The sequence below is a fragment of the Nitratireductor pacificus pht-3B genome (assembly GCF_000300335.1).
Classification (GTDB): Bacteria; Pseudomonadota; Alphaproteobacteria; order Rhizobiales; family Rhizobiaceae; genus Nitratireductor; species Nitratireductor pacificus.
In genome coordinates, this window is sequence record NZ_AMRM01000021.1 from 1 (window position 1) to 56303 (window position 56303).

At 66.0% G+C, this 56303-nt stretch carries 55 protein-coding genes (1 of these 55 running past the window's edge); 20 read left to right on the top strand and 35 right to left on the bottom strand.

Annotation, left to right across the window (positions count from 1 at the left end; translation table 11 throughout):
• Nucleotides 1-73 precede the first annotated feature (73 nt).
• From NA2_RS16930 to hemN, 5 genes are all read right to left on the bottom strand, one after another.
• Nucleotides 74-751 carry a helix-turn-helix domain-containing protein gene (locus NA2_RS16930; protein WP_081582712.1) on the bottom strand — a complete coding sequence of 226 codons (678 nt, stop codon included), beginning with the start codon at nt 749-751 and terminating at the stop codon, nt 74-76.
• Nucleotides 752-829: 78 nt separating this feature from the next.
• Nucleotides 830-1183 carry a DNA-binding transcriptional response regulator gene (locus NA2_RS16935; protein ID WP_008598267.1) on the bottom strand — a complete coding sequence of 118 codons (354 nt, stop codon included), beginning with the start codon at nt 1181-1183 and terminating at the stop codon, nt 830-832.
• Nucleotides 1184-1318: 135 nt separating this feature from the next.
• The gene (fixJ, locus tag NA2_RS16940) at nt 1319-1936 is read right to left on the bottom strand and encodes a response regulator FixJ (RefSeq protein WP_008598268.1); all 618 of its coding nucleotides are present in this window, start codon (nt 1934-1936) and stop codon (nt 1319-1321) included.
• Entirely contained in the window at nt 1929-3434 is a 1506-nt protein-coding gene (locus NA2_RS16945; protein WP_040678332.1) for a two-component system sensor histidine kinase NtrB, read from the bottom strand. The genes fixJ and NA2_RS16945 overlap by 8 nt, the downstream gene beginning before the upstream one ends.
• Nucleotides 3435-3662: 228 nt before the next feature.
• Nucleotides 3663-5036 (bottom strand): oxygen-independent coproporphyrinogen III oxidase, encoded by a 1374-nt coding sequence (hemN, locus tag NA2_RS16950; protein ID WP_008598270.1) that lies wholly within the window; start codon nt 5034-5036, stop codon nt 3663-3665.
• A gap of 153 nt (nt 5037-5189) precedes the next feature.
• Here hemN and ccoN point away from each other — a divergent pair, with 153 nt between their 5' ends.
• From ccoN to ccoS, 8 genes are all read left to right on the top strand, one after another.
• Nucleotides 5190-6830: a cytochrome-c oxidase, cbb3-type subunit I gene (gene ccoN / locus NA2_RS16955; protein ID WP_008598272.1), complete on the top strand. Its 1641-nt coding sequence runs from the start codon at nt 5190-5192 to the stop codon at nt 6828-6830.
• A 12-nt stretch (nt 6831-6842) separates the two neighbouring features.
• Nucleotides 6843-7574: a cytochrome-c oxidase, cbb3-type subunit II gene (gene ccoO / locus NA2_RS16960; RefSeq protein ID WP_008598273.1), complete on the top strand. Its 732-nt coding sequence runs from the start codon at nt 6843-6845 to the stop codon at nt 7572-7574.
• 11 nt (nt 7575-7585) lie between these two features.
• Nucleotides 7586-7738, top strand: coding sequence for a CcoQ/FixQ family Cbb3-type cytochrome c oxidase assembly chaperone (locus tag NA2_RS16965; protein WP_008598275.1), 153 nt, complete (start codon nt 7586-7588; stop codon nt 7736-7738).
• A 1-nt stretch (nt 7739) separates the two neighbouring features.
• Complete coding sequence (gene ccoP, locus NA2_RS16970; RefSeq protein WP_008598277.1) at nt 7740-8606, top strand: cytochrome-c oxidase, cbb3-type subunit III; 867 nt, start codon at nt 7740-7742, stop codon at nt 8604-8606.
• A 200-nt stretch (nt 8607-8806) separates the two neighbouring features.
• Nucleotides 8807-10384, top strand: coding sequence for a cytochrome c oxidase accessory protein CcoG (gene ccoG, locus NA2_RS16975; RefSeq protein WP_051011677.1), 1578 nt, complete (start codon nt 8807-8809; stop codon nt 10382-10384).
• The gene (locus NA2_RS16980; RefSeq protein WP_008598279.1) at nt 10381-10878 is read left to right on the top strand and encodes a FixH family protein; all 498 of its coding nucleotides are present in this window, start codon (nt 10381-10383) and stop codon (nt 10876-10878) included. The genes ccoG and NA2_RS16980 overlap by 4 nt, the downstream gene beginning before the upstream one ends.
• Nucleotides 10875-13169 (top strand): cation-translocating P-type ATPase, encoded by a 2295-nt coding sequence (locus tag NA2_RS16985; RefSeq protein WP_051011678.1) that lies wholly within the window; start codon nt 10875-10877, stop codon nt 13167-13169. Before NA2_RS16980 ends, NA2_RS16985 begins: the two co-directional genes overlap by 4 nt.
• Complete coding sequence (gene ccoS / locus NA2_RS16990) at nt 13166-13339, top strand: cbb3-type cytochrome oxidase assembly protein CcoS (protein ID WP_008598281.1); 174 nt, start codon at nt 13166-13168, stop codon at nt 13337-13339. The genes NA2_RS16985 and ccoS overlap by 4 nt, the downstream gene beginning before the upstream one ends.
• A gap of 66 nt (nt 13340-13405) precedes the next feature.
• On the opposite strand, the gene NA2_RS16995 is transcribed toward ccoS, so the two are convergent.
• The 5 genes from NA2_RS16995 to NA2_RS17015 form a co-directional block, all read right to left on the bottom strand.
• Complete coding sequence (locus NA2_RS16995) at nt 13406-13831, bottom strand: universal stress protein (protein ID WP_008598282.1); 426 nt, start codon at nt 13829-13831, stop codon at nt 13406-13408.
• A gap of 14 nt (nt 13832-13845) precedes the next feature.
• Entirely contained in the window at nt 13846-16539 is a 2694-nt protein-coding gene (locus NA2_RS17000) for a TRAP transporter permease (protein WP_008598284.1), read from the bottom strand.
• Between the two features lie 81 nt (nt 16540-16620).
• Nucleotides 16621-17601 (bottom strand): TAXI family TRAP transporter solute-binding subunit, encoded by a 981-nt coding sequence (locus tag NA2_RS17005; protein WP_008598286.1) that lies wholly within the window; start codon nt 17599-17601, stop codon nt 16621-16623.
• A gap of 284 nt (nt 17602-17885) precedes the next feature.
• The gene (locus tag NA2_RS17010) at nt 17886-19208 is read right to left on the bottom strand and encodes an aspartate aminotransferase family protein (RefSeq protein WP_008598287.1); all 1323 of its coding nucleotides are present in this window, start codon (nt 19206-19208) and stop codon (nt 17886-17888) included.
• Entirely contained in the window at nt 19205-20110 is a 906-nt protein-coding gene (locus NA2_RS17015) for a MurR/RpiR family transcriptional regulator (protein WP_040678373.1), read from the bottom strand. Before NA2_RS17015 ends, NA2_RS17010 begins: the two co-directional genes overlap by 4 nt.
• Nucleotides 20111-20189: 79 nt before the next feature.
• Here NA2_RS17015 and NA2_RS17020 point away from each other — a divergent pair, with 79 nt between their 5' ends.
• The 5 genes from NA2_RS17020 to NA2_RS17040 all read left to right on the top strand — a co-directional run bounded on the left by NA2_RS17020 (nt 20190) and on the right by NA2_RS17040 (nt 24921).
• Nucleotides 20190-21038: a beta-keto acid cleavage family enzyme gene (locus NA2_RS17020; protein WP_008598289.1), complete on the top strand. Its 849-nt coding sequence runs from the start codon at nt 20190-20192 to the stop codon at nt 21036-21038.
• Nucleotides 21039-21118: 80 nt separating this feature from the next.
• Nucleotides 21119-21532: an OsmC family protein gene (locus NA2_RS17025; RefSeq protein WP_008598290.1), complete on the top strand. Its 414-nt coding sequence runs from the start codon at nt 21119-21121 to the stop codon at nt 21530-21532.
• 74 nt (nt 21533-21606) lie between these two features.
• Nucleotides 21607-22416, top strand: coding sequence for a 3-oxoadipate enol-lactonase (gene pcaD, locus NA2_RS17030; RefSeq protein WP_008598291.1), 810 nt, complete (start codon nt 21607-21609; stop codon nt 22414-22416).
• Between the two features lie 47 nt (nt 22417-22463).
• Nucleotides 22464-24536, top strand: coding sequence for a 3-hydroxyacyl-CoA dehydrogenase NAD-binding domain-containing protein (locus NA2_RS17035; RefSeq protein ID WP_008598293.1), 2073 nt, complete (start codon nt 22464-22466; stop codon nt 24534-24536).
• A gap of 46 nt (nt 24537-24582) precedes the next feature.
• Entirely contained in the window at nt 24583-24921 is a 339-nt protein-coding gene (locus NA2_RS17040; RefSeq protein ID WP_008598295.1) for a protein tyrosine phosphatase family protein, read from the top strand.
• 232 nt (nt 24922-25153) lie between these two features.
• Here NA2_RS17040 and NA2_RS17045 read toward each other — a convergent pair whose 3' ends face one another.
• From NA2_RS17045 to NA2_RS17060, 4 genes are all read right to left on the bottom strand, one after another.
• Nucleotides 25154-26476 carry a TRAP transporter large permease gene (locus NA2_RS17045; protein ID WP_008598296.1) on the bottom strand — a complete coding sequence of 441 codons (1323 nt, stop codon included), beginning with the start codon at nt 26474-26476 and terminating at the stop codon, nt 25154-25156.
• Nucleotides 26473-27003, bottom strand: a complete 531-nt coding sequence (locus NA2_RS17050; protein WP_008598298.1) for a TRAP transporter small permease — start codon at nt 27001-27003, stop codon at nt 26473-26475. The genes NA2_RS17045 and NA2_RS17050 overlap by 4 nt, the downstream gene beginning before the upstream one ends.
• A 264-nt stretch (nt 27004-27267) precedes the next feature.
• Nucleotides 27268-28317, bottom strand: a complete 1050-nt coding sequence (locus NA2_RS17055) for a TRAP transporter substrate-binding protein (protein WP_008598299.1) — start codon at nt 28315-28317, stop codon at nt 27268-27270.
• A gap of 207 nt (nt 28318-28524) precedes the next feature.
• Nucleotides 28525-28992 (bottom strand): Lrp/AsnC family transcriptional regulator, encoded by a 468-nt coding sequence (locus NA2_RS17060; RefSeq protein ID WP_008598300.1) that lies wholly within the window; start codon nt 28990-28992, stop codon nt 28525-28527.
• 145 nt (nt 28993-29137) lie between these two features.
• Here NA2_RS17060 and hppD point away from each other — a divergent pair, with 145 nt between their 5' ends.
• Nucleotides 29138-30250, top strand: a complete 1113-nt coding sequence (gene hppD, locus NA2_RS17065; protein ID WP_008598302.1) for a 4-hydroxyphenylpyruvate dioxygenase — start codon at nt 29138-29140, stop codon at nt 30248-30250.
• 62 nt (nt 30251-30312) lie between these two features.
• Here hppD and NA2_RS17070 read toward each other — a convergent pair whose 3' ends face one another.
• The 6 genes from NA2_RS17070 to hmgA form a co-directional block, all read right to left on the bottom strand.
• Nucleotides 30313-30519 (bottom strand): DUF2783 domain-containing protein, encoded by a 207-nt coding sequence (locus tag NA2_RS17070; RefSeq protein WP_008598303.1) that lies wholly within the window; start codon nt 30517-30519, stop codon nt 30313-30315.
• Nucleotides 30519-32138 carry an FAD-dependent oxidoreductase gene (locus tag NA2_RS17075; protein WP_008598304.1) on the bottom strand — a complete coding sequence of 540 codons (1620 nt, stop codon included), beginning with the start codon at nt 32136-32138 and terminating at the stop codon, nt 30519-30521. Before NA2_RS17075 ends, NA2_RS17070 begins: the two co-directional genes overlap by 1 nt.
• A gap of 237 nt (nt 32139-32375) precedes the next feature.
• Nucleotides 32376-33326, bottom strand: a complete 951-nt coding sequence (locus NA2_RS17080) for an MBL fold metallo-hydrolase (protein ID WP_008598306.1) — start codon at nt 33324-33326, stop codon at nt 32376-32378.
• Nucleotides 33326-34345: a fumarylacetoacetate hydrolase family protein gene (locus NA2_RS17085; RefSeq protein ID WP_008598308.1), complete on the bottom strand. Its 1020-nt coding sequence runs from the start codon at nt 34343-34345 to the stop codon at nt 33326-33328. Before NA2_RS17085 ends, NA2_RS17080 begins: the two co-directional genes overlap by 1 nt.
• A 10-nt stretch (nt 34346-34355) precedes the next feature.
• Complete coding sequence (locus tag NA2_RS17090) at nt 34356-35231, bottom strand: MBL fold metallo-hydrolase (RefSeq protein ID WP_008598310.1); 876 nt, start codon at nt 35229-35231, stop codon at nt 34356-34358.
• Nucleotides 35228-36541 (bottom strand): homogentisate 1,2-dioxygenase, encoded by a 1314-nt coding sequence (gene hmgA / locus NA2_RS17095; RefSeq protein ID WP_008598311.1) that lies wholly within the window; start codon nt 36539-36541, stop codon nt 35228-35230. Before hmgA ends, NA2_RS17090 begins: the two co-directional genes overlap by 4 nt.
• A gap of 122 nt (nt 36542-36663) precedes the next feature.
• Between hmgA and NA2_RS17100 the strand changes: the two genes are divergently transcribed.
• Entirely contained in the window at nt 36664-37122 is a 459-nt protein-coding gene (locus NA2_RS17100) for a MarR family winged helix-turn-helix transcriptional regulator (RefSeq protein ID WP_008598312.1), read from the top strand.
• A 1-nt stretch (nt 37123) separates the two neighbouring features.
• On the opposite strand, the gene tdh is transcribed toward NA2_RS17100, so the two are convergent.
• From tdh to NA2_RS17125, 5 genes are all read right to left on the bottom strand, one after another.
• The gene (gene tdh, locus NA2_RS17105) at nt 37124-38158 is read right to left on the bottom strand and encodes an L-threonine 3-dehydrogenase (protein WP_040678338.1); all 1035 of its coding nucleotides are present in this window, start codon (nt 38156-38158) and stop codon (nt 37124-37126) included.
• A 208-nt stretch (nt 38159-38366) separates the two neighbouring features.
• Nucleotides 38367-39554, bottom strand: coding sequence for a glycine C-acetyltransferase (locus NA2_RS17110; protein ID WP_008598314.1), 1188 nt, complete (start codon nt 39552-39554; stop codon nt 38367-38369).
• A gap of 474 nt (nt 39555-40028) precedes the next feature.
• On the bottom strand, nt 40029-41246 hold the full coding sequence (locus tag NA2_RS17115; protein WP_040678382.1) for an acyl-CoA dehydrogenase: 1218 nt from the start codon (nt 41244-41246) through the stop codon (nt 40029-40031).
• 276 nt (nt 41247-41522) lie between these two features.
• Nucleotides 41523-42239, bottom strand: a complete 717-nt coding sequence (locus NA2_RS17120; protein ID WP_008598316.1) for a polysaccharide deacetylase family protein — start codon at nt 42237-42239, stop codon at nt 41523-41525.
• Between the two features lie 190 nt (nt 42240-42429).
• Nucleotides 42430-42795, bottom strand: coding sequence for a hypothetical protein (locus tag NA2_RS17125; RefSeq protein WP_008598317.1), 366 nt, complete (start codon nt 42793-42795; stop codon nt 42430-42432).
• A 322-nt stretch (nt 42796-43117) separates the two neighbouring features.
• Here NA2_RS17125 and NA2_RS22020 point away from each other — a divergent pair, with 322 nt between their 5' ends.
• Nucleotides 43118-44056: a hypothetical protein gene (locus NA2_RS22020; protein ID WP_157188284.1), complete on the top strand. Its 939-nt coding sequence runs from the start codon at nt 43118-43120 to the stop codon at nt 44054-44056.
• A gap of 53 nt (nt 44057-44109) precedes the next feature.
• On the opposite strand, the gene NA2_RS21600 is transcribed toward NA2_RS22020, so the two are convergent.
• Complete coding sequence (locus NA2_RS21600) at nt 44110-44334, bottom strand: DUF6471 domain-containing protein (RefSeq protein WP_081582716.1); 225 nt, start codon at nt 44332-44334, stop codon at nt 44110-44112.
• Between the two features lie 105 nt (nt 44335-44439).
• Here NA2_RS21600 and NA2_RS17135 point away from each other — a divergent pair, with 105 nt between their 5' ends.
• Entirely contained in the window at nt 44440-45402 is a 963-nt protein-coding gene (locus tag NA2_RS17135) for an IS1595 family transposase (protein WP_008598318.1), read from the top strand.
• On the opposite strand, the gene NA2_RS21605 is transcribed toward NA2_RS17135, so the two are convergent.
• From NA2_RS21605 to NA2_RS17145, 3 genes are all read right to left on the bottom strand, one after another.
• Nucleotides 45395-45811: a hypothetical protein gene (locus NA2_RS21605; protein ID WP_081582717.1), complete on the bottom strand. Its 417-nt coding sequence runs from the start codon at nt 45809-45811 to the stop codon at nt 45395-45397. The two genes, NA2_RS17135 and NA2_RS21605, sit on opposite strands and share 8 nt — an antisense overlap.
• Nucleotides 45786-46361 carry a Panacea domain-containing protein gene (locus tag NA2_RS17140; RefSeq protein ID WP_008598319.1) on the bottom strand — a complete coding sequence of 192 codons (576 nt, stop codon included), beginning with the start codon at nt 46359-46361 and terminating at the stop codon, nt 45786-45788. Before NA2_RS17140 ends, NA2_RS21605 begins: the two co-directional genes overlap by 26 nt.
• A gap of 175 nt (nt 46362-46536) precedes the next feature.
• Entirely contained in the window at nt 46537-46962 is a 426-nt protein-coding gene (locus tag NA2_RS17145) for a hypothetical protein (protein WP_008598320.1), read from the bottom strand.
• A 769-nt stretch (nt 46963-47731) separates the two neighbouring features.
• Between NA2_RS17145 and mutL the strand changes: the two genes are divergently transcribed.
• Both mutL and NA2_RS17155 read left to right on the top strand, forming a co-directional pair.
• Complete coding sequence (gene mutL / locus NA2_RS17150) at nt 47732-49639, top strand: DNA mismatch repair endonuclease MutL (RefSeq protein ID WP_008598321.1); 1908 nt, start codon at nt 47732-47734, stop codon at nt 49637-49639.
• A gap of 72 nt (nt 49640-49711) precedes the next feature.
• Nucleotides 49712-49942 (top strand): DUF2093 domain-containing protein, encoded by a 231-nt coding sequence (locus NA2_RS17155; RefSeq protein ID WP_008598322.1) that lies wholly within the window; start codon nt 49712-49714, stop codon nt 49940-49942.
• Between the two features lie 4 nt (nt 49943-49946).
• Here NA2_RS17155 and lpxK read toward each other — a convergent pair whose 3' ends face one another.
• The 6 genes from lpxK to NA2_RS17185 form a co-directional block, all read right to left on the bottom strand.
• Nucleotides 49947-50972, bottom strand: a complete 1026-nt coding sequence (lpxK, locus tag NA2_RS17160) for a tetraacyldisaccharide 4'-kinase (protein ID WP_008598323.1) — start codon at nt 50970-50972, stop codon at nt 49947-49949.
• Nucleotides 50965-52284 carry a lipid IV(A) 3-deoxy-D-manno-octulosonic acid transferase gene (gene waaA, locus NA2_RS17165; protein WP_008598324.1) on the bottom strand — a complete coding sequence of 440 codons (1320 nt, stop codon included), beginning with the start codon at nt 52282-52284 and terminating at the stop codon, nt 50965-50967. Before waaA ends, lpxK begins: the two co-directional genes overlap by 8 nt.
• A 3-nt stretch (nt 52285-52287) precedes the next feature.
• Entirely contained in the window at nt 52288-53004 is a 717-nt protein-coding gene (locus tag NA2_RS17170; RefSeq protein ID WP_008598325.1) for a lysophospholipid acyltransferase family protein, read from the bottom strand.
• A gap of 82 nt (nt 53005-53086) precedes the next feature.
• A complete protein-coding gene (locus NA2_RS17175) occupies nt 53087-53335 on the bottom strand; it encodes a DUF4170 domain-containing protein (RefSeq protein WP_040678350.1) in 249 nt (82 codons plus the stop codon).
• A 108-nt stretch (nt 53336-53443) separates the two neighbouring features.
• Nucleotides 53444-54247, bottom strand: a complete 804-nt coding sequence (locus NA2_RS17180) for a 3'(2'),5'-bisphosphate nucleotidase CysQ (RefSeq protein WP_040678353.1) — start codon at nt 54245-54247, stop codon at nt 53444-53446.
• Nucleotides 54234-55580, bottom strand: coding sequence for a TldD/PmbA family protein (locus tag NA2_RS17185; RefSeq protein WP_008598329.1), 1347 nt, complete (start codon nt 55578-55580; stop codon nt 54234-54236). Before NA2_RS17185 ends, NA2_RS17180 begins: the two co-directional genes overlap by 14 nt.
• Nucleotides 55581-55711: 131 nt before the next feature.
• Between NA2_RS17185 and NA2_RS17190 the strand changes: the two genes are divergently transcribed.
• Nucleotides 55712-56303 carry the 5' portion of a monovalent cation:proton antiporter-2 (CPA2) family protein gene (locus NA2_RS17190; RefSeq protein WP_040678384.1) on the top strand. 1226 nt of this gene lie beyond the right edge of the window, so only the first 592 of its 1818 coding nucleotides appear in the window; its start codon is at nt 55712-55714; its stop codon lies beyond the right edge, outside the window.

Below are 56303 nucleotides of genomic sequence, written 5' to 3' on the forward strand. Positions count from 1 at the left end.
GGGAACATCTCAGGGGAGCAGGTCAGGGACGAATTGATATGCTCGTACATCCTCATCAATTAGCATCAACGATCTATGTGCATAGTGCCCGCAAGGCCCGAACATCAGCAATCTTTAGTAGACGCCTACCCTCCAACTGGACAACTTCCGCCGACTTGAACTTCGAAAGCGTGCGCGACACGGTCTCGATGGTCAGGCCCAGATAATCGCCGATATCCGTGCGCGACATGGCAAGCTCGATGCATTCGCCGCCCTGCCGCTGCATCATGTCGAGCAGGAAGGCGGCGACCCGCTCGGCGGCGTTCTGCCGGCCCACGACCAGCAGATGTTCCTGCGCCCGCACCAGGGCGGCAAGGGCGGCGTCCAGCGTCGGCCGCCAGTTCCCCTCGCCCGCGGGCTGCCGGAAGATGCGGATGCCCGCATCGCCCACCGCCTCGGCAAAGAAGTGATGCTGGCCGTCCGCCTCGAAACCGAAGACTTCGCCAGCCACATGGAAAGCGCTGATCTGCCGGCGGCCATCGGACAGGAGGCGGTACAGGCGCACCACACCGTACTCGACCTGATAGAGCGCCGCCGCCCGCTCGCCCTGCGCGTAGATCTCGGCGTTCGCTTCGAAGAAAACGATCTGATGCGGCTGACCGGGAGCGAAGGACGCCGGAGCGGAGCGTCGCCCGGCCAGATCGCCCACGCCGGGCAGCCGAGACGCAGGAGACAGCGTCACTTGAGAAACGGTGGCGGGTTGCGGGCGCATGCGATGCCTCCTGTTGGATCGGCATCACCTTGACGGGTTCGCGCGCGTTGCGAAATTCGGTCTTCCCCGTAAGGGATTCTACGTAGCGGTCCTCGTTGCCGGCGCGTCGAGCAGGATGCGGACGGCGCTGATGACAGCGCTGCCGAGCAAGGGTTTCTCGATGACCAACACCCGGTCGTTTGCGGGGGCGTCCTCGCTCGTGTCGGCCAGGATGATCACCGGCCCGCCCTCGTCCACCAGCGCCCTGACGGGACTCCGCGCCTGCTCCAGCACTTCCTCATCGACGATCACGCAATCGGCCCTGCGCCGCAGCAGCCGAAAATCGGTCATGTCGGCCAGCACCTCGACCCCGTAGCCTTCCGATTCGAGCATGAAGCGAAGCGACAGGCGAAAGGCGGAATCGGGAGCCACAACGAGTATCGTTTCGTTCACGTCCAGGTCTCTCCTCAGAACCCGGACATCGAAACGCGTTTACCCGGGACATCGGACACTCTCCGCCGGCAGCCGGACAGGCGCCTTGCGCTGGATCAAATTGCCGCACTCTTTGTGCCGGGCAGCTGCGCGCCGTCAGGACGGTCCGGCGTCGGCCACCAGCACCATGCGCACGAGCTCGGGCAGGTTGCGGGCGCGCATCTTCGTCATCACATTGGCCCGGTGCACCTCGACGGTGCGTGGAGAGATGTCGAGTTCGAAGGCGATCGTCTTGTTCGGCATGCCGGCCACGATGCGCCGCATCACCTGGTGCTCGCGTTCGGAAAGCTCCTCGAGCCGCCGCCTGACACCGGCCGCGTCGGCGCCGTCGCGCGGCTGCCTGTCCAGTTCGGTCACGGCCCTGCTGACGGCGTCGAGAAGCACGTCCTCGGCGAACGGTTTCTCGATGAAGTCCAGCGCGCCGGCCTTCATCGCCTCGACGGCCATCGGCACGTCGCCATGGCCGGAAATCACGATGGCGGGCAGCATCTGCCCGGCGTCGCGCAGGCGGCGCAGAAGTTCCACGCCGTTGAGGTCCGGCATGCGCAGATCCGTGATCAGGCAGGCTTGGCGCAAGCCGCCGGCGATGTCCAGAAAAGCCGTCGCCGATTCGTGCACCCGCACCGCGTGACCCGACATGGTCAGCAGGAAGGCGAGCGACTTGCGCACCGGCTCCTCGTCGTCGACGATGTGGATCACCACGTTCTCAGGCATCCTGAAATTCCCGTTCTTCCATGATCGGCAGGGTGACGCGCAGCGTCGTGCCGGTGCTGCCGGTGGCGAGCAGGACCAGCGATCCTCCATGCGCCTCGGCGATACGCTTCGAGATGGCAAGCCCCACGCCCATGCCGCCGCGCTTGCTCGACACGAAGGGCTTGAACAGGTCCCCGACGATTTCCGCGGGAACGCCCGAACCCGTATCGCTGACATCTATGACAACCGTGCGCGCGCCGTCGACCCCGTCAACCCCGTCAACATTGACCTTGACCAGCAGTTCGCGGGCTTCGCTGTCGCGCATCGCTTCCATCGCGTTGCGGATCAGGTTGATCACGATCTGCTGGATCTGCACGCGGTCGACCAGCACCATGCCGAGACCGGGCTGGAACTCGAACACCGTGCGCATGCCGAGTTCCCGCGAGCCGACCAGTGCCAGCGCCGCCGCTTCCTCGACCAGCTTCTGGATGTCTTCGGGCTGCTTCTCCGTCTCGCCGCGCGTCACGAATTCGCGCAGGTGGCGGATGATCTGGCCGGCGCGCAGCGACTGTTTCGCCGTTTCATCGAGCGCCTCGCTCATCCGCTCCGCCACGGGGTCGGCGAGGTCCTTCAGGAGGCGCTTGCAGCCCTGCGCGTAGTTGGCGATCGCCGACAGGGGCTGGTTCAGCTCATGCGCCAGCGTCGAGGCCATCTCGCCCAGCTCGTTGAGGCGGGCGAGGCGCGCGAGCTCGGCCTGCACCTCCTCCATCTCGGCCTCGGATTCCGCCCGCTCGGTCAGGTCGCGGATGAAGCCCGTGAAGAAGGTCTGCCCGCCGCTGTGCATCTCGCCCACGGCAAGCTTCATCGGGAATGTCGAGCCATCCTTGCGGCGCCCCACCACGACCCGGTCCAGGCCGATGATGCGCCGCTCGCCGGTGTGCAGGTAGCGGTCGATGTAGCCGTCGTGCTGGCCGCGATAGGGTTCGGGCATCAGTATGCTGACATTCTGCCCGAGCACTTCCGCTTCCTCATAGCCGAACTGGCGGATGGCCGCGCGATTGAAGGAGACCATCAGGCCGCGCGAATCGATCACCACGGTCGCGTCCGGCACCGTGTCGAGGATCGAGCGCAGATGCGCGTCGCGCGCCGCCAGCTGCTGGCTGACGAGGCGGCCGGCGTCGCGCGCGCGGTGATAGGCCGCGCCGACATGGGCGAGAAGGACCGTGAAGGCGACCAGCGCCACGAATGCCGGGATGGAGAACGGCAATGCCGCCATCATCGCGAGCAGGGCCATCGCGACGGCGGACAGGGCGACCGCCAGGAAGCCGACGCGGCGGCCGCCGAGGATCGCCGCGTAGAGCGCGGTCAGCGCGGCCAGGAAGAGAAGCCAGACTTCACCGAAGACGGGCCCCAGCCACATCCGCGCGACGAGGATCGCGATGCTGCCGGCCACCGCCACCGCATAGCCGGGCAAGTTCGAGCCGCCGGCCGGCCGCGCCATGTCGTATTCAGAACTCATTCACAGGCCCCGGCGCGCCTCTTCCGCAAAATCCGTCTATCGTGGCGGCATTATTTCCGCCGGCACGCGATACCGCAAGTGACCCGCGGCGGGATCACGCGCAGCGGCCGTCGTCTGAAGAAGGTGGCCGGGCAGACATTCCCCGTGTCTGCCCGGCCGTCATCGCGTCGCCTGATCCACTAGGTCGGCAGCCCCAGCCGGGGATCCGACGCGATGATTGACACGGCATCACACCGCCATCGAATGACGGGCCCCGCCCTGCGCGAGATACTGGTCGAAGCGGGCGGCGGCCGTGCGCACGAGCGCGCGCGACGCCTCCGGAACCACGAAAGCTCCGTCCCGCTCCACCAGCATCTGTTCGCCAGCACCGCATCCGGCCGCGCGAGCCTCCGCGACGATCCGCGCACCGTCCTCGCCGAACAGGCGGATCGCCTCCTGCCCGGAGAAGGCGAAATCGCACATCAGCCGCTCGATCACCCAGGCCCGGGCGCGGTCCTCGTCGGTCAGCGCGATGCCGCGCGCAGTCGCGAGGCCGCCATCGCGGACAATGCGCTCGTAGCCTGCCGTCGCCGGCGTGTTCTGGGCATAGCCCTGCGGCAGGCGCGACACGGAGGAGGGACCGAGACCGATCAGCGTGCGGCAGGCGTCCTCGGTATAGCCCTGGAAATTGCGGAACAGCCGGCCTTCGCGGGCGGCCGCCGCCAGCGGATCGCCCGGCCTTGCGAAGTGGTCGAGGCCGATCGGCTCGTAGCCCGCCGCGCGGATGATGCGCGCCGTCTCCTGCTGCTGGGCGTAGCGTTCTTCCGGCCCCGGCAGCCAGTCGTCGGCGATCATGGTCTGATGCTTCTTGAACCAGGGCACATGCGCATAGCCAAACAAGGCTATCCGGTCGGGCGACAGCGTCAGCGCCTGGTGGATCGTCGCGGCAACGCTTTCCAGCGTCTGATGAGGCAGGCCGTAGAGCAGGTCGAGATTGACGGATTGCACGCCGCGGCTGCGCACGCCATCGACCACCGCCTTCGTCTGCGCGAATGTCTGCTCCCGGTTGATCGCCTTCTGGACCCTCGGGTCGAAATCCTGGACGCCGAGGCTCGCCCGCGTCATGCCGATGGCGGTGAACGCGTCGAAGCGCGCCTCGTCCATGTCGTTGGGATCGAGCTCGACGCTGATCTCGGTATCGCGGGCAAAGCGGAAGGCAGCGCGCAGCGCGTCCCCGAGGCGCATCACGTCGTCCGGCCTGAGGATGGTCGGCGAACCGCCGCCGAAATGCAGCGCCCGGACCCGTCCGTTTCCGCCGAGCACCGCACCGACCCTGCGGATCTCGCACAGGAGCGCATCGAGGAACGCCGCAACCGGCTCGTAGCGCTGCGTCATCTTGGTGTGGCAGGCGCAGAACCAGCACAACCGGTCGCAGAACGGGATGTGCACATAGAGCGACAGGTCGTCATCCGTTCCGGTCTGCCGCAGCCAGTGGCGAAATGTCGCCCCGGTCACGCCGGCATGGAAATGCGGTGCCGTCGGGTAACTCGTGTAGCGCGGAACCGCCTCCGAATAGCGGGAAGCCGCGCCCGTTCCGCTGATCTGTTCGCCTGCCCGCTGCATGTGCACCGATCCCTGTTCAGGCCGTTTCGTCGCATGGCCGGCAGCACCTCGCTTTGACGCAGATCAAAGCAGAATCCCCCGCTTTGGGAGATGGCTTGGGCGCGGGAACGGGAAAATTGCGTCCCGCGGGCTTTCTGGATTGGGGAAATGGCAATGAGATTTGGCACCGAGATCATACTGGTCGGCCTTGCCGCATTCGCGGCGCTGATCGCTGCGGGTCTGGCGCACGATTCGGCGTTTCAGGCTCATATGTGGGTCCTGTTCTTCGTCCTCCTGGGATCGGCGATCGTGTTGATGCGCAACACAAGCTTCGCGCCGGCGGGGGCGGCGTCGATACCGCTTCGGGCCGATGTCGACGGCTACATGGACGGTCCGATCCGCTATGGCGTGATCGCCACCACCTTCTGGGGGATCGTCGGCTTCCTAGTCGGCGTGCTCGTCGCCCTGCAGCTCGCCTATCCGGACCTCAACATCGAGCCCTGGTTCAACTTCGGCCGCACCCGGCCGCTGCACACCTCGGCGGTGGTTTTCGCCTTCGGCGGCAATGCGCTGATCGCGACCTCCCTCTATGTGGTGCAGCGCACGTGCCGGGCGCGCCTGTTCGGCGGCAATCTCGCCTGGTTCGTCTTCTGGGGCTATCAGCTCTTCATCGTCATGGCGGCGACCGGCTATCTGCTCGGCATCACCCAGAGCCGCGAATACGCCGAGCCGGAATGGTATGTGGACCTGCTCCTCACCGTGGTCTGGGTCGCCTATCTGATCGTCTTCCTCGGCACGCTTTTCAAGCGCAAGGAGCCGCACATCTACGTGGCGAACTGGTTCTACCTGTCCTTCATCGTGACGATCGCGATGCTGCACGTGGTGAACAATCTCGCCGTGCCCGTCTCCCCCTTCGGCTCCAAGAGCTACTCGCTGTTCGCCGGCGTGCAGGACGCACTGACGCAATGGTGGTACGGCCACAACGCCGTCGGCTTCTTCCTGACCGCCGGTTTCCTCGGCATGATGTACTACTTCATCCCGAAACAGGTGAACCGCCCGGTCTATTCCTACCGGCTGTCGATCATCCACTTCTGGGCGCTGATCTTCCTCTACATCTGGGCGGGGCCGCACCACCTGCACTACACCGCCCTGCCCGACTGGGCGCAGACGCTGGGCATGGTCTTCTCGATCATGCTGTGGATGCCCTCCTGGGGCGGCATGATCAACGGCCTGATGACGCTGTCGGGCGCCTGGGACAAGCTGCGGACGGATCCGATCATCCGCATGATGGTCATGGCCGTCGCCTTCTACGGCATGTCCACCTTCGAAGGCCCGCTGATGTCGGTCAAGGCGGTTAACTCGCTGTCACACTACACCGACTGGACCATCGGCCACGTGCATTCCGCCGCGCTCGGCTGGGTCGGCATGATCACCTTCGGCGCGCTGTACTATCTCGTTCCGAAGCTGTGGAACCGCGAGCGGCTCTACTCTCTCCGGCTCGTCACCTGGCACTTCTGGCTCGCCACCCTCGGCATCGTTGTCTACGCGGCCGTGATGTGGGTGTCCGGCATCCAGCAGGGCCTGATGTGGCGCGAATACGACGATCAGGGCTTCCTGGTCTACTCCTTCGCCGAAACCGTGGCGGCCATGCATCCCTACTACGTGCTGCGCGCGCTGGGCGGCGTGCTGTTCCTGATCGGCGGCATCGTGATGGCCTACAACCTGGTCATGACCATCCTCGGCCACCAGCGCGAGGAAGCGCCGATGGACGGCAGCGTCACGCAACCCGCAGCAACCGTTCAAACCGCCGGTTAAGGAGCCCAGACAATGGCATTGCTGGATAAACACAAGATCATCGAGAAGAATGCGACCCTGCTTCTGGTCGGCTCGTTCCTGGTGGTGACCATCGGCGGCATCGTCGAGATCGTGCCCCTCTTCTACCTGGAGAACACGATCGAGAAGGTGGAGGGCATGCGCCCCTACTCGCCGCTGGAGCTGGCCGGCCGCAACATCTACGTCCGCGAGGGCTGCTACACCTGCCACAGCCAGATGATCCGCCCTTTCCGCGACGAGGTGGAACGCTACGGCAATTACAGCCTCGCCGCGGAATCCATGTACGACCACCCCTTCCAGTGGGGATCGAAACGCACGGGGCCGGATCTGGCGCGCGTGGGCGGACGCTATTCGAACGAGTGGCATGTCGACCACCTGATCGAGCCGCGCTCGGTCGTGCCGGAATCGATCATGCCGAGCTACGCCTTCCTCAAGGACACGCCGCTCGAGATCAACGACTTCTCGACCGAGCTCGTCGCCAACCAGCGCGTCGGCGTTCCCTACACGGAGGAGATGGTGGCGAACGCCAATGCGGACATTCGCGCCCAGGCCGACCCGAATGCGGACACGTCGGGCATCGAGGAGCGCTATCCCAAGGCCGTGCTGGGCGATTTCGACGGAAACCCAAGCGCCCTGACCGAGATGGATGCGCTGGTGGCCTATCTGCAGATGCTCGGCACGCTGGTCGATTTCTCGACCTACGATGAATCGGCCGGATACCGGTAGGAGGATCGATCATGGAAGCCTACACAGCCCTTCGCCAGTTCGCTGACAGTTGGGGTCTTCTCTACATGACCATCTTCTTCGTCGGCGCCGTCATCTTCGCCTTCCGGCCCGGGAGCAAGAAGAGCGCCGAGGAAGCCGCCCGCATCCCGCTGAAGGACGATTGAGATGAGCGAGAACAAACATATCGACGAGGTCTCCGGCGTCTCGACCACAGGACACGAGTGGGACGGCATCAAGGAACTCGACAATCCCATGCCCCGCTGGTGGGTCTGGAGCTTCTACGCCACGATCCTGTGGTCGCTGGGCTACACCATCGCCTATCCGGCCTGGCCGCTGATCAGCGACGCCACCCGGGGCGTGCTCGGCTATTCGAGCCGCCAGGAGTTCACCACGACGATGAATGCCGTCGCGGCGCAGCAGGCCGACCTGCGGACTGCGATCGCCGAGAAGCCACTGGACGAGATACTCGCCGACGAGACCCTGCGCCGTTTCGCCACCTCGGCCGGCGAGGCCGCCTTCAAGGTCAATTGCTCGCAGTGCCACGGCTCCGGTGCCCAGGGGTCGGCGGGCTATCCGAACCTCAACGACGACGACTGGCTGTGGGGCGGCGATATCGAGGCGATCCACAAGACCATCGCCCACGGCGTCCGCTTCGCCGGTGACGACGACACGCATCAGGGCGAGATGCCGGCATTCGGCGACGTTCTGAGTGCCGACGAGATCCGCCAGGCCGCCGCCTTTGCGGTCTCGTTCACCGGCACGCCCTCCGACCCGGCGTTGGCCGAGGCCGGGGCGCAGGTCTATGCCGACAATTGCGCGGCCTGCCACGGCGATGGCGGCCAGGGTGATGCCAGCCTCGGCGCGCCGAACCTCGCCGATGCGATCTGGCTCTATGGCTCCAGCGAGGCGGAGATCGCCGCGCAGATCCGCCAGCCCAGGCATGGTGTTATGCCGGCCTGGCAGGCGCGTCTCGGCGACCCGGCGATCAAGCAGTTGTCGGTCTACGTCTACTCGCTGGGCGGCGGCCAATAGCGCGTCCCCGTGTCGAAGCGGCATCGCTTCGGGTTTCGACGATGCGACCATGAACCCGGCCCGGTGGCCGGGTTCCTTTTGTCGCAGCGACGCCAGGTCCGCTTTTCATTGCCGGGAGAAGGGCTTTGATCGGGATCAATGCGCCCGCGCATCCCGAACCTTTAGAACAGGCATCACCGAGCATCCTGCGAGCCGCGGAAATGACCCTTGTGACAGACACTGCAGCCAGCGAAACCATCGAGCGCCTCGACGCGGAGGCCGTGAACTCCGCCAGGACGCGGCAGCCGCTCTATGCGCCGCGCAAGAAAATCTTCCCGAAACGGGCGACAGGCCAGTTCAGGCGTTTCAAATGGCTGATCATGCTGGTCACGCTGGGCATCTACTATCTGACGCCGTGGCTGCGCTGGGATCGCGGCCCCCATGCTCCGGACCAGGCCGTGCTCGTCGATCTCGCCAACCGGCGCTTCTACTTCTTCTTCATCGAGATCTGGCCGCAGGAATTCATCTACGTCGCCGGCCTTCTGGTCATGGCCGGCGTCGGGCTGTTCCTGATCACCTCGACAGTCGGCCGCGCCTGGTGCGGCTATACCTGCCCGCAGACGGTCTGGGTCGATCTGTTCCTCGTCGTCGAGCGGGCCATAGAGGGTGACCGCAATGCGCGCATCAAGCTCGATGGCGCACCGATGTCCGCGCCCAAGCTGGCCAAGCGCTTCTCCAAGCACCTGATCTGGGTCGTCATCGCAGTGGCGACCGGCGGCGCATGGGTGTTCTATTTCGCTGACGCTCCCACCCTGCTCGTCGACATCGTCACCGGCCAGGCGGCCCCCGTCGCCTACATGACCATCGCGACGCTGACGGCGACGACGTATGTGTTCGGCGGGCTGATGCGCGAGCAGGTCTGCACCTATATGTGCCCATGGCCGCGCATCCAGGCGGCGATGCTCGACGAGAACTCCCTCACCGTGACCTATAACGACTGGCGCGGCGAGCCGCGCTCGCGCCACGCCAAGAAGGCGGCCGCCGAGGGCAAGACCGTCGGCGATTGTGTCGACTGCAATGCCTGCGTCGCCGTCTGTCCGATGGGCATCGACATCCGCGACGGCCAGCAGCTCGAATGCATCACCTGCGCGCTGTGCATCGACGCCTGCGACGGCGTGATGGACAAGCTCGGCCGCGAGCGCGGCCTGATCTCCTATGCCACGCTGGCGGACTACAACGCCAACATGGCGCTCGCCACGGCCAGCGGCACCGACGTCATCAATCCCGACCGCGTGCGCGATGCGGCCGGCGGCCTGTCCGACAAGGTGGCGCATTTCCGCTGGCAGAAGATCTTCCGCCCGCGCACCTTCGTCTATTTCGGCACCTGGTCGCTGATCGGCCTGGTCATGCTCTACGCGCTGCTCACCCGCGACCGGCTCGAGGTCAACGTTCTGCACGACCGCAATCCGCAATATGTGGTTCTGTCCGACGGCTCGATCCGCAACGGCTACACGGTCAAGCTGCTGAACATGATCCCCGAGCCGCGCGTCATCTTCCTGTCGCTCGACGGCCTTCCCGGAGCGACGATGCAGGTGGTCGGCCTCGACCAGCCCGAAGGCCGGTCCGCGGCAATCCCGGTGGATCCGGACCGGCTGCGCGAGGTGCGCATTTTCATCACCCTGCCCGCAGATCGCCTGAACGATGCAAACGCAAAATTCAGCTTTGTCGTGGAGGACAAGGCAAGCTTCGAGAGCGACATCTATCGGGCAAGCTTCAACAGACCGGGGGCCGCGCGATGAGTGGCAAGATCGACAAGCAGAAAGAGTTTACCGGCTGGCACATGCTCGCCATCATGATCGCCTTCTTCGGCGTGGTGATCGCGGTCAACCTGACCATGGCCTTCTACGCCAGCTCGAGCTGGACCGGGCTGATCGTCAAGAACTCCTATGTCGCGAGCCAGACCTTCAACGAGCGGACGGCGGAAGGCCGCGAACAGGCCGCCCTCGGCTGGACCGGCGAACTCATGGTGAAGGGCGACGCCATCACCTATCGCCTGGTCGACGCCAGCGGCAGCACGATCCCGCTCGACAGCGTCGCGGTCGTCATGCACCGTCCCGTCACCGCCGACGAAGACATCGCGCTCACCCTGGAACGGCGCGCCGACGGGACCTTCGGGATCGACCACGGCCCCGGCGACGGCACCTGGGTGATCAACATCACCGCCGAGGCCGGGCTCGACCATCCCTATCGCGACGTGCGCCGCATCGTCATCCGGGACGGAGCACTCAGATGAGCTGTTGCGCGCCGGGCACCGAAATGGCGCTGGAGACGGGGCAGGCCCGCGAGGCCGGTCCCCGTTCCGAGGAAGTCCTGCTTGCCAGCCGCCCGGTCGGCGACGGCCTGCTCCAGACCGATCTTTCCGTGCCCGGCATCCATTGCGGCGCCTGCATCCAGGCCATCGAGAGCGCGATTGGAAAGCTCGACGGCGTTGCGAGCGCCCGCGTCAACCTCTCGACGAAGCGCGTCAGCGTCAAATGGCGCGAGGGCGCGCTGCCGCCGCTGGTCCCGACGCTCAACAGGCTCGGCTACGCCGCCCACCTCTACGAGAGCGGCGACGACGACAGGGATCCGGTCCTGTCGGAGCTGATCCGCGCGGTGGCCATCGCCGGCTTCGCCGCCGGCAACATCATGCTCCTGTCCGTCTCGGTCTGGTCGGGCGCCGAGGAGGCGACCCGCGACCTGTTTCACTGGCTGTCGGCGCTGATCGCCCTCCCCGCCCTGTTCTTCGCCGGCGGCATCTTCTTCCGGTCCGCCTGGAGCGCGCTCAGCCACGGGCGGATGAACATGGACGTGCCGATCGCGCTCGGCGTGGCGCTTGCCTATGGCCTCAGCCTGTACGAGACCATCAACAGCGGGCAGCACGCCTATTTCGACGCCTCGGTGTCGCTCCTCTTCTTCCTGCTGATCGGCCGCACGCTCGACCATGTGATGCGCGAGCGGGCGCGCACGGCGGTGTCGGGCCTCGCCCGGCTGGCGCCGCGCGGTGCGATGGTGATCAGCCAGGATGGCGGCCGCGACTATCTCCCCCTGCGGGAGATCGAACCGGGCATGAAGCTGATCATCGCCGCCGGCGAGCGCATCCCGGTCGATGGAACCGTCCTGCGCGGGCATTCGGCGCTCGACTGCTCGATGGCGACGGGCGAAAGCGATCCGCAGGACGTCGGCCCCGGAACCGATATCCGCGCCGGCATGCTGAATCTGACCCAGCCGCTGGTGGTACGGGCGGCGGCCGCCGCGGACCAGTCGTTCCTGGCCGAGATGCTGCGTCTGATGGAGGCCGCCGAGGGCGGACGGGCGCGCTACCGCCGCCTCGCCGACCGGGCGTCTGCGCTCTATGCGCCGGTCGTGCATCTCACCGCTCTCCTCACCTTCGCCGGATGGCTCCTCGCCACGGGCGACTGGCACCGGGCCATTACCATCGCCATCGCCGTCCTGATCATCACCTGCCCCTGCGCGCTGGGCCTCGCCGTACCGATCGTCCAGGTGGTCGCCGCGAGGCGCCTGTTCGAGAACGGCATCATGGTCAAGGACGGCGCGGCGATGGAGCGGCTGGCCGAGGCCGACCATGCCGTCTTCGACAAGACGGGCACGCTGACGCTAGGCGTCCCGCATCTGAGGAACGCCAACCAACTCGGAACGACCACGCTGGCGCTCGCCGGCGCCATCGCCATGCATTCGCATCACCCCTTCTCGCGCGCCATCGTGCGGGCCGCCGACCAGGTGGGCGGGCGCAGCTTCCACTTCGACAGCGTCAGGGAACTTCCCGGCCTCGGCATCGAGGCGCAGGCCGACGGCACCGTCTGGCGGCTCGGCCGGGCCAAATGGGCGCTCGAGGACACCTGCCCCGAAGGCGCTGCGCCGGGCGGCACGGTGCTCGTGCAGAATGGCCGCACGCTCGCCGAGTTTCGCTTCGAGGACCAGTTGCGGCCGGGCGCCGCCGCCGCGCTGCGTCATCTGGGCGAGCAGGGCCTCGGGATGGAGATCGTGTCGGGCGACAGCCAGGCGCAGGTGGACGCGGTCGCCGACCGGCTGAACATCCCGACCCGTGCCGCAGGTTCCCTGCCCGGCGAGAAGCTGGCGCATCTCGAGGCCCTCGCCGCCAACGGGCACAGGGCGCTGATGGTCGGCGACGGGCTCAACGACGCGCCCGCGCTGGCGGCGGCGCATGTCTCCATGGCGCCCGCCACCGCCGCCGACATCGGCCGCAACGCCGCGGACTTCGTGTTCCTGCGCGACAGCCTGATGGCCGTCCCGCTGGCGCGCGACATCGCCGTGCGTGCCGGCCGGCTGATCCGGCAGAATTTCGCGCTGGCCATCGGCTACAATCTTCTGGCCGTGCCGATCGCCGTCTCGGGTCACGTCACACCGCTGGTCGCCGCCATCGCCATGTCACTGTCGTCGCTGATCGTCATCGGCAACGCGCTGCGCCTGCGCGCCGACAAGGAACTCCTTGCGACAGGCGACACCAGGCCGGAGGCGCCGGAAAACACCCCGACACCGCCCCTGATGGGGGCCGCCGCATGACAAACCTCACCATCCTCATTCCCGTGGCGCTGTTCCTCGGCGCGGCAGGCCTCGCGGCTTTTCTGTGGTCGCTGAGAAGCGGCCAGTACGACGACCTCGACGGGGCCGCAGAGCGCATCCTCATCGAGGAGGAGCAGTCGGGCGAACCTCGCCGCGGCGAGCAGGAATAAGGCCGGAACAGCGCGTCAGCGCAGTGTTCGAAGCGGGTGCGTCGGCGCGCTCCCTACCCGGCTGCGTCAGCGCACCACCAGAACCGAGATCTGCGCGTGGCGGACGACACGCGCCGCGTTCGGGCCGATCAGATAGTCCTCCGGGCTCGGACGCTTGGCCGACAGCACGATCAGGTCGGCCTTGACCTCGGTCGCATAGCGCAGGATCTCGCGATAGATCGAGCCATGGCCGACGATGTGGCGATGCCGGATGCCTTCGGGGACGTGCTCCTTGGTGAAGGCATGCAGCGCCTTGTTGGTGTGCTCGATAGCCTGCTGCTCGTGCCCCTTCGGGAAGAAGCCGCCGACGATGGACATGCCGTAGTCGGGCACGACCGTCATCACATGAAGCCGGCTGCCGAAGGCCTTGGCGTAGTCGACGGCCGTTTCCAGCGTGCGCACCTCGTCGTCGGCATTGCCGAGATCGATGGATACCAGGATGTCGTTGTACATCTCAGTCACTCCCTTCAGGCTTCCGCCGGGCGGGGCCTGCCCGCCTGCGGATTGCCCCCCAAGGTGCCCCCGCGGCGGCGCTGCATGAACATCACCAGCGCGAGCAAGAGTGCCGCCGGGATGTAGAACAGCTCACGCGGCATGCGACCCTCGTTGCTGACCTCCACGGCGGTGATCACGACCGGTTCGTCGGCATAGAAGTCGAGCTTCGACAGGGTCTTGCCGGCGAGGCTGTTCATGTCGAACGGCTCGTCGAGAATGACCGTCTCGCCCTCGACGCGGGCGACGAGGCCAGTGGCGGCCTCGAAGCGCGCCGCGCCTTCCGCGCCGGCCGCACCCAGGTCGAACGCCATGGTGCGCTCGTCGATCTGGTCCGGATTGTCGAAGTTCGGCCCGCGGATCGTGAAGCGGATGCCGGCGTCCGCTGGCTCGTCCTTCACCGCCTCGAAGATCTGCGTCGGCGGCGTCTCGATATAGGGCGGCTGGACGAGATCCAGGAAGAAGCCCGGGCGCAGCAGCATGAAGGTGACGAGCAGCAGCGCGACCGATTCCCAGATCCTGTTGCGGGCCATGAAGAAGCCCTGCGTCGCCGCAGCGAAGATCAGCATGGCGATGATCGCCTGCGCCGTCACCCAGATCGCCTCGACCCAGGTCACGTCGATGAGCAGCAGGTCCGTGTTGAACACGAAGATGAAGGGCAGCAGAACCGTCCTCAGCGAATAGAAGAAGGCGGTAAAGCCCGTCTTGATCGGATCGCCGCCCGAGACGGCGGCCGCCGCGAAGGAGGCAAGCCCCACCGGTGGCGTCACATCGGCCATGATGCCGAAATAGAAGACGAACATGTGCGCGGCGATGAGCGGGATGAGCACGCCGTTGGCGGCCCCCAGCTCGACGATCACCGGCGCCATCAGCGACGAGACGACGATGTAGTTCGCCGTCGTCGGCAGGCCCATGCCCAGCACCAGGCTGATCAGCGCCGTGAAGACGAGGATCAGGAAGATGTTGCCGCCCGACAGGAACTCGACGAACTCCGCCATCACCTGGCCGATGCCGGTCAGGGTCACCGTGCCGACGATGATGCCGGCGGCGGCGGTAGCGCAGGCGATGCCGATCATGTTGCGCGCGCCGAGGATCAGGCCGACGACGAGGTCCTCGAAGCCTTCCCTGAAGGCCGCGCGGCGCTCCTCGCTCTGCAGGCCGCGGAACAGCGCCTTCAGCGGCTTCTGGGTGAGGATGATGACGATCAGCAGCAGCACTGCGTAGAAGGCCGACAGGCCGGGCGAGCGGCGCTCCACCATCAGCGCCCAGACGAGCACGAACAGCGGCAGCAGGTAGTGCAGGCCCGTGCGGATGACTTCGGAGGCCACCGGCAGCTCGACCACCGGCGCGTTCGGGTCGTCCATCTCCAGGTCGGGCGACTTCGCCGCGTACCAGATCAGCGCCACATAGGCGACGAGCAGCGCCAGCATCAGGACCGGCGCAGACAGGTCCGGCAGCGCGTATTTGATGAAGTTGATGGCGTAGTAGATTGCACCGATCAGGATGACGATCGAGGCGATGACGATGCCCGAGCGCATCAGCGCCACCATGGCCGGATGCGTCTGGCGCTTCTGCAGGACCGGCATGTCGTTCTTCACCGCTTCCAGATGCACCAGGTAGAGCAGCGCGATGTAGGAGACGACGGCCGGCAGGAAGGCATGCTTGATGACCTGCAAGTAGGAGATGCCGACATACTCGACCATCAGGAAGGCGGCGGCCCCCATGACCGGCGGCATGATCTGGCCGTTGACGGAGCTGGCCACCTCGACCGATCCGGCCTTCTCGGGCGAGAAGCCGACCCGCTTCATCAGCGGTATGGTGAAGGTGCCGGTGGTCACGACATTGGCGATGGAGGAGCCGGAGATCAGGCCGGTCATCATCGAGGCGAGGACGGCGGCCTTGGCGGGTCCGCCGCGCAGGTGCCCGAGGAGGGCGAAGGCGAGCTTGATGAAGAAATTGCCGGCGCCCGCCCGGTCGAGCATGGAGCCGAACAGGACGAACAGGAAGACGAAGGCCGACGAGACGCCGAGCGCCACGCCGAACACGCCGTTGGGCGACAGCCACATCTGGTCCATGGCGCGGCTGAAGGACGCCCCGCCCCAGCGGATGATGTCGGGCACCAGGGTCGACGAGCCGAAGAACACATAGGCGAGGAAGACGAGGGCGACGATGGCCAGCGGCGGGCCGAGCGCGCGGCGCGTCGCCTCCAGAAGCAGCACCATGCCGATGCCGGCCACCACCAGGTCCTGGGTGATCGGCAGGCCCGGCCGCCCGGCGAGCGCGCGGTAGAAGACGAAGATATAGAGGGCACAGCAGGCGGCGACGATGGCCAGCACCCAGTCGGCGAGCGGGATGCGGTTGCGCGGGCTGGACGGCAGCGCCGGGAACGCCATGAAGGCGAGGAACAGGCCGAAGGCCAGGTGGATCGCGCGCGTCTGCGCGTCGTTCAGCACCAGAGGCAGGCCGGTCATGCTGGTCAGCGTGAACGGCAGGGGCGAGGCGATGTAGAGCTGGAACAGCGACCACAGCAGCGCCACCCCGGCGATGATGTAGCCCGCCGTGCCCGCAGGATCGCGCGCGCCGGTATCGGCGGAGGCCACCAGATCCTGGAGTTCGTCCTCGCTCAGCGGCGCGGATGTGTTTCCCGTCGCGTCCGGTTTCGTCGCCATGTCCCCGTTCCCCTTATGAACCGTTTTAATTTTCAGGGAGAAGAAGGGCGCCCGCGATGCGGGCGCCCTCGAATGCCGGTGTTACTTCAGCCAGCCTTTTTCCTTGTAGTAGGCTTCGGCGGCCGGGTGCATCGGGGCCGAGTTGCCCTGGCCGACCATGCTCTCGGGCGTCAGGTTGGCGAGCGCCGGATGCAGCGCCTTGAAGGCGTCGAAGTCCTTGAAGACGGCTTCGATGAAGGCCGTCACGACCTCGTCGGGAACGTCCGCCGAGGTGACCACGGTGGCGCCGACGCCGAACGTGTTCACGTCGTTGTCCGTGCCGCGGTACATGCCGCCCGGGATGGTGGCCTTGAAGTAGTACGGGTTGTCGGCGACCAGCTTGTCGACCGCTTCGCCCTCGACCGGGATGATGACGCTGTCACAGGTCGTCGTGGCTTCCTGGATGGCGCCGGCCGGATGGCCGACCGTGTAGGCGAAGGCGTCGATGTTGTTGTCGCAGAGCTGGGCGCTCTGTTCCGCCGGGGCGAGCTCGGCGGCGACGGCGAAGTCGGCGTTGGTCCAGCCCTTCTCGGCGATCAGCAGGTCCATCAGCGCGCGCTGGCCGGAGCCGGGGTTGCCGATGTTGACGCGCTTGCCCTTCAGGCTGTCGAAGTCGGTGACGCCCGCATCCTTGCGCGCGACGACCGTCAGCGGCTCGGCATGCAGCGAGAAGACCGAACGCAGCTTGTCATGCGCGCCGCCGTCGGCGAAGGGGCCTTCGCCCTTGAACGCATTGTACTGCACGTCGGACTGCGCCACGCCGAATTCCAGGTCGCCGCCCTTGATGGCGTTGACGTTGAACACCGAACCGCCGGTCGATTCGACCGAGCAGCGGATGCCGTGTTCCTTGCGGGTCTGGTTCATCAGGCGGCAGATCGCGCCGCCCACCGGATAATAGACGCCCGTCACGCCGCCGGTGCCGACGGATACGAAGCGCTGCTCCTGTGCGCCGGCCGCTCCGGCGGCAAGCGAGCCAAGCATCGCGGTGGCAAGGCCAAAACCGAGAATGCGATTGGGTTTCATTATGCGTCTCCCTACTGATGTTTACGCGTTAGCGAATGCTTGCACGTCGTATGGTGTTGCAGTCCAGGGGGACCGACACCGGGATCGGATGCGGCGTGCGACGCGCCCGACCATGCACAGCCCTCAAGGACCCTGGCGCTGAGCGTTAAACGCGCCCAAGGCCAAGTCAATGGATAGACTGCGCAATTTGCCAAAACTTGCAACCCGTTGTTGCTCGAAGCTCCTGTTGACTTCGGATAAGCCTTTGAACACGAAGCTTTATTCTCCTCCCGCCCGTTTTGCTATCAACGCACCGCCGCGTCAACCGCCTCGCCGAGCCGTTCGACGATCGCGTCCGCGCCGGCCGCGTCGAGAATGAAGGGTGGCGCCAGCAGGACGTGATCGCCCCGCGCGCCGTCGATCGTGCCGCCGGCCGGATAGACCATCAGGCCGCGGGCCATCGCCTCCTTCTTGACGCGGGCGTGGACCTTGCGCGCCGGATCGAAGGGTTCCTTCGACGAACGGTCCTCGACCAGTTCGAGGCCGAGAAACAGCCCCCTGCCGCGAATGTCGCCGACATGGGCGTGATTGCCGAAGCAGGCGTCGAGCCGCCCGCGCAGATGCGCCCCCATGGCGCGTACATTGGCCAGCAGGCCGTCGCGCTCGATCACCTCCTGCACGGAAAGTGCGGCGGCGCAGGCCATCGGGTGGCAGATATAGGTGTGGCCGTGCTGGAACAGCCCCGACCCGCCCGCGAAGGCATCGAAGATGTGGCGTCCGAGAAGCACGGCGCCGATCGGCTGGTAGCCGCCGCCCAGCCCCTTGGCGACGGTCATCAGGTCGGGCGCGACGCCGTCCTGCTCGCAGGCATGCATCGTGCCCGTCCGGCCCATGCCGCACATCACCTCGTCGAGCAGGAGCAGGACGCCGTGGCGGTCGCAGATCTCGCGGATGCGCCTGAAATAGCCGGCCGCCGCCGGTACCGCGCCGGCCGTCGCCCCGACCACCGGTTCGGCGACGAAGGCCATCACGGTCTCCGGCCCCAGCTCGAGGATCTTGTCCTCCAGCGCCTGTGCGGCGCGCAGGCCATACGCTTCCTCGCTCTCGCCCGGCGCCTGGTGGCGGTAGGCGTAGCACGGGTCGATGTGATGCGTGTCGATCAGCAGCGGGCCGAACGGCGCGCGGCGCCACGCATTGCCGCCGGTGGCGAGCGTGCCCAGCGTGTTGCCGTGGTAGCTCTGGCGGCGGGCGATGATGTTGCGGCGCTGCGGCTCGCCCTTCTCGACGAAATACTGCCGGGCCATCTTCAGCGCCGCCTCGTTGGCTTCCGAGCCGCCCGAGACGAAGTAGACATGGCTGATGCCCTGCGGCGCACCGGCGACCAGCCTGTCGGCCAGCTGCTCGGCGGGTTCGTTGGTGAGGAAGCTGGTATGCGCGTAGGCCAGCCGGTCCGCCTGCGCCTTCAGCGCCGCGATCACGTCGGGGTGGCCATGCCCCAGGCACGAGACGGCGGCCCCGCCCGATGCGTCGATATAGGCCTTGCCCTCCCGGTCGAACAATTCGATGCCCTGGCCGCCGGCGGCCACGGGCAGGACTGCATTGATCTGGCGGTGCAGAATGTGGGTCATCTGGGTTTTCCGAAGCGGCGCGCGCGCGGCGCGGGTTGAAGATGATGAATCTTGAGGGTGGCAAGCTGGCTTTCGGTGCGGCCGATGGCGGCAAGCGCCGCGTCGCCGCCGATCCCCGCCACGAGGGCCGCGAGGATCTCAGCGGCGGCGAAGGCCGGCGTCATGGCATGCAGGAAGGAGGGGCTTTCCGTCGCCGCGAAGACTGTCTGATCGGCAAGCGCGGCAAGCGGCGACACCGCGCTGTCGGTCAGCGTCACCACATTCAGGCCGAGCGACCGTGCATGCTCGGCCGCCTCGATGCTGGCGCGGGTGTAGGGCGCGACGGCGACGACGAAGAACACGTCGCCGGCCTCGGCATGCCGCAGGCAGTCGAGGCCTGTGCCGGCACCGAAGTCGAGCAGCACGGCCTTCTCGCCGAGAAACGACATGATGTAGGCAAAATGGGCGACGACCGCGTGGCTGGAGCGCAGGCCGAAGCAATAGATGCGCCGCGCGGACGCCATCATCTCGGCGGCGGCCACGAGACCGTCGAGCGCGGCGGGCTCCGCCAGCGCAGAGACCTGCGCGGCGCTGGCGGCTGCGATGTCACGCGCCAGCGCATGGCTGCCGCCCTCCTTCTGCCGCGCCACCTGCGCGCCGGCCTTGCCTGAGAAGCCGAGCGCCTGTTCCTTCAGCGCCTCGCCATGCATCTGGCGCAGCGCCTCGTAGCCGTCGAGGCCGAGACGTTTGGCAAGCCGGGTCATGGTCCAGGGCTGCACGCCGGCGCGGCGCGCCTGCTCGCGCATCGACAGAAGCGCCACGTCGCCCGGATTGTCGAGGACGTAGCGCGCCGCCGCTCCCAGTTGCCCGGGAAGCTCTTCGAAGGAGCGGGTGATGCGGTCTGCGAGAGCGGCGCGATCCATGAAATCCATCCTAGACGGAATGCCGCGCCTGTGCAACAAATGTTGCATTGCCTCTATTGATGCAACGATTGGAGTTTTCGTGACCGGAACCGCGCATCGCGTCGCCATCGCCGTCGCGCCCAATGGCGGGCGGCGCACGAGGGTCGATCATCCCGCCCTGCCGCAGACGGCCGCCGAGCTGGCGCAGACGGCCGCCTCCTGCCGCGAGGCGGGCGCCGCGATGATCCACTGCCATGTGCGCGATGCCGATGGCCGGCACATCCTCGACGCCGATGCCTACCGCGAGGCCATCGCTGCCATCAGGGGCGCCGTCGGCGACCGGCTGGTGATCCAGATCAGCACCGAGGCGGTCGGGCGCTACGCCGCGCCGGAGCAGATGGCGGTGGTGCGGGCGGTGCGTCCGGAGGCGGCCTCGCTGGCGCTGCGCGAACTGGTGCCCGACGCGTCGCACGAGGTGGCCTTCTCGCAGTTCCTGTCGTTCATGCGGCAGGAGAACATCGCGCCGCAGATCATCCTCTACCATCCGGACGAGGCACTGCAGCTGAAGGGCATGATGGCGCGCGGGCTGATCCCGTTTCCGGACATTCCGGTGCTCTACGTGCTCGGCCGCTACAGCGAGGGCCAGCGCTCCGACCCGGCCGATCTCCTGCCCTTCCTCGACCCGGCGATGCCGCGTTTCGCCCATTTCATGGTCTGCGCCTTCGGCCCGCGCGAGGCGGCCTGCGTGACGGCGGCCGGCCTTCTGGGCGGCCATGCCCGCGTCGGGTTCGAAAACAATCTCCATCTGGCCGACGGCTCGGTCGCGCGCGACAACGCGGCAATCGTCACCGGCGTCGGCGAAGCGCTGAAAGGGCTTGGCGCAGGGATCGCAACCGTCGGCGACCTGCGCACCGCCTGGGGGCTCGACGCGCCCGCGCGGGGGCGCTAACGCCGCCTCTGCGACACGCTGCAGGTGGACGTCGCCCGGCGACATCACTAGATGTCAGTGGACAACATCAGGAGTCCCCCATGGCCATCCGCATCAAGCCGAAAACCTACGGTCCCTTCACCACGGCGATCGGCGAAGGCAAGATCATCCGCGTCGCGACCGCGCCGGCGCAGACCGTCGCCATCACCTCGCCCAGCACGGACGAGGCCGGGACGCCGGTTGATTTCCTGGTTTCGGCCCTCGGCGCATGCCTCGCCCTGTCGTTCCATCACGCCGCGCAGGAGATGAAGATCGACGTCGGCACGGTTTCGGTCGATGTCAGCGCCCACAAGGCGCAGGACCTGCCGGACCGCGTCGGCAGCTACGAGGCCGCCGTCACGCTCGACACGGTTCCCGGCGTCGAGCAGTGCGCCGAACTCATCAAGCGCGCCAAGGCCCGCTGCACCGTCAGCAATTCGCTGAACGGCGCCGTCGAGATGCGGATCGCGAATTGAAACGGACCGATTGACGGCGCGGCGGGCTTCTCCCATACAGAAGCCCTTCTGCAGCGGATCAGGGAGGCAAGCGGATGGCTTTCGCGCGCGTGAACGGCGTCGTCCTGCACCATGAGGTGCGCGGCCCGGCGGACATGCCGGAAAATGGGCCAGCGCTGGTCTTCTCGAATTCCCTCGGCACCGATTTCCGCATCTGGGACGCGGTCGCCGACCGCCTGGCCGGGAACTACCGGCTGGTGCTTTACGACAAGCGCGGCCATGGCCTCTCCGAGGCGCCGCCGCAGCCCTATGCGCTGACCGACCATGTGGACGATCTGGCGGCGCTTCTCGACCATCTGGGCATTGCACGCGCGGCGGTCGTCGGCCTGTCGGTCGGCGGCATGATCGCGCAGGGGCTGGCGACGCGCCGCCCCGACCTGGTGGAGGCGCTGGTGCTCTGCGACACGGCGCACAAGATCGGCACGGACGCGCTGTGGAACGGCCGCATCGAGGCCGTCAACGCGAAAGGCATCGCCTCCATCGCCGACGGCATCCTGCAGCGCTGGTTCACGCCCGCCTATCGTTCTTCCGGCAATGCGGATTTCGCCGGCTATACGGCTATGCTGACCCGCACGCCCGTCGACGGCTATGCCGGCACCTGCGCGGCGCTGCGCGACGCCGACCTCACGGAATCCACCCGCGCCCTGCGCCTGCCCGTCCTCTGCATCGTCGGCCACCAGGACGGCTCGACCCCGCCCGACCTCGTCCGCGAGCTGGCCGCGCTGATCGACGGCGCCCGTTTCGAGATCATCGCGGAAGCGGGCCACCTGCCCTGCATCGAGCAGCCGGAGAAGACCGCCGCGCTGATCGAAGCCTTTCTCGCTGAGACCGGCCGATGGGGCTGAGGCCGCGCCGGACCACGCGGCGGCATGCAACAGCAAAAGGAACCTGAATGAGCGACACCGTGACGATCACCAACGAGGACGGCGTAGCCGTCATCGTTCTGGACAACCCGCCCGTCAACGCGCTCGGCCATGCGCTGCGCGCGCCGCTGTTTGCGGCGCTGGAGGCGGCGAAGGCCGACGAGGCGGTCCAGGGCATCGTGATCGCCTGCGCGGGGCGCACCTTCGTCGCCGGCGCGGACATATCCGAATTCGGCAAGCCGCCGCTTGAGCCCAGCCTGCCGGACCTGATCGCCCTTCTGGAGAGCATCGAAAAGCCGACCGTCGCCGCCATTCACGGCACCGCGCTCGGCGGCGGGCTGGAGCTGGCGCTCGGCTGCCATTATCGCGTCGCCGACAGGGCGGCGATGATCGGCCTGCCGGAAGTCAATCTCGGCCTCATCCCCGGCGCGGGCGGCACGGTCCGCCTGCCGCGTCTCGTCGGGCCTGAGGCGGCCCTCGGCATCATCGTTTCCGGCAAGCCGGTCGGGATGGAGAAGGCGCAGGCGCTCGGCGCGGTGGATGCGGTCGCTGACGGAGACCTGCGCGCCGCCGCCATGGCCTTCCTGCGCGCCAAGATCGCGGAAGACGGTCCGCACAGGCACATCCGCGCCCGCGATGAGAAGCTCGCCGTCGATCTGGACGCCTTCGAGGCGGCCGTCGCCGACGCGACGAAGAAGGCGCGCGGCCTCACCGCGCCGCTCACCGCCGCCGAGGCCGTCCGCAACGCCATCACCATGGCGTTCGACGACGCGCTGGCGCGCGAGCGCGAACTGTTCCTGGAACGGCGCGACAGCCTTGAATCGGCCGCCCAGCGCCATCTGTTCTTCGCCACCCGCGAGGCCACGAAAGTGCCGGGCATCGCCCGCGACACCCAGGCGCGACCGATCGAAAAGGCCGCCGTCATCGGCGCCGGCACGATGGGCGCGGGCATCGCCATGGCGCTCGCCAATGGCGGCATCGAGGTCAGGCTGCTCGAACTGAACGCCGAGGCGCTGGAACGCGGCCTCGGCCAGATCGACAAGACCTATGCCGGCTCGGTGAAGCGCGGCTCGATCGACGCGGCGGAGAAGGAGGCGCGGCTGGCGCGCATTTCCGGCACCACCGACTATGCCGCCCTGTCCGACTGCGACATCGCCATCGAGGCGGTGTTCGAGGACATGGGCGTCAAGCACAAGGTGTTCGGCGCGCTCGACAAGGTGATGAAGCCCGGCGCGATCCTCGCCTCCAACACCTCCTATCTCGACCTCGACGAGATCGCGGCCTCCACCGGGCGTCCGCAGGACGTGGTCGGACTGCACTTCTTCTCCCCGGCGCATGTGATGCGCCTGCTGGAGATCGTCCGCGGTGACCACACCGCGCCGGAGGTGCTCGCCTCGGCGCTGGCGCTCGCCCGCCGCATCGGCAAGGTGCCGGTGGTGGTCGGCGTCTGCAACGGCTTCGTCGGCAACCGCATGCTGGCGGCGCGGCGCGAGGAGAACGAGAGCCTCCTCCTGTCCGGCGCGACGCCCGAGCAGGTCGACCGCGTCTTCGCCGATTTCGGCTGGCCGATGGGACCCTTCGCCATGGTCGACCTTGCCGGCCTCGACATCAGCTGGAAGCACCGCCAGTCGCTCGGCCTGACCGCGCCGGTCGCCGACGCGCTGTGCGAGGCCGGTCATTTCGGCCAGAAGGCCGGGCGCGGCTTCTACCTCTACGAGGATGGCTCGCGCACGCCGAAGCCCGATCCCTTCGTCGCCGAGCTGATCGAGCGGAAGGCCGACGAGCTGGGCATCGAGCGCCGCACGGTCGGCGCCGAGGAGATCACCGAGCGGACGCTCTACCCGATGATCAACGAGGGCGCGCGCATCGTCGAGGAAGGCATCGCCGCCCGCGCCTCCGATGTCGATGTGGTCTGGGTCAACGGATACGGCTTCCCGGTCGCGAAAGGCGGCCCGATGTTCTGGGCCGAGCATTTCGGCATCGGCAGGATCGTCGACCGGCTCGAACACTGGTACGGCGAGACGGGCAAGGAGGTGTTCAAGCCGGCGCCTCTCCTGCGGCAGCTGGCGCTGACGGGCGGCGGCTTTGCCGATCTCGCGTGAGCGAACACGGCGTGTCGAAACCGCCAACCCACAAAAGGAACTGAGCATGGATATTCGCAGGATTTCGGAGGACTATGCGGTCTCACCGCAGATCGCCGTGGAGGATGTCGCCGCGATCAAGGCGGCCGGCTTCCGGAGCGTCGTCTGCAACCGCCCGGACGGCGAGGATGCGGGCCAGCCGCCCGTCGCCGCCATCGCCGAAGCGGCCAAGGCCGCCGGCCTTGATTTCCGCCACGTGCCCGTGGTCAGCGGTGCGATGACGATGGACGACGTCACGGCCATGGCCGCGGCGCTCAAGGACCTCCCCGGCCCGGTCTTCGCCTATTGCCGCAGCGGCACGCGCTCGGCCAATCTCTACGGGTTCATCAAGGAACGCGGTCTGTAGGGGCCGGCGCGGATAGAAAGCGGAAGCAACCCCTCTCTTGCAGTTTCCAAGGACTTAGCTTCGGTAAGCCCGGGAATTTGCTTTCTCCCCCGCAAGGGGGGAGATAAAAGCGCGCTTCGCCGATGATGGCGTATCTCTCCCCTTGCGGGAGAGAAAGCGATTTCAACACCTTAGCCGAAGGCTAAGTGTTAGAAACCGCAAGTGAGGGGTAACTGCGTCAGCACCGCCCCCATCAATAGAGCCAGCGCAGCACGAACAGGGATATCGCCGGGAAGAGCGTCAGCAGCGCCACGCGCAGGATGTCGCTGATGATGAAGGGCGTCACGCCGCGATAGGTCGCCGCGATGGGCGTGTCCTTGGCCATGGCGTTGAGCACGAACAGGTTCATGCCCACCGGTGGCGTGATCAGCCCCACCTCCACGACGATCAGCACGAGGATGCCGAACCAGATGGCGAACTCCTCTGCGCCGAGGCCGAAATCGAGCACCGTGACGATCGGGAAGAAGATGGGGATCGTCAGGAGGATCATCGACAGCGAATCCATGACGCAGCCGAACACCAGGTAGAGGATCAGGATCAGCGTCAGCACCATCCAGGGATTGAACCCCTGCTCGGAGACGAAGGCCGCCATCTGCTGTGGCACCTGCGCCAGCGCCAGGAAGGAATTGTAGAAGCCGGCCCCCAGCACGATGAAGAAGATCATTGCCGAGGCGGTGGCCGTGGCGAGGATCGACTGCACGAAGGTTTCGCGGGTCAGCCCGCCATTCACCAGCGCGATGATGCCCGTGCCGGCTGCGCCCACCGCCGCCCCCTCGGTCGGCGTGAAGATGCCGAGATAGATGCCGCCCACGACGGCGAGGAAGACGACGAGCACCGGCCAGACATCGACCAGGACGCGGAAGCGCTCGCTGTAGGGCGCGCGCGGGCGCGTGCCCGCCGATTCCGGCCACAGGCGCACATAGACGGAGATGGCGAGCATGTAGCCGATGGCGGCCAGCACGCCCGGGACGAAGGCCGCGACGAACAGCTTGGCGATGTTCTGCTCCGTCAGGATGGCGTAGATCACCAGAATGACGGAGGGCGGGATCAGGATGCCCAGCGTGCCGCCGGCCGCCAGCGTGCCGGTGGCCAGCGCGCCCGAATAGCCGTAGCGGCGCAGCTCCGGCAGCGCCACCTGGCTCATCGTCGCCGCCGTCGCGAGCGACGAGCCGCAGATTGCCCCGAAGCCGGCGCAGGCGCCAACCGCCGCCATGGCGACGCCGCCGCGCTTGTGCCCCATCCAGGTCTCGGCCGCCTTGAAGAGCGCGCGCGACATGCCGCCCAGCGTGGCGAACTGGCCCATCAGCAGGAACAGGGGCACGATCGTCAGCGAATAGGCGGAAAAGGTCGAATAGGTCTCGTTCTTCAGCTTGGCGAGCACCGGCGTGACGCTGCCGAAGACCAGCCAGCTTCCGCCCAGCCCGCACAGCAGCATAGCCAGGCCGATGGGCAGACGCAGGAAGATGAGCAGCAGGAGCAGCGGGAAGGACCACAGGCCCAGTTCGAGGTTGGTCAATGCACTGCTCCCTGGCCCGGCGTTTCGGCGGGAGCGCCGTCGCGCAGCTCCCCGATCCGCACGAATGTCATATAGACCGACACGATCACCGCGCCGATGGCTGCAAGCAGGCAGGCCGCATAGATCCACCAGACCGGGTATTGCAGGATGAAACTCGTCTCGGAATAGGCGAGCTTGTCGCGCATGCCGTAATAGAGCTGCCAGGCGATCAGGCCGAGCACCACTGTCATCAGGACCTCGGCGATCACGTCGATGATGCGGTTGGCGCGCGCCGGGAAGAAGCTTGTGACGATGTCGACCGACGCATGGCCGCGGTTGAGCTGGCACCAGGGCAGGAAGGCGAAGATGGCGAAGCCGACGCCCGCCTGAACCAGCTCGAAATCGCCAGGAACAGGGCCGAGGCCGAGCCGGATGAAGACCCGCCCGGTGATGCTCGCAACGGTCATCACCGTCACGGCGACCAGGACGATGCCGCCCAGTATGGCCAGCGCGCGCGCCAGCCAGATTACGATCTTAGACAGGGTCATGCCCCTTCCCGTCCCCCCGGGTTCGGTTTCACCATCATATTGTTCTTGTCACGGATCGGGTCCGGAAGGTTAGACACCGGCCGTTTCCGGCGCAAGCGGCGCCGGCCCTGAAGCCTGCCGCAATCCTTCGGATTTGCTCGCCACGCCTCAGGTCCCTGTTCCATCGCAGGTCGTCGTCCCGGAACCAGGTCCCGCTTTCGGGCGACCTGCTTCAGACAAGGGGCGGGCCTTTCGGCCCGCCCCTTGCTTCGGCCCTCGGCGGGCTTACTGGCTGGTGTACTTCTCGATCAGGGCGCGTGCCTCGTCGATGAGCGCCTGCCCGTCGATGCCCTTGCCTTTCATCTCCTCGACCCACTGCGCGTAGACCGGCTGGGCGGCCTCCTTCCAGGTCTCGGTGTCCTCGGCGCTGATCTCGATGATGTTGTTGCCGCGATCGACGGCGATCTGCCGGCTCGGGCCATCGGCGCCGGCCTGCGTGCTGCCGGCGAAGGCGGCGAACTCCTGGCCGGAATTGTCGTCGATCACCTTCTTCAAATCGTCCGGCAGGCTGTCATACTTGGCCTTGTTCATCGCCAGCACGAAGGTCGTCGTGTAGAGCGCATGATCGCCGCCGAACTCCGTGTGATTGGAGACCAGCTCCGGCACCTTCAGGGCCGGCGTGACCTCCCACGGGATGACGCAGCCGTCGATGACGCCCTTCGACAGGGCTTCCGTGATTTGCGGCACCGGCATGCCGACCGGCGTCGCGCCGAGCTGGCCGAGCAGGGCGTTGATGATGCGGGTGGGCGCGCGGACCTTCATGCCCTTCAGGTCTTCGAGCTTGGTGATCGGCGTCTTCGAGTGGAGCATGCCCGGGCCGTGCACCCAGACGCCCAGCACGTGGGTGTCCTTGAACTCGGTGTCCTTCATGCTCTTCTCGAACAGGTCCCAATAGGCGCGCGAGGTCGCCTCGGCATTGGTCATCATGAACGGAAGCTCGAACACCTCGGTCGAGGGGAAGCGGCCGGGATTGGAGCCGGGCAGCGTCCAGACGATGTCGACGATGCCGTCGCGCGCCTGATCGTAGAGCTGCGGCGGCGTGCCGCCGAGCTGCATCGCCGGATAGCGCTCGATCTTGATGCGGCCGCCCGATTCCTTCTCGACCTTGTCGGCCCAGGGGTCGAGCACCAGTTTCGGCACATTGGCCTGCGGCGGCAGGAACTGGTGCAGCCGCAGCGTCACCTCCTGAGCCAGCGACGACGCAGTGGCCCCGATGAGGCCGGTCGCCGCGACGGCGGCAGCCAGAGCCAGTTTTCTGACGGAAAATGATTTCATGCTTCTCCTCCCGATTGCATGCGCTTCAGCGCTGGCGCGGCGCCCCTTGTCCGTTGTGATCCGTTCTTGCACCCCACGCCCCGGAACGTCCCGGTGCCTGATGGTTGAGTATCGTTCGGAAACCCGACGCGCGTCCAGCAGGACTTTAGCTGAAATTATGTAACAATAAAGAGTTGTATTTCAGATCATTCGTAACACAACTGGCACTCACAACGGCAGGGCGCCGGTTTCCTTCAGCGTCTCGAGCACGATGGCGCTCTTCACGTGCTGCACGGAATCGTGCGGCAGCAGCACACCGTTGACGAATTCCGACAGGGATTTGAGATCGGGCGTGACGACCTTCAGGATGTAGTCCATCTCGCCGGTCAGCGCGTGCGCCTCCTGCACCTCCGGCAGGCGCGCCAGAAGCTCGCCGAAGCGGCGGGCATTGTCGGGATTGTGCGTGGCGAGCGTCACGGTGATGATGTTGACCAGCGGAAAACCCAGCCGGTCGCGGTCGAGCATCGCCACATAGCCGCGGATATAGCCTTCCTCCTCGAGCCGCTGGCGGCGGCGCGAGCACTGCGAGGGCGACAGGTTCACCCGCTCGGAAAGATCGTTGTTGGTCAGTCTCGCATCGACCTGTAACAGAGACAGTATCTTGCGGTCATATCCGTCAAAGCGCGCGTCCGCCATGCAATTTCCTCTATCTCTGCATGATTTCCGCATACCTACTACAAAATACGCCCAACAATGCAAGCAGCTTGCGGGGCAGAACGCCTACAATGTGGGGACGGCGCAGATCTGCGCCCAACCGTTCCGCCACAGGAGGAGTTTGCCCATGGGTCCGTTCCCGCACGACGCACCGCCCGCAGAGATCACCGACAAGAACCCGGCCGGCACCGACGGCTTCGAATTCGTCGAGTTCGCCCATCCCGAGCCGGAGAAGCTGGTCGAGCTGTTCACCAGGATGGGCTATGCCGAGGTCGCCCGCCACAAAACGAAGAAAATCTCCGTCTGGCGCCAGGGCGACATCAACTACATCCTCAATGCCGAGCCGGGCAGCCATGCGATGCGCTTCGTCGACGCGCACGGGCCGTGCGCCCCGTCCATGGCCTGGCGCGTGGTCGATGCGCAGCACGCGCTCGAGCATGCGGTGTCGAAGGGCGCCGAGGCCTATACGGGCGACGACAAGGCGCTCGACGTGCCGGCCATCGTCGGCATCGGCGGCTCGCTGATCTATTTCATCGACACCTATGGCGCGAAGGGCTCCGCCTACGAGGCCGAGTTCGAATGGACCGGCGAGAAGAACCCGAAGCCCGAGGGCGTCGGCTTCTACTATCTCGACCACCTCACCCACAACGTCTATCGCGGCAACATGGACAAGTGGTGGGCCTTCTACCGCGAGCTGTTCGGCTTCACGCAGATCCACTATTTCGACATCGACGGCCGCATCACGGGCCTCGTCAGCCGGGCGATCACCTCGGCCTGCGGCAAGATCCGCATCCCGCTGAACGAGTCCAAGGACGAGACCAGCCAGATCGTCGAGTATCTGAAGAAGTACAAGGGCGAAGGCATCCAGCACATCGCCGTCGGCACGGATGGCATCTACGACGCCACCGACAAGCTCGCCGACAACGGTCTGAAGTTTATGCCCGGCCCGCCGGAAGTCTACTACGAAAAGAGCTTCGACCGCGTGCAGGGCCATGACGAGCCGATTGAGCGCATGAAGACGCACGGCATCCTGATCGACGGCGAGGGCGTGGTGAACGGCGGCATGACGAAGATCCTGCTGCAGATTTTCTCCAAGACCGTCATCGGCCCGATCTTCTTCGAGTTCATCCAGCGCAAGGGCGACGAGGGTTTTGGCGAGGGCAATTTCCGCGCCCTGTTCGAGAGCATCGAGGAAGACCAGATCCGGCGCGGCGTCATCGCCGTGGACGCCGCCGAGTAGGCGGCGTTCCGCGGGAACGTCGAAAGCAATGAGACATACCCGTTGAGCGTTTCGGAAAACGCTTAACGGGTATGATTGCTCGCGGCGGCCAGCGCCGCCTTCAGCACCGCGATGTCCCCCACCTGATTGGCCAGAAGCAGCACCAGCCTGGCGTTCAGCCTCGTGCTTTCCTCGAGGGTCAGCCCGTCATGCGCGGCCATCAGCGCCGCATAGAAATCGTCTCCGGCGGCGCCGAGGCGATCCTGTCCGATAGCATCTATGCCTGTCATCAATCCCTCCCCATCGCGCGCGTCATGGCGGCGGCGATGTCATGTGCGTCCGGATGCTCGAAAACGGCCGCGATGTGCTGGTCCGGCCGCACCAGATAGAGCCGCCCGCGCCCGTAGCGCGCGGCGACCGTCCCGTCCACGTCCGTGAGCCGCGTGACGCCCCCGACGCCGCTTTCGCGCGCCGCGCCCGACACCTCAACCACATGTAGCCCGGCCGGCAGGCCGATCGGCGGGTCGCAGTCGACGGCAAGCAGCACGAAGCCGCCGCCAGCATGATCGAGCAGCCACCCGCGCTGATCTCCCGCCCCGACCGGAGCGTCCGGCATGACCATGCCCGGCCTCACCGGGCCAGGGTCTCCACCGGGTGTCTGCAAGGACAGCCCTTCCAGCGAACAGGGTTTCGACAGACGTCCGGAATTGACCAGCCGCCGCGCGAAATCATGCTCGGCCGAAAGCGCCAGCACGCTGTCGCGAAAAATCCGCTCCATGGCGCTTTTCGGCGTCATGAAGGAGGTGGAGCGGGCGGAGTTCAGGATGTTCTCGTCCGTACCGTGGATGCGCTCCTCGTCATAGGTGGCGATCAGCGAGGGCGGCGCCTCGCCCTGCACCACCATGGCCAGCTTCCAGACGAGATTGTCGATGTCCTGCACGCCGCCATTGCCGCCGCGCGCGCCGAAGGGCGAGACGATGTGCGCGCTGTCGCCGGCGAAGATCACCCGGTCGTGGACGAAGCGCTCGAGCCTGCGGCACTGGAAGGTGTAGACCGACACCCAGTCGAGCTCGAAATGGGAATGGCCGATCACCTTCTCGATGCGCGGAATGACGTTTTCCGGCTTCTTCTCCTCGTCCGGGTCGGCGTCGGGACCGAGCTGGAGGTCGATGCGGTAGATGTCGTCGGGCTGCTTGTGCAGCAGCGCCGACTGGCCGTTGTGGAAGGGCGGCTCGAACCAGAACCAGCGCTCGGACGGGAAGTCCGCCTTCATCTCCACATCGGCGATCAGGAAACGCTCCTCGAACACCTGGCCCTCGAAATCGAGGCCGAGCATGGCGCGGGTCGGCGAGCGCGCGCCGTCGCAGGCGATCACCCATGCGGCGTCCATGTGGTAGGCCCCGTCGGGCGTCTCGACGCCGAGGCGCACGTCGCCGCCCTTCTGCTCGACCGAGGTCACCCTGTTCTTCCAGCGCAGGTCGATCAGGTCCGGGAAATCGGCGGCCCGCTCCACCAGATACTGCTCGACGTAATATTGCTGCAGGTTGATGAAGGCCGGCATCTTGTGGCCTTCCTCCGGCAGCAGGTCGAAGTTCCAGACCTCGTTGCCGCGGTGGAACAGGCGGCCGACCTTCCAGGTGACGCCCTTCTCCACCATCCGCTCGCCGATGCCCAGGCGGTCGAAGATTTCAAGCGTCCGCTTCGACCAGCAGATGGCGCGGCTGCCGACCGAGACGACGTCGTTGTCGTCCAGCACGACCACCGGAACGCCGCGCTGGGCGAGGTCCACCGCCGCGGCAAGACCGACCGGACCGGCGCCAATGATCGCGACCTTGTGCTGACCGGCCTGCCCGCCGGCCAGTTCCGGCGGCGTCCGGTACGGGAAGCGATTATACGCGTAACGCGGCATGGGTTTTCGTCCCCCCCTTGCGGCCGTTCCTTCGCGGGAAACCGGCTCAGACCTGTTTCAAACTAGGCGCTAGCATCGACGCCCCCTTCTCCCCGCGAGCGCGGAGAAGGTGAGGATGAGGGGCGAGCGCCATCGGCAATCAGCAGATGCGCGGCAAAACCAGTCTCAATCAGGTCGCCGCGCGCCCCTCATCCCCCTGCCGGGACCTTCTCCCCGCTCGCGGGGAGAAGGAAGCCGTCACCCCTGCAGGGCTTCCCACATCTCCCTGTCGCGCTCGGCGGTCCAGATGCGCGGCGTGTCGATGCCGAGCGCCTCGTCATAGGCGCGCGACACGTTGAACGGCAGGCAGTGCTCGTAGATCGCGTAGTCCGAGAACTTTGGATCGCAGACCGCGCGGCAGGCGTCCCAGGCCTCCTTCAGCGAGCCGCCGCCCTGCGCCACGCGCGCCACCGGCTGGTAGGTGGAGAGCACGAAATCGCCGGTGCGGTCGAGCGCCTCGTTGACCATGTCCTGGCCGACCAGCGCATCGCCGCGGCCCGGCGCGATGGCGTCGAGATCGAAGGCACGGATCTCCTCCAGCGTCGCCGGCCAGTCGTGGAAATGGCCGTCGCCGCAATAGCAGGCCGAATGATATTCCACGATGTCGCCGGTGAACATGACGTTGGCGTCCGGCACATGGGCGACGATGTCGCCCGCCGTGTGGGCGCGCCCGAGGAACATCAGGTCCACCCGGCGCTTGCCGAGATAGACGGTCATGGAGCTGGAGAAGGTCGTCGTCGGCCAGGTCAGGCCGGGGATCGATTCATGGCCCTGGAACAGGCGCGGGAAACGCACGAATTCCGAATCCCAGTCCTCCCGGCCGCGTTCCACCACCATGGCGCGCGCCTTGTCGCTCATGATGACGGTCGGCGCCATATAGGCCGAAGCGCCCAGAACGCGCACGGCGTGGTAGTGCGTCAGCACCAGATGGCTGATCGGCTTGTCGGTGACGGAGCGGACCTTCTCGATCACCTTCTCCGCCAGGCGCGGCGTCGCCTGCGCCTCGATCACCATCACCGATTCATCGCCGATGATGATGCCCGAATTGGGATCGCCCTCGGCGGTGAACGCCCACAGATCCCGACCGATCTCGTCGAAGGAGATCTTCTTTTCCGTCAGGTCGCCTGCGGATGCGAATTGCTTGGCCATTACGCGCCTTTCTCGTATTTCTGAACCGTCTGTTCGATCGCGCCGAAGATCGAATGGCCCTGGCCATCCTTCATCTCGATGCGCACCACGTCGCCGAAGCCCATGAAGGGCGTCTTCGGCTTGCCGTCATTGATCGTCTCGATCATGCGGATTTCTGCAATGCAGGAATAGCCGACGCCGCCGTCCCCCACGGGCTTGCCGGGCTGGCCGTCGAGCTTGTTGGAAACGGTGCCCGAGCCGATGATCGCGCCGGCGCACAGGGGACGCGTCTTCGCCGCGTGGGCGACAAGCGTCGGAAAGTCGAAGGTCATGTCGATGCCGGCATTGGCGCGGCCGAAGGGCTTGCCGTTGTAGTCGACCCACAGCGGAAGGGAGACCTTGCCGCCATCCCAGGCGTCGCCCAGCTCGTCCGGCGTGACGGCGACCGGCGAGAAGGCCGAGGACGGCTTCGACTGGAAGAAGCCGAAGCCCTTGGCCAGTTCCGCCGGGATCAGGCCGCGCAGCGACACGTCGTTGACGAGCATGATCAGGCGGATCGCGTCGCGCGCCTCGTCCACGCTGGCGCCCATCGGCACGTCGTCGACGACGACGGCGACCTCGCCCTCCATGTCGATGCCATAGGCCTCGTCGGCCATAACGATCGGATCGCGCGGGCCGAGGAAGCTGTCGGAGCCGCCCTGATAGATCAGCGGGTCGGTCCAGAAACTGTCCGGCATCTCCGCGCCGCGTGCCTTGCGCACCAGCTCGACGTGATTGACATAGGCCGAGCCGTCGGCCCACTGGAAGGCGCGCGGCAGCGGCGAGGCCGCATCGTGCTCGTGGAAGCGCTCGGACGGCACGGAGCCGTGCTCCAGGCTCTCCGAAAGCGCGGCCAGATGCGGCGCGACCCGCGTCCAGTCGTCGAGCGCGGCCTGCAGCGTCGGCACCAGGAAGGAGGCGTCGGTGCAGCGGGTCAGGTCGCGTGAGACGACGACCAGTCTTCCGTCGCGCTTTCCGTTCTTCAGCGTGGCGAGTTTCATGCTTTTTCCTTTATGCGTTGGCTGCGGGCGCGGTCTTCAGCGGCAGTTCGAGGCCGTCACGGCCGATGGTGAGCGGGCCGGCAAAGGTCCGGCGGATCGCCTCTTCCCAGGCCTCGGGCCCGAAATCCGGGTCGTCGGCGGGAATGAGATGATTGAGCACAAGATGCGCGCAACCGGCTGCCGAGGCAATGCGCCCGGCATCCTCGGCGAGCGTATGGCTCGCCAGCAGATGCGCCTTCAGGCGCGCGCCGTTTCCGGTGCGGGCCACCAGCCGGTCGACGCCGGCCAGAAGCATCGCCTCATGCACCAGGATGTCCGCGCCACGGGCGAAATCGGCGAGCGGCGGAAAATGGCAGGTGTCGGCGGAGAAAACCACGCGGCGCCCCGCGTGGGAGAAGCGCAGCGCGTAGCATTCGGTCACCGGCGGATGATCGACCCTGAGCGCGTCCACCGTCAGCCCGCCCTCCTCGAGGACGACGCCCTCGCCGAACTCGGTCACCGCGACCAGTTCGCGGATGTCGGGGCGGCCCTCGTCGTCGATGCGGATGTCGATGTCATAGGCGAGCGAGCGGCAGAAATGGGTCCACACATCCTTCGTGCCGACCGGACCGCAGACCCTGACCGGCGTCGCCAGCCCCGCCGTCCACGCGGTGTGGAGCAGCGCGCCCAGTTCCAGCACGTGGTCGGAATGCAGATGCGTGATGAACACCAGATCGAGCGTCTTCAGCGACACCCCGGCATCCACCAGCCCTTTGGTCACGCCGAGCGCGCAATCGACGACCGCGGTGCGGCCGCCGATCTCGATGAGGGACGCGGTCGGCATCGGGCCGCCCGGCCGCAGCGCCGGACCGCCCTTGGTGCCCAGAAGCACAAGCCTTTCGTTCACGACCAGTTGCCCTCGGGCGTGCCGTTGAAACGCTTCTTCAGGTCGGTCCAGCAGTCGATGTAGTTGTCCTGCAACGCGTCGGTCTCCGCCGCATAGCGGGTCAGGTGCTGGGGGAAGCGGGTCTCGAACATGAAGGCCATCGTGTCATCGAGCTTGACCGGCTTCAACTCCGATTTGCTCGCCTTCTCGAAGCCGAAGGCGTCGGGACCGTGGGGCAGCATCATGTTGTGCAGCGACACGCCGCCAGGCACGAAGCCCTCTTCCTTGGCGTCGTACTGGCCTTTGATCAGGCCCATGAACTCGCTCATGATGTTGCGGTGGTACCAGGGCGGGCGGAAGGTGTGCTCGGCCACCATCCAGCGCGGCGGGAAGATGACGAAGTCGATGTTCGCCGTGCCCTCCTCGCCCGACGGCGCCGTCAGCACCGTGAAGATCGACGGATCGGGATGGTCGAACAGGATCGCGCCCACCGGCGAGAAGGTCGACAGATCGTATTTGTACGGCGCGTAATTGCCGTGCCAGGCCACCACGTCGAGCGGCGAATGGCCGATCTCGGTGACGTGGAACTCGCCGCACCATTTGACGAACAGGCGGCAGGGCGTCTCCTTTTCCTCGTACCAGGCGGTCGGCGTCTTGAAATCGCGCGGGTTGGCCAGGCAGTTGGCGCCGATCGGCCCGCGGTCCGGCAGGGTGAACTTGGCGCCGTAGTTCTCGCACATATAGCCGCGCGCCGGGCCGTCCATCAGCTCCACCTGGAAGATCATGCCGCGCGGCAGGATGGCGATCTCGCCCGGCAGGATCTCGATGATGCCCATCTCGGTCTTGATGCGCAGCCCGCCTTCCTGCGGCACCAGCAGCAGTTCGCCGTCAGCATTGAAGAAATACTCATCCACCATCGAGCTGTTGAAGGCGTAGACATGGGCGGCCATGCCGGCCTGTCCCTGCACGTCGCCCGCGGTCGTCATGGTGCGCACGCCCGCCAGGAAATTCGTCTCCTCGTTCGGGATCGGCATCGGGTTCCAGCGGAGCTGCCCGAGGGAGAGCTGGTGGTCGTTGACGTTCGGGGCCGACTTCCACTGGTCGAAGGCCACGGCCTTGAAACGGGTGGTGTGCTTGACGCTCGGGCGGATACGGTAGAGCCAGGACCGCTCGTTGGTGCCGCGCGGCGCGGTGAAGGGCGAGCCGGAGAGCTGCTCGGCATAGAGCCCGTAGGCGGGCCGCTGCGGCGAGTTCTGCCCCTGCGGCAGCGCGCCCGGCAGGCTTTCGGTTTCAAAATCGTTGCCAAAGCCCGGCATATACTGGACGGTCATGCGATCCTCCATGGAAGGGAAGCGGCCCGCCAAGAACCGCGGGCGCATTTGTTGCAATCGTAACCATTGGAAATGTAACTATCAATTGGCTCCCCCGCAAAATCGTGTTAATTGAACCGCCCATGACGCAACGGAATGTTCTCTTTCTCGAGGAGTTTCTGCCCTACCGGCTGAGCCGGCTGAGTGATGCGATCAGCCGCGATTTCTCGCAGGCCTATCGCGCGCGCCTCGGCCTCACCCGCCCGGAATGGCGCACACTCGCCACCATCGGACAGTACGGGACGATGACGGCGACGGAGATCGGCGCGCATTCCTCGATGCACAAGACGAAGGTCAGCCGCGCCGTCGCCTCGCTCGAGGTCCGGCGCTGGATCACGCGGGTGCCGGACGCCCGCGACCGCCGCGTGGAGCGGCTTTCGCTGAGCAAGGTCGGCCAGAAGGCCTATGAGGACATGGTGCCCGTGGCGCGCGCCTTCGAGGCCGAGATGCTCGAGCGGATGAGCGCGGCGGAGCGCGAGGCGCTGCTGGCCGGGCTCGCCGCGCTCGAGCGGACGGCGCTCTCCGGGCCGGACGGGGCCTGACCTACCAGCTCATCACCACCTTGCCCGCCTCGCCGTTCTTGATCGCCGCGAAGCCGTCGCGGAAGTCGTCCGCCTTGATGCGGTGGGTGATCAGGTCGGAGACGTCGAGCCTGCCCTGCACCAAGGCGATCATCTTGTACCAGGTCTCGAACATCTCGCGTCCGTAGATGCCCTTCAGGTGCAGCATCTTGAAGATGACCTTGTTCCAGTCGATCTCGAAGCCGGTCGGCGCGATGCCCAGGATGGCGATCTTGCCGCCATTGTTCATGGCGTCGATCATGTCGCGGAAGGCGGGTGCGGCGCCCGACATCTCCAGCCCGACGTCGAAGCCCTCGGTCATGCCGAGCTGGCGCATCACCTCGGGCAGCTTCTCCTCGGCGGCGTTGACCGTGTGCTGGACGCCCAGCTTGCGGGCGAGTTCCAGCCGGCCGGGATTGATGTCGGTGATGACCACCTTGCGCGCGCCGACGCACTGCGCCACCAGCGCCCCCATGATGCCGATCGGGCCGGCACCCGTCACCAGCACGTCCTCGCCCACGAGGTCGAAGGACAGCGCCGTGTGGACGGCGTTGCCGAGCGGGTCGAAGATCGCCGCGATCGTGTCGGGGATGTTGTCGGGGATCGGCACCACATTGTGCTGCGGCAATGACAGATACTCGGCGAAGGCGCCCGGACGGTGGACGCCGACGCCCAGCGTGTTGCGACACAGATGGCCGCGCCCGGCGCGGCAGTTGCGGCAGTGGCCGCAGACGATGTGCCCCTCGCCGGCAACGCGCTGGCCCACCTGATACTCGGTCACGGCGTCGCCCACCTCGGCGACGACGCCGACGAACTCATGGCCGACGACCATGGGCACAGGCACGGTCTTGCTCGCCCACTCGTCCCAGTTCCAGATATGCACGTCGGTGCCGCAGATGGCGGTCTTGCGGACCTTGATCAGCACGTCGTTCGGGCCGATCTCCGGCACCGGCACGCGCTCCATCCACAGGCCCTCCTCGGGTCTGGACTTCACGAGCGCCTTCATCATGTTGGACATGGCTGGAGCCTTTTCGGTGTGGTTCGCACGAGATTACCCCCCTCTGGCCTACCGGCCATCTCCCCCTCAAGGGGGGAGATCAGGTGGTGGAACTGGCTTCGCGAATCGCCAACATACACGGGGAGGCGATGCATTCTTGCCAGCCAATCTCCCCCCTTGTGGGGGAGATGGCCGGCAGGCCAGAGGGGGGTGCGCACGGCAAAAACGCTCACGCCACCACCCCCAATTCCCGCCCCACCTTCCCGAACGCCTCCACCGCGCGGTCGATGTCGACCGTCGAATGGGCCGCCGACATCTGTGTGCGGATACGCGCGGCGCCCTTCGGCACCACCGGGAAGGAAAAGCCGATCACGTAGATGCCCTCCTCCAGCAGCCGCGCCGCCATCTTCTCGGCCAGCGCCGCGTCGCCCAGCATCACCGGGATGATCGGATGGTCGGCGCCGGCGAGCGCGAACCCCTGCTTCTCCATCCCGGCGCGGAAACGCGCGGCGTTGTCGTAGAGTTTTTGGCGCAGGCCCGCACCGCCCGCCACCATGTCGAACACCTTGAGCGATGCCGCCGCGATGACCGGCGCCAGCGTGTTCGAGAACAGATAGGGCCGCGAGCGCTGGCGCAGCCAGTCGACCACCTCGGCCCGCGCGCAGGTATAGCCGCCGGAGGCGCCGCCCAGCGCCTTGCCGAGCGTGCCCGTCATGATATCGACGCGGCCCTCGACGCCGCAATGTTCCGGCGTGCCGCGACCGTTCCCGCCGACGAAGCCGACCGCGTGGCTGTCGTCCACCATCACCATCGCGTCGTAGCGCTCCGCCAGGTCGCAGATGCCGGCGAGGTTGGCGATCACGCCGTCCATGGAAAACACGCCGTCCGTGGCGATCAGCCGGAAGCGCGCGCCCTCGGCCCGCTTCAGGCATTCCTCCAGTTCGCCCATATCGTTGTTGGCGTAGCGGTGGCGCTCGGCCTTCGAGAGCCGCACCCCGTCGATGATCGAGGCGTGGTTCAGCGCGTCGGAGATGATCGCGTCCTCCGGCCCGAGCAGCGTCTCGAACAGGCCGGCATTGGCGTCGAAGCAGGAGGAATAGAGGATCGTGTCCTCGAAGCCGAGGAAGCCGGAGATCTTCGCTTCCAGTTCCTTGTGCTCCTCCTGCGTGCCGCAGATGAAGCGCACCGAGGCCATGCCGTAGCCGTAGCGGTCGAGCGCCGCCTTGCCCGCCTCGCGCAATTCCTCGTTATCGGCAAGGCCCAGATAATTGTTGGCGCAGAAGTTCAGCACCGTCCGCCCGCCGCTGTCGATCCTGGCCGACTGCATGGAGGTGATGACCCGCTCGCGCTTGTAGAGCCCGGCGTCCTTCAGGCCTTCCAGTTCGCTTCGCAGATGGGTGAGGAAAGCGTCGGACATGAAGGCCTCGCTCTGGTGTGGGAGGGACTGGCGTTCCCTCCTCTACTACAGAGTGCCACCGCTTTCGACCACCGACAATTCTGCATTGCTTGCCGGTGCCGGTGCTCGCCCCTCACCCTTACCCTACCGGGGTCGAGCCACGGGTCTCGACCCGTCCTTCGGACCCCCACAAGCGGCAGGGCAATCGCATATGAATTTTGTTGCAGGCTGCGCCTGCGACCCCCACCCTCGATCCCTCCCCTCAAGGGGGAGGGAAGGAAGACGCCGCGCTCGATGATCCCCCTCCCCCTTGAGGGGAGGGGTAAGGGGTGGGGGTACCGCGCCGCCATATGCGATTGCCCTGCCGCGAGCGGGGAGAAGGTGCCGGCAGGCGGATGAGGGGCGAGCGCCACCCCGTCAAGCAACAAAAAAGGGGCCGGCACCGCAAGCGCCCGCCCCTTTCGAACTCTCCGCGCAGAATACGCGTACCAGCGCTCAGAAAAACGCCTGCAGCCCCGTCTGCGCGCGGCCGAGGATCAGCGCGTGGACGTCGTGCGTGCCCTCATAGGTGTTGACCGTCTCCAGGTTCTGCGCGTGGCGCATGACGTGGTATTCGATCTGGATGCCGTTGCCGCCATGCATGTCGCGGGCCTGGCGGGCGATGTCCAGCGCCTTGCCGCAATTGTTGCGCTTGACCAGCGAGATCATCTCCGGAGCCATCCGGCCCTCGTCGAACAGGCGGCCGACGCGCAGCGAACCCTGCAGGCCAAGCGCTATCTCCGTCTGCATGTCAGCGAGCTTCTTCTGGAAGAGCTGCGTCTGCGCCAGCGGCTTATCGAACTGCTTGCGGTCGAGGCCGTACTGCCGCGCCCGGTGCCAGCAGTCTTCCGCCGCGCCCATGGCGCCCCAGGAAATGCCGTAGCGCGCCCGGTTGAGGCAGCCGAACGGCCCGCCCAGCCCCTCGGCATTGGGCAGCAGAGCGTCCTCGCCCACTTCCACGCCGTCCATCACGATCTCGCCGGTGATCGAGGCGCGCAGCGAGAGCTTGCCGCCGATCTTCGGCGCGGAAAGGCCCTTCATGCCCTTCTCCAGCACGAAGCCGCGGATCTTGCCGCCATGCGCCGCCGACTTCGCCCAGACGACGAACACATCGGCGATAGGCGAATTGGAGATCCACATCTTCGAGCCGGTCAGCCGGTAGCCGCCATCGGTCTTGTCGGCGCGCGTCTTCATGCCGCCCGGATCGGAGCCGGCGTCCGGCTCGGTCAGGCCGAAGCAGCCGATATATTCACCCGATGCCAGCTTCGGCAGGAACTTCTTCCGCTGCTCCTCGGAGCCGTAGGCGTAGATCGGGTGCATCACCAGCGAGGACTGCACGCTCATCATCGAACGGTAGCCCGAATCGACGCGCTCCACCTCGCGCGCCACCAGCCCGTAGGACACATAGCCGGCGCCGACGCCGCCATATTCCTCGGGGATCGTCACGCCGAGCAGCCCGGCCGCGCCCATCTCGCGGAAGATCGACGGGTCGGTCTCCTCGTTCATATAGGCGTGCTCGATGCGGGGGCTGAGCTTGTCGGCGGCAAAGGCGGCCGCCGCGTCGCGGATCATGCGCTCCTCGTCGGAGAGCTGGTCCTCCATGAGGAACGGATCGTCCCAGACGAAGCTCGACCTGGAGGATTTCGACGCGGATCTGGCCTGTGCTGCTTCCATGTTCATTGATGCCTTCCTGATGCGGTTGCGCTCTGTCGACGCCTGACGGGAGCATACAGCATCCTAACGGAAAATACTTCAAGCTTAAAATGATTTTTTGGAAGAGGATGGTGCCGGGAAGGGATGGATTGGGGGGGGCGCGGGTTTCGAATTGGCGCCTTGCGCGCGCATGTTGCGACCATTCACGACGCTTTGGCAATTTGGAGAAAGTCGTTTCGGTTTGGTCAATCAGCGCCCGTGAAGGCGTGGAACCCGGACAGTCCTGACCCTGGACATCTATTTCCGCTCTTCCAGCAGTTCGGAAACCGTCACGAACGTGAAGCCACGCTCGCGCAGCCCGGCCACGACAAGAGGCAGCGCTTCGCGCGAGGTTGCGCGGCTTTCATACATGACATGCATCAGGACGATTGAGCCGCTGCGCGCCCTGTCCACGACATGCGCGACGAATGCGTCCAGGTCGTCTGCAACTTCCGGATAGGTTTCCGGCTCGACATCCCAGGTCACCGTCGTTCGCCCGGTAGACGAGAGGTACCAGGGCAGCCCGAACAGCTTCTTGCCGTAGGGCGGGCGAAAATGAAGCGGTTTCTCATAGCCGATAGTGCGAATGGCCGCGTCGGTCTTTTCGATCTCGCTGCGGTATGTAGCGTAGCTTTTCATCACCATGCGGGGATGCGAGTAGCTGTGATTTCCGAGTTCATGGCCAGCCGCAACGATCGCGCGTGTTTCCGCCGGGTTCTCGGTCACCTCCCTGCCGGTAACAAAGAACGTCGCTTTCACGTCGAGGTCATCGAGAATTCCAAGCACTTCGTTCGTGAAACGAGCCGTGGGACCGTCATCGAATGTCAACGCGATGACCGGCCTGCCCGTCTCCACCCGCGCCACCAGATCGCCGAAGGCCTGATAGGTCCTTGAGCTGCTGAGCTTGTAGAGGCCGAAGACGATGGCGAGAACCAGTGCCAGCGAAACCGAGGAGATGAGAAGACGACGAGACAACAATGCTTGGATCCCTCTTGCTGCGAAGGGCGTACATTGAAGACGGGCATGGCAGAAGTGTGTTTGTGTTCCCTACGCCCCGAACCTCGGGATTCGGGCACGACAGCGATTGCCTTCGATGTCCGGACTGGAGGCTTCAGCCAGACGGCGGCTCCGCCTCTTCAGCCTACGGCCCCTTCTCGCATCCTCCCTACCCGGAATCAGGCCCCAGAAGCGGCATCACGTCGACGCTATCGCACGGGAAGATCGTGAAGTGCGGATGGTTTTCGAACAGCCGCGCCGCGGCCTCGTGCGAGGGCGCGCGCACGACGACGAAGACGGTCAGCTCGTTGACCACGTCGCTCACGCCGTCCGGCGAGGTGCGCTTGGTCGGGCCGAGCGGCCCGCCCTCATAGACGATCACGTCCCTGTGCGCCGCGTCCCAGGCCTTCAGGGCGGCCAGCCCTTCCGCGTCCCTCGCCCGCCGCTCCTCCTCGCTCATCGCGTACCAGGCCTGCCAGCGCGGGCTGGACTTGTTGCTGGTGAAAACGGCGAGATAGATGTCTTTCGCACCCATGGGCTGTCTCCGGCTCTCCTGCTTCAGTATGGAGCCGCCGCGGGCGTCCGTAAATGCCGGCCGGGTGCGGCCCTGCGGGCGAGCCTGTCTTGCCGGATCGCCTCTCCGGCTGCCCGAACCGGCAGCCCGAACGGGGAGAACCGCCCGCCCCGGACCCGCCGCGACGCCTTGCGTTGCGGGCTTGCGCGCATTTTTCTGCCGCGTCTTTCTCCCCGCCCTTCCGGCCTTTGCTATCCTTCCCCCATCGCCCTTACGCGGCCTTATGTAGCAAAGGCACCAAGCCTTCGTTGCATTTGAGCCTGTCCTAAAGGAGGACCGCGCTATGCGCGCGTGGAAATGGTTACTGTCGCTGCTCGCCGTTGCGTTAGTTACTTTTTTTAATTCGGTGGTAAGTACGCAAATCGCCGCCGCTGCGGGCGCGGAGGGTTATCGTTTGAGACAGCCTATCGTTGTCCTTATGCGACGCGACGTAGATAAACTCCGTCTCACTTTCGTCGTCAAACACGTCTCCGTACCTTATACGCCCGTACACGAACAATCGGGTCTTTGGGTCTCCGGTTCCGAACTGTCTGAGAACGGCTTTGAAATTGTGTGGTGTGATATCCAGCCGTTCCGTCCCCGGGGGCAGAGACCACCACTTTCTTCCCCGGATAGGAAGATCTCGCCAAGTCCCCTCATTAATATCCTCATTGTTTCCGATTGCTATCGCGCCCGCTTCCACAACAATCCAGCGAGCCGGCGTTTGTCCATAGCTTATGTGGCCAAAAGTTACCCAGCCTCTATTATTTCTGTCGTCACCAATCTTCCGGTATTCCTTATCTGGCAGAACAATGAATCTGCCATCGGTGTATTTGACGAAGGCCCCACCCAGGGTGACGTATGGTCTGAGTTGCGCTTCGCCAAGACGCTGCGTGATCGAAACCGTCTTTTCAGCGGCTCGCGTCCCAGCGAGAGCGGCAGCGGTCGTCGCACGGGCTTCACGAAGGGTAAGAGCAACATAAATCACACCGATTCCGGTGACGGTGACACTCACCCACGTGGCCCACAACATACCCTCGGCCCAATCCGCCATCTCCCGTTGAGCGTTCAAATCCTGCTCGGCGCGTTGCTCGCTCCGGGCGGGTGTTTTGTAGCGGCTAAAGCATTGTTTGATTTCAGCAACCGTGATCAGCCGCAGGCATTGCTCTTGGGCCTCATAGGCGGCGGAATATGTGGCGTTCTGGGACTCGCGATATTGATCGGAGGATTGGTGGCCTTTTGAAAAAAGGACCGTCCAACTAGTAAACGCAACAAATGTCAGTCCAATCGCGACAACTATCCAAGGTGCAAAGTCTGCGTACCGATTGCGCTTAGACATTGAAGGAAAAAAGCCGCCGTGAATTTACCCCGAGACAGCTTATTACGGATATTCACTTCCTTTTCGTCAACTCCTAATTGCGCCAGCTTTTCGACAAGCTGCGCATAAGTCACGCCTTTGCGCTTCAATTCGGCTTTCAGGAGGTTTGCCGCCAGAGCTTCGTAATCCGTCTTTTCAGCCATACGTATCGCCCTCGCAGGAAAAAGTATCGTTTTCGATACATATGCCCTTGTGCTCAGTACGTCAACGTACTATATTCATTACATAAGTAATAGAAACGATGACAAATGGCACAGCACTTTCTCCTTTCAGCTCAAGCCCGCACTCTCTCGCTGAAAGCAATCTACAAGGGTGGCGAGGAAAAGGCCTATGAGACCTTCCGCAAGCTGCGCTGGAGCGAGACCCAGGGCGAGCCGATTTGCCCGAAGTGCGGTTGCCTCGACCATTACGAGATTCCCACGCGTCGCAAATTCAAGTGTGCGGTCTGCCATGCTCAATTCAGCGTTACCAGCGGCACGATGTTCGCCTCGCGCAAGCTGCCCTTCACGGACCTGCTGGCGGCGATCTGCCTATTCGTCAATGGCGCTAAGGGCATGTCGGCGGTCCAGTTCAGCCGCGATCTGGACGTGCAGTACAAGACCGCCTTCGTTCTGGCGCACAAGCTGCGCGAGGCGCTTGCTGCCGAGACCGTCATGGAAATGCTGGACGGCGAAGTTGAGATCGACGGTGCATACTTCGGTGGTCACGTCCGCCCGGAGAACCGCAAGGAAGACCGCATTGACCGCCGCAAGAAGGTCAACCAGTCCGACCGCCGTCGCGTTGTGGTCGCCCTTCGCCAGCGTGGCGGGCGCACCCTGTCATTTGTGCGGCAGAGCGAAGCCGATGGCGTTGAAATCGCCCGCGCCCGCATGGTGGCCAACGCCAAGCTGTTTGCTGACGAGGCGACCCATTGGGATGCGCTGGAAATTCAGTTTGAAACCGACCGCATCAATCACAGCGAAGCCTATAGCGACTTCAACGGCAAGCACACGAATTGGGTTGAAAGCTACTTCTCGCGCCTGCGCCGCATGGTCGGCGGTCAGCACCACCATGTTTCGCACAAGTATCTGTATCAGTACGCGAACCATGCCGCATGGCTGGAGGATCACCGTCGCCGCTCAAATGGCGCGAATGCCTTCGCCCTGCTTGGTGGCGCGCTCAATCATCCGGTTTCGCGTGTATGGGCAGGATACTGGCAGCGCGCTAGCTAGTTTGAACCAAACATGATCGCACGACGTCAGTCTGCGTCTCTGATATATCTTCGCTCTGCAAGGCGCAGTCCTGGATTCCACGAATGACCGCCGCAGCAAGATCGCAAACAGGCTTGATTTTGCCGTCAAACGATTTCTGAAGAGCCTTCCTTGCCTCGATTTCATAGAACTCGTTGAGGCAAACCCATGTTTCCTTTTTTAGATAAGTCGCCTTGGGTGGGATGAAAAAATTGTGGAATCGGTCTCGCGGCTGGCAACCGTAAGCTGTGCCGCGCCCATGCTGAACAGATGTTGTCTTCACGACGACAGATGTGCCCGCAGAAGTCCCTAGGACTACAAAGAGCTTCTCACCAGTTTCGCCATCGTGGAACGCAAAATCTTCGTCAAAGAATACCGAACCCGGGTTCATTAGAAAGGCTCTTTATCAATTCATTGCGTTCTCTAGCGACCCGCATAACGGAATCTTTTTCATCTTTCCTTACAGCAAGCTCATAAGGAATCTCAGCTTGTTTTTTTCCTTCTATTTCATACACTTGGTGCCAAGGCTGGTTCTCCAAATGGGTGGCTTCGACCATCTCATCTGCTGTCGAATCCCGATATTCCCGCGCGAGCGCTTCCAAGATTGAGAGTTCCCGCCTTGAAAAAAGCCGTGACGAAAACCCCACCTTTGGGCGGATGGCTAACATCTGTCCGTTCTTTGTTTCTTTTTCTTCTATCGAAACTGCTGCGGTAATTTCCTCGGGCGGCTCGGATATCTCGTTGTACAACGAAACAGGCACCGGGCCCATCGGCCAAGCATTATACCTGAGACCAGTGACACTCCGGCCGGTTTGCTTAAAGTGCTCGAAATCGAGGAAATACAAAAGCTTGCAAAGCTTTGTCTTCCCGAGCTTTCTGGTGCGGCTTGCGAAGAAAATGATTGCCTGAATCATCTTCTCCCTGTCATGAGAAATCATCATTCCGGTCATCCTTCCCCCAAACGCCGGTGCGAATCACCGTAGCATGAACGCACACGTGCGGGGAGTATTCGGTTAACTGCGGTAACTAGTGTCACTTAGTGGCATAACCAAGCCTAAAAAAGATTGCCTTGCTACGCCTACCGACGCTCCCACCTTAAACTCCCCTTCGCATCCGCTACAGCAGCCGCCAGACGCACCCGGATTGCGCGTTCTCATAATCCGCACGTCCGCTTACCTTCATCTTCGATAGCGCACGGCTTACCTTGTCCGTAAGCGCCTTCTGAAAGCGCTGGTCGTCCGTTTCCCATCCTTTATCGCGGGATATGGCCAGCGCAATGTCGCGCGCCTGTAGACCGTCCGTACTGCTCCGCAAATGACCCACGACAAGCCGTCCAAGCTCCTTGCGGTGAAAAAGGCCGGATGTACAGGCTTTGCGAACCGGAAACGCATCCTCGTTGACATAGCCCATCACCTTCAAGGCCGCGTCCAGGTGTTTCAGGTCCGCCCGTAGCTTTTCGACCTGGCCATCCAGGTGGAGAATTTCGCCAGCGATTTCCGAGCGGCGACGCAGTAGACCATGAATGACGACATCGTTTTCCATGCCACGGATTCTATGGGAACCCGCTCAAGAACGCCTCTGAAATGTTGGTGCTTTTGCTACATAAGGCCGCCCTTACGGGAACCGGGTCCGGACCGGGGATCAGGGAGGGCGGCGGCAGCCTCCCTCCCCGGGGAACGGTACCCGGGGACACGTGAGGGCCCGCGACAGGTCGGCGGCCGGATCGTTACCCCCGGTTGCGGAGAAGCCGCGAAGGCGGTGGTGTTGCAGGGGCCGGGAAACCGGACCTCTCGGGCATCATCGGCCGCGTGATCGACCGACGGATGGGACAGCGGCCGGACAGGCGGCGAAAGGGTCGCATATACATTCACAGATTGGCGACGCTTTCGCCGCCCGTCTTCCCGACCCCATGCTCATGCCCCGGCGGACCGCCGCGCGGGAACGGAGGAGTTATGCGTTTTCCTGCCATCCCGCATGCCTCGTCATCCTCGGAGAATCCAGAGGCAACACAAGCGCCGGCGCTCCCTTCTCCCCGCCTGCGGGGGTCCGAAGGACGGGTCGAGACCCGTGGCTCGACCCCGGCTGACCCGAAGGGCCGGATGAGGGGCCGGCGCCAACCCGGCAGAAGGGACGGAGGGCGACGCGAGCGCCAGTCCTTGACGCCGGCGCCCGCCCCTCATCCCCCTGCCGGGACCTTCTCCCCGCCAGCGGGGAGAAGGACGCTGTCCTTCACGCCCCGCCAGAAAGGGAAGCACTGGAAACCACCCGTCCCGCCCTTCGCATCGCCCCCGAATCCGCCTAGAATCGCGCCATGACCATCCGCCAACTCACCGACACAATCATCAACCAGATCGCCGCCGGCGAGGTCATCGAGCGGCCGGCGAGCGTGGCGAAGGAACTCGTCGAGAATGCGCTGGACGCGGGCGCGACCCGCGTCGAGGTGGCGACGGCGGGCGGCGGGCTGTCGCTGCTGCGCGTCACCGACAATGGCGGCGGCATCCCCGCGGACGAGCTGCCGCTCGCCGTCTCGCGCCACTGCACCTCGAAGCTCTCGGACGACATCCACGACATCCGCTCGCTCGGCTTCCGCGGCGAGGCGCTGCCCTCCATCGGCTCGGTGGCGCGGCTTGCCGTCCGCTCGCGGCCGGACGGCGCCGACAGCGCCGTCGAGATCGGCGTCGAGGGCGGGCGCGTGTCGCCGGTCAGGCCCGTCGCGGCCAACCGGGGCACCACGGTGGAGGTGCGCGATTTGTTCTTCGCCACGCCGGCGCGGCTCAAGTTCATGAAGAGCGAGCGCGCCGAGACCAGCGCCATCACCGAGGTGGTGAAGCGCATGGCGCTCGCCTTTCCCGCCGTGCGCTTCGCGCTTTCGGGAACCGACCGCAGCACGCTGGAACTGCCCGCCGTGCCGGCCGATGGCGAGGGGCTTCTGCGCCGCATCGCCCAGGTGATGGGCAGCGAATTCGCCGCGAACACACTGGCCATCGACGCCGAGCGGGAGGGGGTGAGCCTCACCGGCCACGTCTCGATCCCGTCGTTCTCGCGCGGCAATGCGATGCAGCAGTACTTCTACGTCAACGGGCGGCCCGTGCGCGACAAGCTGCTCGCCGGCGCCGTGCGCGGCGCCTATATGGACGTGCTGCCGCGCGACCGGCATGCGGTCGTGGCGCTGTTCATCGCGCTCGACCCGGCCTTGGTCGATGTCAATGTCCACCCGGCGAAGGCCGATGTGCGCTTCCGCGATCCCGGCCTGGTGCGCGGGCTGATCGTCGGCGCCATCCGCCACGCGCTGGAGATGAGCGGCATGCGCGCCTCCACCTCGGGGGCCGACGCCATGCTCGCCGCCTTCCGCCGGCCGGAGAGCGCCGGTCCCGGCAGGCCTGCCGGCCATGGCTTTGCCCATGGCGGCCAGCGCTACACGCCGCCGCCGCGCCCCGCGCACGACTGGAGCCGCGACACCTCGCCTTTGCGCCCGCTCGACATGGCTGGAGCGGGGGGCGCCGGAGCGGACGTCCTCGCGGCAGCGCCGGCGGCCGCGGGCGGCTTTTCCGCTCCCGCCCAATCCACCTTCGATGTGGGTGCAAGCCCGAGCGCCGATGCCCGCGCCGGCGTCGCCGACGCACCCGCCGGGCTGATGCGCAACCCGCTGGGGGCGGCGCGCGCGCAGGTGCATGAAAACTACATCGTCGCCCAGACGGAGGATTCGCTGGTCATCGTCGACCAGCACGCCGCCCATGAGCGGCTCGTCTACGAGGCGCTGAAGGGCGCGCTGCACGCGCGGCCCCTGCCGGCGCAGATGCTGCTCCTGCCCGAGATCGTCGACCTGCCGGAGGAGGACGCCGACCGCGTCGCCGGCCACGCGGAATTCCTCGCCCGGTTCGGGCTGGGGCTGGAGCGCTTCGGCCCCGGCGCCATCGCCGTGCGCGAGACGCCGTCCATGCTCGGCAAGGTGGACGTGCAGCAGCTCGTGCGCGACCTCGCCGACGAGATCGCCGAGAACGACACGGCCGACACGCTGAAGGAGCGCATCGACCACATCGCCGCCACCATGGCCTGCCACGGCTCCGTGCGCTCGGGCCGGCGGCTCAGGCCGGAGGAGATGAACGCGCTGCTGCGCCAGATGGAAGCGACCCCCGGCTCCGGCACCTGCAATCACGGCCGGCCGACCTATATCGAACTGAAGCTGACCGACATCGAGAAGCTGTTCGGGCGGCGCTGACGAGCGGGGAGCGGATTACTTGACGCGGCGGGAAAAATATGGCGCAACGGGCATGATCACGAGGCATTGTTGATGAACCGTTTCGAAGGCTCAGGCGCGCGCGAGGCGCGCATCCGCTATCTGGATGGCGATTTTCAGGTGATGACGCCCGGCGCCTTCGTCCGCTGCGCGGTGACCGGCCATTCCATCCCGCTCGACGAACTCAAATACTGGAGCGTCGCGCGGCAGGAACCCTATCTCGACGCCGGCGCCTCGCTGGCACGGGAGATGGAGGAGAACCCGGGCCTGCGCACGCGGCGCTGACCGGCTATCTGAGGCTGCGCTCGCGCCAGGCGGCGATGGTCGCGTCGACGATGATCCCGGCCATGTCGGGCGCCGCGAAGGCCGCATCCACCGGCAGCACCTGGCAATCGGCCGCGAAGTCCTGCAGGGCGGCGCTGCCGTGGCCGAGCCGCACCAGATCCTTCTCGGTGGTGATCAGCGCCAGTTCCGCCGCCTCGGCCGAACGCCGCAGCTCGCGCACGTCCTCCTCGTCGAACGGGTGGTGGTCGGGGAAGCTGCGCGTCTCGACCACCGCGGCGCCGGCGCCGCGCAGGCTGTCGAAGAATTTTCCGGGATTGCCGATGCCGGCAAAAGCGAGGAAGCGCCTGCCCTTGACGGCGCGCACGCCGCGCGGCTTGAGGCGCGCCTCGAAGACCGGCTTGCCCGCACGCGAAGCCTGGCGCACCACATGGTCGGCGCCCTCGCCCTCGCCCATGGTGAGGAGGGCGTCGGCGTGGCGGAGCTGGTCGATCAGCGGCGCGCGCAGGGGGCCGCCGGGAATGACATGGCCGTTGCCCAGGCCGCGCCGTGCATCGACGACCATCAACGCATAGTCCATGCGGATGCGAGCGCTCTGGAAACCGTCGTCCATGACGATGAAATCGCAACCGGCCCCGATCAGGTGGCGGGCGCCGGCCGCCCGATCCTGCGTCACCACGGTCGGCGCGCAGCGCGCAAGGAGCAGCGGCTCGTCGCCGACCAGCCGCGCCGAATCGTGCTCGGCATCGACCAGATGCGGCTTCGAGAGGCTGCCGCCATGGCCGCGCGACAGGAAGCCCGGCTTGCGGCCGGCCTTGCGCGCCTGCTTGGCAAGGGCGATTGCGACGGGGGTCTTGCCTTCGCCGCCGACGGTGAAATTGCCGATGCAGAGCACCGGCGCGGCGACCGGCGCGCGGCGGCCGGACGCCAGGCGATAGGCTGCCGCCACTCCGTAGAGGGTCGAGAACGGCGCCAGGCACCAGGCGCGCCAGTCGGCCGGCTCCCACCAGAACGGAGGCGCCTCGCTAGCCATAGGACCGGTCGTCTTCCAGACGGCTCTTGACCACCAGCGGATGGATATAGGGGTCGAGCGCCTGCAGGGTCCGCTTCAGCGCGCCGGACATGTCCTCCACCGCCGTCAGGCCGGCCTTGATCATGGCGCCGCGGGCGGCGTGGTTGTTGAGCAGGAAATTGACCCCGCCGGCCAGCATCTCGCCGTCGCGCACCAGCCGGGCGCCGCCGCTGTCGATCAGCCGGCGATAGGCGTCGCGGAAATTCTGCACGTTGCAGCCGGCGAGCACGGCCGTGCCGAGCCGGGCGGGTTCGATCGGGTTCTGCCCGCCTTCCTGCACCAGCGAGCGGCCGACAAAGGCGATCTCGGTCAGGCGCAGGTAAAGCCCCATCTCGCCGATCGTGTCGCCGAGCAGGATGTCGGTCTCGGCGGTGACCGGGTCGTTGCGGCTACGCCGCGCGACCTTCAGGCCGCGCGCCAGAAACTCTTTCTCGAGATCGTTGGACCGCTCGGGATGACGCGGCACGACGATGGTCAGGAGGTCGGGATGGCGCTGCTTGAGCTTCTGCTGCACATCGGCGGCGATGGTCTCCTCCCCCTCGTGGGTGGAGACGGCGGCCCAGGTCCGGCGGACGCCGATGCCCCGCTGCAGCCGCTCCAGCGACTGCCGGTCGACCGGCGGGGCGCTGGTGTCGACCTTCATGTTTCCCGAAACCGTCACCGGCCGTGCGCCCAGCGCCCGGAACCGCTCGCCGTCCACCTCGGACTGGGCGACCACATGGGCAAGGTTCTCGAACAGCGCCTCGGCGAGATAGGGCCGTTTCGACCAGCTCGCGAAGGAGCGGTCGGAGAGCCGGCCGTTGACGAGGACCTGCGGAACGTGGCGGGCGCCCAGCTCGAGGATCGTCATCGGCCATATCTCGGATTCGGCCATGACCGCGAGATCCGGCTTCCAGTGGTTCAGGAAGCGGCTGACGGCGGGTTTCAGGTCGAGCGGCACATATTGATGGATGACACGGTCGTCGAGCCGCTCGTCGGCCACTTTCGCCGAGGTCACCGTGCCGGTGGTGAGGACGATGTTGATCCCGTAGGAGAGGAGATGCTCGATCAGCCCGATGACCGCCACCGTCTCACCGACGCTGGCCGCGTGCATCCAGATCAGCGGGCCATCCGGCCTCGGGCGCCCCGCCTGGCCGTAGCGCTCATGCCGGCGGGCGCGATCCTCCTTGCCCTTGCCGGCGCGCCAGACGATGTAGCCGCCGATCACCGGGAAGGCCGCTGCGCCCGCCCAGCGGTATGCCGTGAGTATCGCCCGCGCCCAACGCTCGCTCATGGGTCAATGGCCGTCGACGAGGAGATAGGCCTTCCGCGTCGCCTCGTTCAGGGACGCGGTCACCTGCTGGCGCTTCTCCTCCATGACGGTCTCGTCGGCGTCGGCTTCCACGTGGATCGGTTCGCCGAGGACGACCGCGCTGCGGCCGAAGGGCAGGTTGATGGTCGTCTTGTCCCAGGTCCTCTCGAGAACCTTGCGCCGGCTCGTGGCGATGGCCACGGGAACGATGGGCCGGCCGGAAATCCGGGCCAGCGTGACGATGCCGAGGCCCGCCTCTCGTGGGGTGCCGTGTGGAATGTCCGCGATCATGGCGACATTGCAGCCACCGTCGATGGTCTTTTTCAAGGCAATCAGCGCCGAGGCTCCGCCTTTGCGGCTGTCGCGCTCGCCCTTGCGGCCGCCCGAGCCGCGCACGATGCCGAAACCGAGCTTCTCGGCGACAAGCGCGTTCAGCTCGGCATCGGCGCTGCGCGAGAACAGCGCGACGATGCGGTGCTTGCGCGGATTGATCGCCGGTCCCATCAGGTGCTGGCCGTGCCACAGCGCGGCGATGGCCGGCGAATAGTCGGCGATGGCGGCTTCCAGATCGTCGGAGCCGGAAACGCGCGGATTGGTGCGGTCGATGAGGCGGATCGCGCCAGCCATGATCGTCGCCAGGGCCTGCTTGACGAAGCGCGACCTGGCGAGCGGCTTGCGGATGCGGCGCCATAACCCCTTCATGGGGCGCACACCGGACTTTCTCCGCTCAACGCTGACGGTATGCGACGGCGCGGTCGCCTTGTTTCCCATGCGTGGACCTTCGCTATCCCTGAACCTGCTCGGCACCGGGATCCAGCAGGCGGTGCAGGTGAACGATGAAATAGCGCATATGCGCGTTGTCCACCGTCTCCTGCGCCTTCGCCCGCCAGGCTTTCTCGGCGGACTTGTAATCCGGGAAAACGCCGACGATGTCGACCGCATCCAGATCCCGGAAGGTGACGCCGGTCAGGGACGACAGCTCGCCACCGATCACCAGGTGAAGAAGCTGCGAATTCTGTTTCTCTTCGGCCATGATCAAGCCCGTTTGCAGTAAAACTGTTGCGTTTGGCAAATCGCTACACGCCCGTGTAGAGGAATTTCCGCGACATTGAAACCATTTAGAGGTCGCCGCACAGGCTTCTCAACGGTCCGTATCCGCGATCACGTCCACCATTTCCGCGAGCAGGCCCCCGCTACCGGCCGCCAGCGCGCCGTGCCGCGGGTCGGCCCCGGCATAAAGCGGCGACGCGCCTTGCTGGTCGAGGATCCTGCCGCCGGCCTCCTCGAGGATGAGATCGGCGGCGGCGATGTCCCAGTCATGGGCGTTCGGCTTGACGAAGGTGGCGTCGAGCGCACCATGCGCCACCATGGCGATACGGTAGGCAAGCGACGGCACGTAGCCATGCGGTTTCACCGTCGAGGCGGTCGCCTCCGGCAGCCGTTCGATCATCGCCTTCGGACCGGCGATGACGAGTTCACCATCCGGCGTCTTCACCTCGATGCGCCGACCGTTCATGAAAGCGCCCGCGCCGCGCGAGGCGGTATAGACCTCTTCAAGCGCCGGGCAATCGAGGACGCCCGCGACACTGCGACCACGCTCGACGACCGCGATGCTGACGCACCAGACCGGCCGGCCATCAATGAAGGCGCGCGTTCCGTCGATCGGATCGACGATGAAAACGCGCCGCGCCGACAGACGCTCAGGCGACGCCGCCGTTTCCTCCGAAAGCCAGCCATAGGCCGGGCGCGCCGCCAGCAGCATCTTGCGCAGGAAGCGGTCGACGGCCAGATCGGCCTCGCTTACCGGCGACTTGCCGGCCTTCCACCAGACTTCGGGGTCGCGACGATAATATTCGAGCGCGATGCGGCCCGCCTCCCGCGCCGCATCGGCGATCAGGGCGAGGTCGTCCTCGAACGTGGCCTGCACCGCATCATTTTCCGGCAAGCGTCATGCCCTCGATCATGAGGGTCGGCGCGGCAGTGCCGAAATTGCGGTCGAGGTCGTTCGCCGGCGTCATCCGCAGGAACATGTCCTTCAGATTGGAAGCCACCGTCACCTCGGCCACGGGATAGGAAAGCCGGCCGTCCTCGATCCAGAACCCGGCCGCGCCGCGGCTGTATTCACCGGTGACGAGATCGACGCCCTGGCCGAACACCTCGGTCACGTAGAAACCCGACCTGATTGAACCGATCAGCGCTTCGGGCGTGGTCTCGCCGGGTTCAAGCGCCAGATTGGTGGACGATGGCGAAACGGAGGAGGCGGCCCGCACCCCGCGCCCGTTTGTGTCCGGAAGGCCGAGCTGACGCGCCACGGAAGTGGACAGGAACCAGTGCTTCAGCACGCCGTCCTCGACCATGGTCAAGGGTGCGCCCGCCACACCCTCACCGTCGAAGGGGCGCGAGGACTGGCCGCGCCTGCGGGTCGGATCGTCCGTCACCGTGATGCCCTCGGCCGCGATCCTGCGGCCCATCATCTCGCGCAGGAAGCTCGACTTGCGCGCCACCGAGGCGCCGTTGATGGCCGAGGCCAGATGCCCGACGATGCCGCGCGCGACGCGCGGATCGTAGACGACGGGAAACTGCCCGGTATCGACCTTGCGCGCGTTGAGCCGCCGCACGGCGCGTTCGCCCGCCCGCCTGCCGATCTCCGCCGGCGCATCGAGGTCGGCGAAATGCAGGCGCGACGAGAAATCATAATCGCGCTCCATACCGGTTCCCTCGCCGGCAATCACGCTGACGGAGCGCGAGAAGCGCGTCGCTTCATACTGGCCGACAAAGCCGCCCGACGTGGCGAGAACGAGACCGCCCGAACCGGCGCTGGCGCCGCTGCCCGAGGAGTTGCTCACGCCCGCCACCGCAAGCGCGGCTTCCTCGGCGGCCAGCGCGTCATCCCGCAACCGGTCGGCGGACACCTCGGTGTCGTCGAAGAGATCCAGATCGGCCACCCGTTCCGCCAGCCGCGCCGGGTCCGCCAGTCCCTGATAGGGGTCTTCCGGCGAGACACGGGCCATGGCGACGGCGCGCTCGGCCAGCGGCGCGGGATCGGCATTGGCCGGGGCGGAGACGCTTGCGACCCGACGCCCGACGAAAACCCGCAGCGACATGTCATCGCTTTCGGAAGCCTCGGTGCCCTCGACCTTGCCGAGGCGCACGGATATGCTTTTCGAGCGGGCGCGCACCACGACGGCATCAGCCGCATCCGCGCCGGCCTTCCGCGCCGCCTCGACCAGGGCGGCCACGCGGTCGACCAGATGCTGCTTCTGAGAACTCACCGTCATCGCTATCCCTGGCTGGAGAAAATCGGCGCGCATGAAGCGCCGCCAGTGTTCTGGCTCGCTTCCATTTATGATTCACCCGCCATATGTGCAATGGTGCAGGTGGTTTTCAACGAATGACGAACGGGACGCCGATGGCTGTCGAGGCTGCGCCACTCTATTATGAACCCCTGCTTCTTCTCGCAGGCGCGGTGATCGCGGCGCCGCTGTTCAAGCGGATCGGGCTGGGCACGATCCTCGGCTATCTCGCCGCGGGCATCGCCATCGGCCCGGTGGCGCGGCTGATCGTCGACGGCCGCGAGCTCCTGCATGTGGCCGAGCTCGGCGTGGTCTTCCTGCTGTTCATCATCGGCCTGGAGCTTAAACCGGCGAGGCTCTGGGCGATGCGCCGGAGCATTTTTGGTCTGGGCCTCCTGCAGGTCGTCGTGACCGGCGCGGCACTGGCCCTGATCGGCGTGGCGCTGGCTGGCCTTTCCTATGGCGCGGCGTTCGTCATCGGTTTCGGCCTTGCCCTGTCGTCCACGGCGTTCGCCGTGCAGACGCTCGAATCCCAGGGCGCCCTCAACCGGCAACACGGGCAGACCGCGTTCTCCGTGCTCCTGTTCCAGGATCTGGCGATCGCCCCCCTGCTGGCGCTGATCCCATTGCTGTCGCCCGGCGGCGAAGGGGCCGACGCGATCAGCGGCGAGCGGTTCCTCCTGGCGCTCGCCAGCGTGGCGGGGCTGA

Bases quoted from the DNA above. Each gene is read 5' to 3' on its own strand.
- pcaD (WP_008598291.1), top strand. From the start codon at position 21,607: ATGGCTTTCGCGCGCGTGAACGGCGTCGTCCTGCACCATGAGGTGCGC.
- NA2_RS17175 (WP_040678350.1), bottom strand. From the start codon at position 53,335: ATGGCCGAAGAGAAACAGAATTCGCAGCTTCTTCACCTGGTGATCGGT.
- tdh (WP_040678338.1), bottom strand. From the start codon at position 38,158: ATGTCCAACATGATGAAGGCGCTCGTGAAGTCCAGACCCGAGGAGGGC.
- waaA (WP_008598324.1), bottom strand. From the start codon at position 52,284: ATGAGCGAGCGTTGGGCGCGGGCGATACTCACGGCATACCGCTGGGCG.
- NA2_RS17060 (WP_008598300.1), bottom strand. From the start codon at position 28,992: ATGGCGGACGCGCGCTTTGACGGATATGACCGCAAGATACTGTCTCTG.
- NA2_RS17040 (WP_008598295.1), top strand. From the start codon at position 24,583: ATGGATATTCGCAGGATTTCGGAGGACTATGCGGTCTCACCGCAGATC.
- NA2_RS17025 (WP_008598290.1), top strand. From the start codon at position 21,119: ATGGCCATCCGCATCAAGCCGAAAACCTACGGTCCCTTCACCACGGCG.
- NA2_RS16945 (WP_040678332.1), bottom strand. From the start codon at position 3,434: ATGAGTTCTGAATACGACATGGCGCGGCCGGCCGGCGGCTCGAACTTG.
- fixJ (WP_008598268.1), bottom strand. From the start codon at position 1,936: ATGCCTGAGAACGTGGTGATCCACATCGTCGACGACGAGGAGCCGGTG.
- NA2_RS17125 (WP_008598317.1), bottom strand. From the start codon at position 42,795: ATGGGTGCGAAAGACATCTATCTCGCCGTTTTCACCAGCAACAAGTCC.
- hppD (WP_008598302.1), top strand. From the start codon at position 29,138: ATGGGTCCGTTCCCGCACGACGCACCGCCCGCAGAGATCACCGACAAG.
- NA2_RS17055 (WP_008598299.1), bottom strand. From the start codon at position 28,317: ATGAAATCATTTTCCGTCAGAAAACTGGCTCTGGCTGCCGCCGTCGCG.
- NA2_RS16985 (WP_051011678.1), top strand. From the start codon at position 10,875: ATGAGCTGTTGCGCGCCGGGCACCGAAATGGCGCTGGAGACGGGGCAG.
- NA2_RS16980 (WP_008598279.1), top strand. From the start codon at position 10,381: ATGAGTGGCAAGATCGACAAGCAGAAAGAGTTTACCGGCTGGCACATG.
- ccoG (WP_051011677.1), top strand. From the start codon at position 8,807: ATGACCCTTGTGACAGACACTGCAGCCAGCGAAACCATCGAGCGCCTC.
- NA2_RS17050 (WP_008598298.1), bottom strand. From the start codon at position 27,003: ATGACCCTGTCTAAGATCGTAATCTGGCTGGCGCGCGCGCTGGCCATA.
- NA2_RS17015 (WP_040678373.1), bottom strand. From the start codon at position 20,110: ATGGATCGCGCCGCTCTCGCAGACCGCATCACCCGCTCCTTCGAAGAG.
- ccoP (WP_008598277.1), top strand. From the start codon at position 7,740: ATGAGCGAGAACAAACATATCGACGAGGTCTCCGGCGTCTCGACCACA.
- ccoN (WP_008598272.1), top strand. From the start codon at position 5,190: ATGAGATTTGGCACCGAGATCATACTGGTCGGCCTTGCCGCATTCGCG.
- lpxK (WP_008598323.1), bottom strand. From the start codon at position 50,972: ATGGCTAGCGAGGCGCCTCCGTTCTGGTGGGAGCCGGCCGACTGGCGC.
- NA2_RS17070 (WP_008598303.1), bottom strand. From the start codon at position 30,519: ATGACAGGCATAGATGCTATCGGACAGGATCGCCTCGGCGCCGCCGGA.
- hmgA (WP_008598311.1), bottom strand. From the start codon at position 36,541: ATGACCGTCCAGTATATGCCGGGCTTTGGCAACGATTTTGAAACCGAA.
- NA2_RS17100 (WP_008598312.1), top strand. From the start codon at position 36,664: ATGACGCAACGGAATGTTCTCTTTCTCGAGGAGTTTCTGCCCTACCGG.
- NA2_RS22020 (WP_157188284.1), top strand. From the start codon at position 43,118: ATGCGCGCGTGGAAATGGTTACTGTCGCTGCTCGCCGTTGCGTTAGTT.
- NA2_RS17010 (WP_008598287.1), bottom strand. From the start codon at position 19,208: ATGACCCACATTCTGCACCGCCAGATCAATGCAGTCCTGCCCGTGGCC.
- NA2_RS16930 (WP_081582712.1), bottom strand. From the start codon at position 751: ATGCGCCCGCAACCCGCCACCGTTTCTCAAGTGACGCTGTCTCCTGCG.
- NA2_RS17035 (WP_008598293.1), top strand. From the start codon at position 22,464: ATGAGCGACACCGTGACGATCACCAACGAGGACGGCGTAGCCGTCATC.
- NA2_RS17185 (WP_008598329.1), bottom strand. From the start codon at position 55,580: ATGACGGTGAGTTCTCAGAAGCAGCATCTGGTCGACCGCGTGGCCGCC.
- ccoS (WP_008598281.1), top strand. From the start codon at position 13,166: ATGACAAACCTCACCATCCTCATTCCCGTGGCGCTGTTCCTCGGCGCG.
- NA2_RS21600 (WP_081582716.1), bottom strand. From the start codon at position 44,334: ATGGCTGAAAAGACGGATTACGAAGCTCTGGCGGCAAACCTCCTGAAA.
- NA2_RS17135 (WP_008598318.1), top strand. From the start codon at position 44,440: ATGGCACAGCACTTTCTCCTTTCAGCTCAAGCCCGCACTCTCTCGCTG.
- NA2_RS17110 (WP_008598314.1), bottom strand. From the start codon at position 39,554: ATGTCCGACGCTTTCCTCACCCATCTGCGAAGCGAACTGGAAGGCCTG.
- NA2_RS21605 (WP_081582717.1), bottom strand. From the start codon at position 45,811: ATGAACCCGGGTTCGGTATTCTTTGACGAAGATTTTGCGTTCCACGAT.
- NA2_RS17155 (WP_008598322.1), top strand. From the start codon at position 49,712: ATGAACCGTTTCGAAGGCTCAGGCGCGCGCGAGGCGCGCATCCGCTAT.
- NA2_RS17170 (WP_008598325.1), bottom strand. From the start codon at position 53,004: ATGAAGGGGTTATGGCGCCGCATCCGCAAGCCGCTCGCCAGGTCGCGC.
- ccoO (WP_008598273.1), top strand. From the start codon at position 6,843: ATGGCATTGCTGGATAAACACAAGATCATCGAGAAGAATGCGACCCTG.
- mutL (WP_008598321.1), top strand. From the start codon at position 47,732: ATGACCATCCGCCAACTCACCGACACAATCATCAACCAGATCGCCGCC.
- NA2_RS17080 (WP_008598306.1), bottom strand. From the start codon at position 33,326: ATGGCCAAGCAATTCGCATCCGCAGGCGACCTGACGGAAAAGAAGATC.
- NA2_RS17075 (WP_008598304.1), bottom strand. From the start codon at position 32,138: ATGCCGCGTTACGCGTATAATCGCTTCCCGTACCGGACGCCGCCGGAA.
- NA2_RS17000 (WP_008598284.1), bottom strand. From the start codon at position 16,539: ATGGCGACGAAACCGGACGCGACGGGAAACACATCCGCGCCGCTGAGC.
- NA2_RS17085 (WP_008598308.1), bottom strand. From the start codon at position 34,345: ATGAAACTCGCCACGCTGAAGAACGGAAAGCGCGACGGAAGACTGGTC.
- NA2_RS16995 (WP_008598282.1), bottom strand. From the start codon at position 13,831: ATGTACAACGACATCCTGGTATCCATCGATCTCGGCAATGCCGACGAC.
- NA2_RS16965 (WP_008598275.1), top strand. From the start codon at position 7,586: ATGGAAGCCTACACAGCCCTTCGCCAGTTCGCTGACAGTTGGGGTCTT.
- NA2_RS17140 (WP_008598319.1), bottom strand. From the start codon at position 46,361: ATGATGATTTCTCATGACAGGGAGAAGATGATTCAGGCAATCATTTTC.
- NA2_RS17115 (WP_040678382.1), bottom strand. From the start codon at position 41,246: ATGGAAGCAGCACAGGCCAGATCCGCGTCGAAATCCTCCAGGTCGAGC.
- hemN (WP_008598270.1), bottom strand. From the start codon at position 5,036: ATGCAGCGGGCAGGCGAACAGATCAGCGGAACGGGCGCGGCTTCCCGC.
- NA2_RS17145 (WP_008598320.1), bottom strand. From the start codon at position 46,962: ATGGAAAACGATGTCGTCATTCATGGTCTACTGCGTCGCCGCTCGGAA.
- NA2_RS17005 (WP_008598286.1), bottom strand. From the start codon at position 17,601: ATGAAACCCAATCGCATTCTCGGTTTTGGCCTTGCCACCGCGATGCTT.